52 protein-coding genes and 2 riboswitches (2 of these 54 running past the window's edge) are annotated in these 56,685 nt (G+C 72.0%); of the genes, 23 read left to right on the top strand and 29 right to left on the bottom strand.

Features of this window, described 5'->3' with window-relative positions; all coding sequences use genetic code 11:
* Positions 1-1,044 carry the 3' portion of an aminopeptidase P family protein gene (locus ACFVHK_RS13630; RefSeq protein ID WP_376929265.1) on the top strand. It extends 534 nt beyond the left edge of the window, so 1,044 of the gene's 1,578 nt are visible here — the last part of the coding sequence; its start codon lies off the left edge, out of view; the stop codon is at positions 1,042-1,044.
* 22 nt (positions 1,045-1,066) lie between these two features.
* Here ACFVHK_RS13630 and ACFVHK_RS13625 read toward each other — a convergent pair whose 3' ends face one another.
* Together ACFVHK_RS13625 and ACFVHK_RS13620 are read right to left on the bottom strand one after the other, a co-directional pair.
* The gene (locus tag ACFVHK_RS13625; protein WP_376929264.1) at positions 1,067-1,438 is read right to left on the bottom strand and encodes a TIGR02611 family protein; all 372 of its coding nucleotides are present in this window, start codon (positions 1,436-1,438) and stop codon (positions 1,067-1,069) included.
* Positions 1,439-1,507: 69 nt separating this feature from the next.
* A complete protein-coding gene (locus tag ACFVHK_RS13620; RefSeq protein WP_376929263.1) occupies positions 1,508-2,203 on the bottom strand; it encodes a general stress protein in 696 nt (231 codons plus the stop codon).
* A gap of 67 nt (positions 2,204-2,270) precedes the next feature.
* Between ACFVHK_RS13620 and ACFVHK_RS13615 the strand changes: the two genes are divergently transcribed.
* The 5 genes from ACFVHK_RS13615 to ACFVHK_RS13595 all read left to right on the top strand — a co-directional run bounded on the left by ACFVHK_RS13615 (position 2,271) and on the right by ACFVHK_RS13595 (position 7,216).
* Positions 2,271-3,605, top strand: a complete 1,335-nt coding sequence (locus ACFVHK_RS13615; RefSeq protein WP_376929262.1) for a magnesium transporter MgtE N-terminal domain-containing protein — start codon at positions 2,271-2,273, stop codon at positions 3,603-3,605.
* The gene (locus ACFVHK_RS13610) at positions 3,592-4,119 is read left to right on the top strand and encodes a DUF1003 domain-containing protein (RefSeq protein WP_376929261.1); all 528 of its coding nucleotides are present in this window, start codon (positions 3,592-3,594) and stop codon (positions 4,117-4,119) included. The genes ACFVHK_RS13615 and ACFVHK_RS13610 overlap by 14 nt, the downstream gene beginning before the upstream one ends.
* Complete coding sequence (locus ACFVHK_RS13605) at positions 4,106-5,281, top strand: Mrp/NBP35 family ATP-binding protein (protein WP_376929260.1); 1,176 nt, start codon at positions 4,106-4,108, stop codon at positions 5,279-5,281. Before ACFVHK_RS13610 ends, ACFVHK_RS13605 begins: the two co-directional genes overlap by 14 nt.
* Positions 5,282-5,286: 5 nt before the next feature.
* Positions 5,287-6,177, top strand: a complete 891-nt coding sequence (locus ACFVHK_RS13600) for a hypothetical protein (RefSeq protein WP_376929259.1) — start codon at positions 5,287-5,289, stop codon at positions 6,175-6,177.
* Between the two features lie 91 nt (positions 6,178-6,268).
* On the top strand, positions 6,269-7,216 hold the full coding sequence (locus ACFVHK_RS13595) for a tocopherol cyclase family protein (RefSeq protein WP_376929258.1): 948 nt from the start codon (positions 6,269-6,271) through the stop codon (positions 7,214-7,216).
* Between the two features lie 24 nt (positions 7,217-7,240).
* On the opposite strand, the gene ACFVHK_RS13590 is transcribed toward ACFVHK_RS13595, so the two are convergent.
* The 3 genes from ACFVHK_RS13590 to ACFVHK_RS13580 all read right to left on the bottom strand — a co-directional run bounded on the left by ACFVHK_RS13590 (position 7,241) and on the right by ACFVHK_RS13580 (position 11,037).
* Positions 7,241-8,008, bottom strand: a complete 768-nt coding sequence (locus tag ACFVHK_RS13590) for a peroxiredoxin family protein (protein ID WP_376929257.1) — start codon at positions 8,006-8,008, stop codon at positions 7,241-7,243.
* 138 nt (positions 8,009-8,146) lie between these two features.
* Entirely contained in the window at positions 8,147-9,673 is a 1,527-nt protein-coding gene (locus ACFVHK_RS13585; protein WP_376929256.1) for a pyridoxal phosphate-dependent decarboxylase family protein, read from the bottom strand.
* The gene (locus ACFVHK_RS13580; protein ID WP_376929255.1) at positions 9,670-11,037 is read right to left on the bottom strand and encodes an MFS transporter; all 1,368 of its coding nucleotides are present in this window, start codon (positions 11,035-11,037) and stop codon (positions 9,670-9,672) included. The genes ACFVHK_RS13585 and ACFVHK_RS13580 overlap by 4 nt, the downstream gene beginning before the upstream one ends.
* Positions 11,038-11,112: 75 nt before the next feature.
* Here ACFVHK_RS13580 and ACFVHK_RS13575 point away from each other — a divergent pair, with 75 nt between their 5' ends.
* Entirely contained in the window at positions 11,113-12,684 is a 1,572-nt protein-coding gene (locus ACFVHK_RS13575; RefSeq protein ID WP_376929254.1) for a succinic semialdehyde dehydrogenase, read from the top strand.
* A gap of 61 nt (positions 12,685-12,745) precedes the next feature.
* Here ACFVHK_RS13575 and ACFVHK_RS13570 read toward each other — a convergent pair whose 3' ends face one another.
* Positions 12,746-13,135, bottom strand: coding sequence for a twin-arginine translocase TatA/TatE family subunit (locus ACFVHK_RS13570; RefSeq protein WP_129234531.1), 390 nt, complete (start codon positions 13,133-13,135; stop codon positions 12,746-12,748).
* 90 nt (positions 13,136-13,225) lie between these two features.
* Between ACFVHK_RS13570 and ACFVHK_RS13565 the strand changes: the two genes are divergently transcribed.
* Positions 13,226-13,858: an O-methyltransferase gene (locus ACFVHK_RS13565; protein ID WP_129234532.1), complete on the top strand. Its 633-nt coding sequence runs from the start codon at positions 13,226-13,228 to the stop codon at positions 13,856-13,858.
* On the opposite strand, the gene ACFVHK_RS13560 is transcribed toward ACFVHK_RS13565, so the two are convergent.
* The 3 genes from ACFVHK_RS13560 to dapE form a co-directional block, all read right to left on the bottom strand.
* Positions 13,859-14,032: a DUF3117 domain-containing protein gene (locus ACFVHK_RS13560; protein ID WP_019179788.1), complete on the bottom strand. Its 174-nt coding sequence runs from the start codon at positions 14,030-14,032 to the stop codon at positions 13,859-13,861.
* A 157-nt stretch (positions 14,033-14,189) separates the two neighbouring features.
* Complete coding sequence (locus ACFVHK_RS13555; RefSeq protein WP_376929253.1) at positions 14,190-15,434, bottom strand: hypothetical protein; 1,245 nt, start codon at positions 15,432-15,434, stop codon at positions 14,190-14,192.
* Between the two features lie 8 nt (positions 15,435-15,442).
* Positions 15,443-16,546: a succinyl-diaminopimelate desuccinylase gene (dapE, locus tag ACFVHK_RS13550; RefSeq protein ID WP_376929252.1), complete on the bottom strand. Its 1,104-nt coding sequence runs from the start codon at positions 16,544-16,546 to the stop codon at positions 15,443-15,445.
* 87 nt (positions 16,547-16,633) lie between these two features.
* On the opposite strand from dapE, the gene dapD reads away from it, so the two are divergent.
* Positions 16,634-17,593, top strand: a complete 960-nt coding sequence (gene dapD, locus ACFVHK_RS13545) for a 2,3,4,5-tetrahydropyridine-2,6-dicarboxylate N-succinyltransferase (RefSeq protein ID WP_376929251.1) — start codon at positions 16,634-16,636, stop codon at positions 17,591-17,593.
* Positions 17,594-17,702: 109 nt separating this feature from the next.
* Entirely contained in the window at positions 17,703-20,306 is a 2,604-nt protein-coding gene (locus ACFVHK_RS13540; protein ID WP_376929250.1) for a penicillin acylase family protein, read from the top strand.
* 33 nt (positions 20,307-20,339) lie between these two features.
* Here the strand turns inward: ACFVHK_RS13540 and ACFVHK_RS13535 are convergent, their stop codons facing one another.
* A complete protein-coding gene (locus ACFVHK_RS13535; protein WP_129235281.1) occupies positions 20,340-20,771 on the bottom strand; it encodes an Lrp/AsnC family transcriptional regulator in 432 nt (143 codons plus the stop codon).
* Between the two features lie 123 nt (positions 20,772-20,894).
* Between ACFVHK_RS13535 and ACFVHK_RS13530 the strand changes: the two genes are divergently transcribed.
* Together ACFVHK_RS13530 and ctlX are read left to right on the top strand one after the other, a co-directional pair.
* The gene (locus ACFVHK_RS13530; RefSeq protein ID WP_376929249.1) at positions 20,895-21,923 is read left to right on the top strand and encodes an ornithine cyclodeaminase; all 1,029 of its coding nucleotides are present in this window, start codon (positions 20,895-20,897) and stop codon (positions 21,921-21,923) included.
* A 4-nt stretch (positions 21,924-21,927) separates the two neighbouring features.
* The gene (gene ctlX, locus ACFVHK_RS13525) at positions 21,928-22,914 is read left to right on the top strand and encodes a citrulline utilization hydrolase CtlX (protein WP_376929248.1); all 987 of its coding nucleotides are present in this window, start codon (positions 21,928-21,930) and stop codon (positions 22,912-22,914) included.
* Positions 22,915-22,994: 80 nt separating this feature from the next.
* On the opposite strand, the gene ACFVHK_RS13520 is transcribed toward ctlX, so the two are convergent.
* From ACFVHK_RS13520 to ACFVHK_RS13500, 5 genes are all read right to left on the bottom strand, one after another.
* Positions 22,995-24,293, bottom strand: a complete 1,299-nt coding sequence (locus tag ACFVHK_RS13520; protein WP_376929337.1) for a citrate synthase — start codon at positions 24,291-24,293, stop codon at positions 22,995-22,997.
* A gap of 195 nt (positions 24,294-24,488) precedes the next feature.
* On the bottom strand, positions 24,489-25,604 hold the full coding sequence (gene dapC / locus ACFVHK_RS13515) for a succinyldiaminopimelate transaminase (protein ID WP_376929247.1): 1,116 nt from the start codon (positions 25,602-25,604) through the stop codon (positions 24,489-24,491).
* 2 nt (positions 25,605-25,606) lie between these two features.
* Positions 25,607-25,927, bottom strand: coding sequence for a ferredoxin (fdxA, locus tag ACFVHK_RS13510; RefSeq protein WP_129235541.1), 321 nt, complete (start codon positions 25,925-25,927; stop codon positions 25,607-25,609).
* Positions 25,928-25,966: 39 nt separating this feature from the next.
* Positions 25,967-26,368, bottom strand: a complete 402-nt coding sequence (locus tag ACFVHK_RS13505) for a hypothetical protein (RefSeq protein ID WP_376929246.1) — start codon at positions 26,366-26,368, stop codon at positions 25,967-25,969.
* Entirely contained in the window at positions 26,365-26,808 is a 444-nt protein-coding gene (locus tag ACFVHK_RS13500; RefSeq protein ID WP_376929245.1) for a hypothetical protein, read from the bottom strand. The genes ACFVHK_RS13505 and ACFVHK_RS13500 overlap by 4 nt, the downstream gene beginning before the upstream one ends.
* Before the next feature lie 118 nt (positions 26,809-26,926).
* Between ACFVHK_RS13500 and ACFVHK_RS13495 the strand changes: the two genes are divergently transcribed.
* The gene (locus ACFVHK_RS13495; RefSeq protein WP_376929244.1) at positions 26,927-27,739 is read left to right on the top strand and encodes an enoyl-CoA hydratase/isomerase family protein; all 813 of its coding nucleotides are present in this window, start codon (positions 26,927-26,929) and stop codon (positions 27,737-27,739) included.
* Between the two features lie 85 nt (positions 27,740-27,824).
* Here ACFVHK_RS13495 and ACFVHK_RS13490 read toward each other — a convergent pair whose 3' ends face one another.
* The 6 genes from ACFVHK_RS13490 to ACFVHK_RS13465 all read right to left on the bottom strand — a co-directional run bounded on the left by ACFVHK_RS13490 (position 27,825) and on the right by ACFVHK_RS13465 (position 36,420).
* The gene (locus ACFVHK_RS13490; protein WP_376929243.1) at positions 27,825-28,499 is read right to left on the bottom strand and encodes a M23 family metallopeptidase; all 675 of its coding nucleotides are present in this window, start codon (positions 28,497-28,499) and stop codon (positions 27,825-27,827) included.
* Positions 28,500-28,871: 372 nt separating this feature from the next.
* On the bottom strand, positions 28,872-30,776 hold the full coding sequence (gene typA / locus ACFVHK_RS13485) for a translational GTPase TypA (RefSeq protein WP_129234165.1): 1,905 nt from the start codon (positions 30,774-30,776) through the stop codon (positions 28,872-28,874).
* Between the two features lie 203 nt (positions 30,777-30,979).
* Positions 30,980-32,749, bottom strand: a complete 1,770-nt coding sequence (locus tag ACFVHK_RS13480) for a dipeptide ABC transporter ATP-binding protein (RefSeq protein ID WP_376929242.1) — start codon at positions 32,747-32,749, stop codon at positions 30,980-30,982.
* On the bottom strand, positions 32,746-33,696 hold the full coding sequence (locus tag ACFVHK_RS13475; RefSeq protein ID WP_376929241.1) for an ABC transporter permease: 951 nt from the start codon (positions 33,694-33,696) through the stop codon (positions 32,746-32,748). The genes ACFVHK_RS13480 and ACFVHK_RS13475 overlap by 4 nt, the downstream gene beginning before the upstream one ends.
* A complete protein-coding gene (locus ACFVHK_RS13470) occupies positions 33,686-34,615 on the bottom strand; it encodes an ABC transporter permease (RefSeq protein ID WP_129234162.1) in 930 nt (309 codons plus the stop codon). The genes ACFVHK_RS13475 and ACFVHK_RS13470 overlap by 11 nt, the downstream gene beginning before the upstream one ends.
* A gap of 185 nt (positions 34,616-34,800) precedes the next feature.
* Positions 34,801-36,420 carry a peptide ABC transporter substrate-binding protein gene (locus ACFVHK_RS13465; protein WP_129234161.1) on the bottom strand — a complete coding sequence of 540 codons (1,620 nt, stop codon included), beginning with the start codon at positions 36,418-36,420 and terminating at the stop codon, positions 34,801-34,803.
* Positions 36,421-36,631: 211 nt separating this feature from the next.
* Here ACFVHK_RS13465 and ACFVHK_RS13460 point away from each other — a divergent pair, with 211 nt between their 5' ends.
* On the top strand, positions 36,632-37,396 hold the full coding sequence (locus tag ACFVHK_RS13460) for a CPBP family intramembrane glutamic endopeptidase (protein WP_376929240.1): 765 nt from the start codon (positions 36,632-36,634) through the stop codon (positions 37,394-37,396).
* Here ACFVHK_RS13460 and ACFVHK_RS13455 read toward each other — a convergent pair.
* Positions 37,342-37,818: a hypothetical protein gene (locus ACFVHK_RS13455; RefSeq protein WP_376929239.1), complete on the bottom strand. Its 477-nt coding sequence runs from the start codon at positions 37,816-37,818 to the stop codon at positions 37,342-37,344. The genes ACFVHK_RS13460 and ACFVHK_RS13455 overlap by 55 nt on opposite strands.
* A gap of 141 nt (positions 37,819-37,959) precedes the next feature.
* Between ACFVHK_RS13455 and ACFVHK_RS13450 the strand changes: the two genes are divergently transcribed.
* Entirely contained in the window at positions 37,960-38,148 is a 189-nt protein-coding gene (locus tag ACFVHK_RS13450; RefSeq protein WP_376929238.1) for a hypothetical protein, read from the top strand.
* 78 nt (positions 38,149-38,226) lie between these two features.
* Here the strand turns inward: ACFVHK_RS13450 and gcvP are convergent, their stop codons facing one another.
* The 3 genes from gcvP to gcvT all read right to left on the bottom strand — a co-directional run bounded on the left by gcvP (position 38,227) and on the right by gcvT (position 42,759).
* Positions 38,227-41,124 (bottom strand): aminomethyl-transferring glycine dehydrogenase, encoded by a 2,898-nt coding sequence (gene gcvP / locus ACFVHK_RS13445; protein WP_376929237.1) that lies wholly within the window; start codon positions 41,122-41,124, stop codon positions 38,227-38,229.
* Positions 41,125-41,143: 19 nt separating this feature from the next.
* Positions 41,144-41,515: a glycine cleavage system protein GcvH gene (gcvH, locus tag ACFVHK_RS13440; RefSeq protein ID WP_129235648.1), complete on the bottom strand. Its 372-nt coding sequence runs from the start codon at positions 41,513-41,515 to the stop codon at positions 41,144-41,146.
* Between the two features lie 65 nt (positions 41,516-41,580).
* Complete coding sequence (gene gcvT / locus ACFVHK_RS13435; RefSeq protein ID WP_376929236.1) at positions 41,581-42,759, bottom strand: glycine cleavage system aminomethyltransferase GcvT; 1,179 nt, start codon at positions 42,757-42,759, stop codon at positions 41,581-41,583.
* A gap of 45 nt (positions 42,760-42,804) precedes the next feature.
* Positions 42,805-42,910, bottom strand: a riboswitch (glycine riboswitch).
* Between the two features lies 1 nt (position 42,911).
* Positions 42,912-43,014, bottom strand: a riboswitch (glycine riboswitch).
* 186 nt (positions 43,015-43,200) lie between these two features.
* On the opposite strand from gcvT, the gene ACFVHK_RS13430 reads away from it, so the two are divergent.
* The 6 genes from ACFVHK_RS13430 (at position 43,201) to ACFVHK_RS13405 (ending at position 50,840) form a co-directional block, all read left to right on the top strand.
* Entirely contained in the window at positions 43,201-43,980 is a 780-nt protein-coding gene (locus ACFVHK_RS13430; protein WP_376929235.1) for an NUDIX hydrolase, read from the top strand.
* Entirely contained in the window at positions 43,977-45,404 is a 1,428-nt protein-coding gene (gene nadA, locus ACFVHK_RS13425; RefSeq protein WP_376929234.1) for a quinolinate synthase NadA, read from the top strand. Before ACFVHK_RS13430 ends, nadA begins: the two co-directional genes overlap by 4 nt.
* 1 nt (position 45,405) lies before the next feature.
* Positions 45,406-47,091 (top strand): L-aspartate oxidase, encoded by a 1,686-nt coding sequence (locus ACFVHK_RS13420; protein ID WP_376929233.1) that lies wholly within the window; start codon positions 45,406-45,408, stop codon positions 47,089-47,091.
* Positions 47,091-47,954 (top strand): carboxylating nicotinate-nucleotide diphosphorylase, encoded by an 864-nt coding sequence (nadC, locus tag ACFVHK_RS13415; RefSeq protein ID WP_376929232.1) that lies wholly within the window; start codon positions 47,091-47,093, stop codon positions 47,952-47,954. Before ACFVHK_RS13420 ends, nadC begins: the two co-directional genes overlap by 1 nt.
* On the top strand, positions 47,951-49,093 hold the full coding sequence (locus tag ACFVHK_RS13410) for a cysteine desulfurase family protein (protein ID WP_376929231.1): 1,143 nt from the start codon (positions 47,951-47,953) through the stop codon (positions 49,091-49,093). The genes nadC and ACFVHK_RS13410 overlap by 4 nt, the downstream gene beginning before the upstream one ends.
* A gap of 187 nt (positions 49,094-49,280) precedes the next feature.
* Complete coding sequence (locus tag ACFVHK_RS13405) at positions 49,281-50,840, top strand: MDR family MFS transporter (protein ID WP_376929230.1); 1,560 nt, start codon at positions 49,281-49,283, stop codon at positions 50,838-50,840.
* Positions 50,841-50,919: 79 nt separating this feature from the next.
* On the opposite strand, the gene ACFVHK_RS13400 is transcribed toward ACFVHK_RS13405, so the two are convergent.
* Positions 50,920-52,578 (bottom strand): VWA domain-containing protein, encoded by a 1,659-nt coding sequence (locus ACFVHK_RS13400; protein WP_376929229.1) that lies wholly within the window; start codon positions 52,576-52,578, stop codon positions 50,920-50,922.
* A gap of 223 nt (positions 52,579-52,801) precedes the next feature.
* On the opposite strand from ACFVHK_RS13400, the gene ACFVHK_RS13395 reads away from it, so the two are divergent.
* Both ACFVHK_RS13395 and ACFVHK_RS13390 read left to right on the top strand, forming a co-directional pair.
* Entirely contained in the window at positions 52,802-53,368 is a 567-nt protein-coding gene (locus tag ACFVHK_RS13395) for a hypothetical protein (protein ID WP_376929228.1), read from the top strand.
* Between the two features lie 56 nt (positions 53,369-53,424).
* On the top strand, positions 53,425-54,915 hold the full coding sequence (locus ACFVHK_RS13390; protein WP_376929227.1) for a cryptochrome/photolyase family protein: 1,491 nt from the start codon (positions 53,425-53,427) through the stop codon (positions 54,913-54,915).
* Between the two features lie 11 nt (positions 54,916-54,926).
* On the opposite strand, the gene ACFVHK_RS13385 is transcribed toward ACFVHK_RS13390, so the two are convergent.
* The 3 genes from ACFVHK_RS13385 to ACFVHK_RS13375 form a co-directional block, all read right to left on the bottom strand.
* Positions 54,927-55,118: a hypothetical protein gene (locus ACFVHK_RS13385; RefSeq protein ID WP_376929226.1), complete on the bottom strand. Its 192-nt coding sequence runs from the start codon at positions 55,116-55,118 to the stop codon at positions 54,927-54,929.
* Complete coding sequence (locus ACFVHK_RS13380) at positions 55,115-55,867, bottom strand: LON peptidase substrate-binding domain-containing protein (RefSeq protein WP_376929225.1); 753 nt, start codon at positions 55,865-55,867, stop codon at positions 55,115-55,117. The genes ACFVHK_RS13385 and ACFVHK_RS13380 overlap by 4 nt, the downstream gene beginning before the upstream one ends.
* A gap of 81 nt (positions 55,868-55,948) precedes the next feature.
* On the bottom strand, positions 55,949-56,685 hold the 3' portion of the coding sequence (locus ACFVHK_RS13375; RefSeq protein ID WP_376929224.1) for an Fpg/Nei family DNA glycosylase. The gene runs 160 nt beyond the window's last position; 737 of the gene's 897 nt are visible here — the last part of the coding sequence; the start codon falls outside the window, past its right edge; it ends in the stop codon at positions 55,949-55,951.

The following is a 56,685-nucleotide window of genomic DNA, read 5'->3' as shown; positions in this document are numbered from 1 at the left end:
GCCGACTTCGACTCGGTCGTGAACTCGGTCGACACCGCGACGCTCGTCGTCCGCGAGGCCGATGCCGCGATCACCGAGCGCATCGACCACGCCCGCCTGCGCTTCGCCGCCGAGGAGGCGTTGTCGACGAACGCGTCCGACGCGCCGTTCAGCCTCGAGGTGAACTCCGAGCACGAGCCCGACGCCGAGCTCGCGCGCGTGCTCTCCGAACTGCGCCTCGTGAAGGACGACTTCGAGGTCGCGGAGCTCCGCGCCGCGGTCGACGCGACCGAGCGCGGCTTCGCCGAGGTGCTCGCCGAGCTGCCGCGCATCACGAGCGAGGTGCGCGGCGAGCGCGTCATCGAGGGCGTCTTCGCCACGCGCGCCCGCCTCGACGGCAACGACGTCGGCTACGCCTCGATCGCCGCGGCCGGCCCGCACGCGACCATCCTGCACTGGACCCGCAACGACGGCGCCGTCGTCCCCGGCGACCTGGTGCTGCTCGACGCGGGCGTCGAGATGGACAGCTACTACACGGCCGACATCACGCGCACGTTCCCGGTGAACGGCACCTTCTCGCCGGTGCAGCGACGGGTCTACGAGGCCGTCCTCGAGGCGGCGGATGCCGCGTTCCGCATCGTGCGACCCGGCGTCGTCTTCCGCGAGATCCACGCCGCCGCGATGGCGGTCATCGCGAAGCGGACCGCCGAGTGGGGCTTCCTCCCGGTGTCGGCGGAGGAGTCGTTGCAGCTCGAGAACCAGTTCCACCGCCGGTACATGGTGCACGGCACGAGCCACCACCTCGGCCTCGACGTGCACGACTGCGCCGAGGCTCGCCGGTCGATGTACATGGACGGCGTGCTCGAGCCGGGCATGGTCTTCACCATCGAGCCCGGCCTCTACTTCCAGGCCGACGACCTCACCGTCCCCGAGGAGTTCCGCGGCATCGGCGTGCGCATCGAGGACGACATCCTCGTGACGGCCGACGGCGCCGAGAACCTCTCGGCGGGCATCCCCCGCACGGCCGACGAGGTCGAGGCCTGGGTGCGCGGCGCGCGTCGCTGACGCCGATCGGCGCAGGGCTCGCTCAGGCGGCTCGTGCGGCGCGGCGCGCCTTCCACCAGGCCCAGAAGCGGTCGAGCATGCGCTTGACCCACGCCGCAAGCCGGCGTGCCCAGGCGAACTCGGTGCCGAGGATGGCGAGGCCGAGGAACACGACGAGCCATCCGGGGCCCGGGAGCGGCACGAGTGCCAGGCCCGCGACGGCGATCACGCCGCCGAGCACGCCCACGCCGATCCGGTAGGCGAAGCGCAGGCGGGGGTGGCGGTCGATCCAGCGACGGATGCCGCGCAGCCACCGTCGCACGGGACGGTCGGGCCGTTCGGCGGCGGCGATCTCCGCGCGAACCGTCCGTTCGAGCGGCGTCGGGCCGCTCTCGGAGCCGGTCGTGCTGCGCATGATCGTCACGGTAGGCGCCCACGCTGGGAGTCGCCGGTGCATCCGTCGCACGCGGACCCGGCGCCCCGGCTAGTCCTCGCCGCGCTCGCGCTCGGCGCGGCGGCGGGCATCCTGCGCCTCGCCGTAGGTGAGCGGACGGGAGGGGTCGATCTCCCGCGCCTCGGGCTCGGACCCGCTCGCGGGCGGCTCGGCCGGCGCGTCCGCCTCGGGCGCCGGGGCGGCGGCGGCCGGCGGGCGGGCGACCGTCGTGGTCACACGGGCGGGCGGCGCGGCGGCATCCGTCACGCCGAGCACCTGTCGTGCCCGCACGACGTGCTCGGGCTCGGCGATGATCGCGTAACGCGTTGCGAGCACCTGCATGACCGAGGTGAAGTCGCGCCGCCGGCGGTTGACGGAGTACGAGACGAGGCTGAAGATCATGCCGAACCCCGCGCCGATGAGCACCGCCGCGCCGAGGATGCCGAGCGAGGTACCGGACGGGGAGAAGATGAAGAACAGCAGGCCGAGGAACGTGCCGAACCAGGCCCCGGAGAGCGCGCCGGCGGCGGCCGTGCGACCCCAGCTCAGCGTGCCGGTGATGCGCTCGACGCTCGTGAGGTCGTGCCCCACGATCGAGAGCTCCTTGACCGGGAACTCGGCCTTCGCCAGCTGGTCGACCGCGGCCTGCGCCTCCTGGTAGGTCTCGTAGCTCGCGACCGTCTCGCCCTTCGGCAGGGTCGGGAAGGTACGGCCGATGCGACCGCCGAACGGCGACTGGGTGCTCACGCTGCCATTCTTCCACGCGGCTCCGTCGCCCGGTCCGATCGCGGGTGCGCGGGGTAAGTTGGGAGGCGTGAGCGCCACGAGAGTCTTCGTCGCCCGACTCGCCGGGTGCGCCGTGTTCGACCCCGCGGGCGACCGGGTCGGGAAGGTGCGCGACGTGCTCGTCGTGTACCGCAAGGACGACCCGCCGCGCGTCGTCGGGCTCATCGTCGAGATCCCCGGCAAGCGCCGGGTCTTCGTGTCGATCGGACGGGTGACGTCGATCGGCGGCGGCCAGATCATCACCACCGGCCTCATCAACCTGCGCCGATTCGAGCAGCGCGGCGGCGAGGTGCGCGTGATCGCCGAGATGCTCGGGCGCAAGGTCGCCTTCAACGACGGCTCCGGCACCGCGAGCATCGAGGACGTCGCGATCGAGGAGCGCGAGCCCGGCGAGTGGGAGGTCGACCAGCTCTTCGTGCGACGTCCGAAGACGAGCGCATCGCCGTTCGCGAAGGGCCCCTCGGCCTACGTCACCTGGCGCGAGGTGCGCGAGACCACCGAGGCCGGCGAGGCGCAGTCCGCCGAGCAGCTCATCGCGACGTACTCCGAGCTGAAGCCCGCCGACCTCGCCAACACCCTGCTCGACCTCCCGCCCCAGCGCCGGCAGGAGGTCGCGGCCGAGCTCCCCGACGACCGCCTCGCCGACGTGCTCGAGGAGATGCCGGAGATCGACCAGGTCGAGATCCTCGCGAAGCTCGGCGACGACCGCGCGGCCGACGTGCTCGACCACATGTCGCCCGACGACGCCGCCGACCTCATCGCGCAGCTGCCCGAGGAACGCGGCGAGCACCTGCTCGAGCTCATGGAACCCGAGGAGGCCGAGGACGTCCGGTTCCTCCTCTCGTACGGCCCCGACACCGCGGGCGGCCTCATGACGACCGAGCCGATCATCGTGTCGGCGGATGCCACGGTGGCCGAGGGCCTCGCCCTGATCCGCCGCCACGACCTCCCGCCCGCGCTCGGGGCGGCCGTGTGCGTCACCCTCCCGCCCTACGAACCGCCGACGGGCCGGTTCCTCGGCATCGTGCACTTCCAGCGGATGCTGCGCTACCCGCCGCACGAGCGTCTCGGCTCGCTCATCGACCAGGGCCTCGAACCCGTGAAGGCCGAGACGTCGGCCGCCGAGGTCAGCCGCATCCTCGCGAGCTACGACCTCGTGTCGGTGCCCGTGGTCGATGAGAAGCATCGGCTGGTGGGCGTCGTCACGATCGACGACGTGCTCGACTACCTGCTCCCCGACGACTGGAGGAGTCACCCCGAGGACGAGGCGGAGGTGAGCAGACGCGCGACGGCCCGCGCACAGCTGGCCACCGGCAGCATCCCGATCGCACCCGGAAGGAGGGCAGGAGATGGCACGCGCTGACGCCGCCGACGACCGTCGGTTCGACACCCCGAAGGGCATCCGCCGATCCGCGCCGCCGCTGCGCCGTTCCGGCGATCGGGACCGCTTCGGCCGGTTCACCGAATGGGTCGCACGCAACATGGGCACCCCGTGGTTCCTGCTCGGCCTCACGCTCTTCGTCGCGTTCTGGATCCTGTGGAACACGCTCGCCCCGCCGGCCTGGCGGTTCGACTCGGTCGAACTCGGCTTCATCGCGCTGACGCTCGTGCTGTCGCTCCAGGCGTCGTACGCCGCGCCACTGATCCTGCTGGCCCAGAACCGGCAGGACGACCGCGACCGCGTGCAGATCGAACAGGACCGCCAGCGCGCCGAGCGCAACCTCGCCGACACCGAGTACCTCGCCCGCGAGGTCGTGGCGCTCCGTCTCGCGGTCCGTGACCTCGCGTCGAAGGAGTTCATCCGGCAGGAACTGCGACAGGCGCTCGAGGAGCTCGACCGGCGCGACGAGGAGGACGCAGCGAATGCCCCGTCCTGACCCGGGTGACGTCGAGCGCGCCGTCCACGCCGCGCTCGAGGGCGTCATCGATCCGGAGATCCGTCGGCCCATCACCGAACTCGACATGGTCGAGCGCGTGACCGCGACCGACGCCGGCGTCGAGGTCGGCGTGCGCCTGACGATCGTCGGGTGCCCGGCCTCCGATCGCATCGAACAGGACGTGCGCGCCGCTGCCGAGCAGGTCGTCGGAGCCGGCAACGCCGTCGTCGAGCTCGGCGTCATGACGCCCGCGCAGCGGGCCGCGCTCACCGAGCGCCTCCGCGGCGGCCGTGCCGCGCGCGGCAACCCGTTCGGTCCGGGCACGCTGACACGCGTCATCGCCGTCACGAGCGGCAAGGGCGGCGTCGGCAAGTCGACGCTGACGGCGAACCTCGCCGTCGCGCTCGCGACCCGCGGGCTCTCGGTGGGCCTCGTCGACGCCGACGTGCACGGCTTCTCGATCCCGGGCCTGCTCGGCCTCGTCGACGAGCACGGCACGGCGGCGCGCCCGACACGCGTCGACGACATGATCCTGCCGCCCGTCGCATACGGCGTGAAGGTGATCTCGATCGGCATGTTCGTCGAGCCGACCGAGCCGGGCGGACGCGGATCGTCGGTCGCCGTCGCGTGGCGCGGGCCCATGCTGCACCGGACGCTCCAGCAGTTCCTCACCGACGTGTACTTCGGCGACCTCGACGTGCTGCTCGTCGACCTGCCGCCGGGCACGGGCGATGTCGCGATCTCGCTGGGGCAGCTCCTGCCGAACGCCGAGGTCGTCGTCGTGACGACCCCGCAGCCGGCCGCCGCCGACGTCGCCGAGCGCTCGGGCCTCGTCGCCCGCCAGACGGGCCAGCGCGTGGTCGGCGTGATCGAGAACATGGCGGGCCTCGCCCAGCCCGACGGGTCGCTCCTGGACCTGTTCGGGTCGGGCGGAGGCGACGAGGTCGCTCGCCGCCTCTCCGAAGGGGTCGACGAGCCCGTGCCGCTCGTGGCCGCGGTGCCCCTCAGCGTCGCCCTCCGGCGCGGCGGCGACGAGGGTCGACCCGTGGTGCTCGCCGAGCCCGACGATCCCGCAGCGCGCGCGATCGAGCAGGTGGCCGCCTTCCTCGCCGGGCGACCGCGCTCGCTCTCCGGCCGTCGACTCGACGTCTCGGTGCGGTGAGACGGATGCCGCGTCCCGCTCGCTCCCGCGTCCGGCTCGCGCGCCTCGTGTACGTCCGGCCGGCCGCCCTGCTCGTCGCGGGGCTGGCCGTCGCATCACTCGGCGCGTGCGCCGCGGCCCAAGCGCCGGACGCCGGCCTGCCCGACGGGCTCTCGGTCCAGGTCCAGCAGGGACGACTCGACGTGCCGCAGGGCCGGCTCGTCCTGCACTTCGAGAACACGGGCGACCCGGTCACGGTGACCGCGGTGGCGGTCCACTCCCCGGCACTCGAAGCGGGCATGGACCGCGAAGAGCGGTTCGAGCTCGATCGGGACGACGCCATCGACATCCGCCTCGACCTCACCGGCAGCGTGTGCGACGGCGACCCTGCCGCCATCCGCATCGAGGTGCGACTGACGAGCGTCGACGGCGCCGAGCACGAGGGGACGCTCCAGCCCGACGACCCGTTCGGAACGATGGCGCGCATCGCCGACACCGACTGCCTCGCCGAATCGGTGGCGGGCGTCGCGGCGATCGAACTGCCCGAACGTCTGCGTACGACGGGTGCGGGAGCCGAGCAGCGCGCGTGGATCGACGTGCGGGTCGCGCCCGAGGCATCCGGCGACGGCACGCTCGCGATCGGCGGCGTGTCGACGACGACGCTCATCGGCAACGAGGACGGCCAGGACTGGCCGCTCGACATCGAGGTCGCTCCGGGCGACGATCCGGTCGACCTGTCGCTCGCCGTGCGACCGGCGCGGTGCGACGCGCACGCCCTCGCGGACGACAAGCGCGGCACGATCCTGCCGTTCAGGGTCGCGACCGGCGACGGCCGGGAGGGTCGCCTCGAGATCGCCTCGGGTGCCGCGCTCAAGGCCGACCTGTACGCCTACTACGCAGAGCGCTGCGGCCTGTAGGGGCGCCACGGCGCCGGTACGCTGGGCCCATGCGGACACCGGCCCAATGGCTGCGCGGGGTGCGTCACCCTGAGGCGTTCACGGCCACGGGGTGCGGCGCGGCTTCTTCGAGGGCTGGTACGTCAAGCTCGTCTCGCCCGACCGGGCGGCCCGCTGGGCGGTCATCCCCGGCGTGTTCCGCGGGATCGGCGGCGACGGCGGCGACGGCCGTGACGAGGCCTTCGTCCAGGTCCTCGACGGGCTCACCGGTCGCTCCTGGTACCACCGGTTCCCGGTCGAGGCGTTCACGGCGTCCCCGCACGGGTTCGACGTCGAGGTCGGCCCCAACCGCTTCGACGCGCAGGGCGTCACGCTCGACCTCCCGCAGCTTCGCGGCCGCATCGAGCACACGGATCCGCTCCGGCCGTGGCCGGTCACGCTCCGCGAGCCCGGGATCATGGGGTGGTACGGGCTGGTGCCGTTCATGGAGTGCTTCCACGGCATCGTCTCGTTCGGACACGGCCTCAGCGGCACGCTCGAGGTCGAGGGCGCCGCGGTGGCCTTCGACGGCGGGCGCGGCTACATCGAGAAGGACTGGGGTCGGGCGTTCCCGTCGGGCTACGTGTGGATGGCGAGCAATCACGTCGACCAGGCCGACGGCGAGCATCCGGATGCCTCGCTCATCGCGTCCGTCGCGATCATCCCGTGGCTCGGCGGAACCTTCCGGGGCTCCATCGTGGGCCTCCGGCACAGCGGCCGCCTGCACCGCTGGACGACCTGGAACCGCTCGGAGGAGCGCCGCCTCGAGATCGACGACAGCCACGTCCGGTGGACGCTCGCTGGCCCGGACGGCCTGCTCGAGCTCGAGGCGGAGCGCGTGCGCGGCGGCCTGCTGCACGCCCCCATGCGCACGGCCATGCACCAGCGGGTCGAGGAGACGCTCGACGCCCGCATCGTGCTCCGGCACGTCGCGCCCGACGGGACGACCCTCCTCGACGGCGTCGCCGAGTGCGCAGGACTCGAGGTCTTCGGCGACACCGACCGGATGCTCGCGCTCTGAGCGCGGGCATCCGCGCCGCCGACGTCACGCAGGTGCGAGGCGGGGCGACCGGAGCCACCGCAACGGCACCGGCCGATCGTCCACGCGCTTCGCCCGGTGCGCCATCACGATGCGTCCGTCGCGGTCGACGACCAGGGAGGTGGGCATCGCGGTCGTCTCGCTCGTTCCGCCGAGGAAGGGTCGGGTGAACCACGGCCGACCGCGCGTGTCGTGGGCACCGACGGCATCGAGCGTCGCGGCGTCGAGTCCGCACAGGATGGTGATCCGCTCGCCGACGACCTCCTGCAGCGGGGCGGCCTCCTCGGCACCGTCGACGGAGGCGGCGTAGATGCTCAGGCCCGCCGCCGACAGCTCGTCGTACGCGTCGAGCAGGTCGTGCATCTGCATCCTGCTCGTGGGACACCACCAACCGCGGTAGAACACCAGAAGGGCCGGCGCCCTGCCGATGATCTCACGATCGTCGACGGTACGGCCGTCCACGGTGGTCAGGCGGAGCGGGGGAAGCAGGTCGCCGGGGCCGACCGCGAGGCGGCGCGAGCCCGGGATGCGGTTCTCGACCGTGGTGAGCACGAACCAGCCGATGGCGAACACGATCGCGATGATCGCGATGACGGCCGGCCCGCCGAGCACCCACCCCGCGATCGCCGCGACGGCACCGGCGGCGACCAGCACGTGGACCACCCAGAAGCGGTAGGTGAACCAGTCGAAGAACATGTAGGGCACGAAGAACGCCACGATGGTCCCGACCACGACGACGAGGCCGAGGATGACGAGGATGAGGCCGAGGGTCACGATCCGATTCCAACTGCTCCGGGGTCGCGGCGCGACCTGCGATCGCACGCCACCCCTGACCCGAGGCTTCCACCACGGCGGGGGCGCGTCAAGGCCCCGCAGGTCGGTCGGCCGAGGGGCGGCGGCGTCTTCGGCGCGTCAGTCGCGCGGCTCGACGACGCGCGCGAGCAGCTCGACGAGGAGGCGTTCGGTGAGCGGGCCGGGCAGGGCCTCGACGAGGGCGAGCACCGGCGCCATGCGGTCGGGCAGCGCTCCGGCGGCCCCTTCGCCACCGAGCAGGCCGAACGCGGCGAGCAGCGCGGCCGCGGATTCCGATTCGAGCCCCGCGGATGCCTCGGCGAGCGCATCCGCCCCGCCCGGAAGTCGATCGACGAGCCCGCCGACGAGCGCACCGCCGTCGATCGCCGGCACGCCGCGCACGGCGTCGGCCGCGACGTGGAGCGCCGGGGCGAGCTCGCCGATCACGTGGTCGGTGACCGGGGTGACCGTCAGGTGCGTCGTGTGCGGCAGTGCCGTGCCGTCGGACTGGAGCATGCCGGGCTGCAGCTGGAGGTGCCACCCGGCGCCGCGCGCGGCATCGGCCCAGTGGTGCGGGTCGACGCGACGCTCGGGCGGGACGGAGGCATCGGTCCGGACGGCGAGGAGCGGGCCGACGGGATCCCCGACGACCTCGAGTCCCTCGATCCCGTCGATCGCGTCCCGCAGCACGGCGGTCGCCGACATCGCCCGGGCGGTGAGCTCGGCGAATCCGACCTCGCCGAGCACCTGCACGATCGCCCACGCCGCGGCGAGCGGGCCGGCCGGCTTCGAGCCCGCCATCGTCGGGTTCACGATCGGATAGCCGGGCCACGCGGTCGTCGCGAAGTACTGGTGGCGCTGCCGGTCGCGCCCGCGCTGCAGGAGCACGGAGACGCCCTTCGGCGCGTACCCGTACTTGTGCAGGTCCGCCGAGAGGCTGGTCACCCCGGGCACGCGGAGATCCCACTCGGGCAGCCCGTCACGGAAGGCCAGGGCGAAGCCGCCGATGCAGGCGTCCACGTGCAGGGCGATCCCGTGCTCGGCCGTCGCCGCCGCGACCTCGCCGACGGGGTCGAGCGTCGCGAACGGGTACGAGGGCGCGCTCATCACGACGAGCGCGACGTCGTCGTCGAGGCGCGCGACGACGTCCGAGACCTCCGGCGCGCCGGTCCCCGCGGAGACGGGCACGAGGTCGAGTTCGAGCCCGAAGTAGTGCGCCGCCTTGTGGAAGGCGGCGTGCACCGTCGTCGGGGCGACGAGCCGAGGCATCCGCCCGTCGCCCGGGTGCGCAGAGCGCCAGACGTCGCGGGCCGTCTTCACCGCGAGCAGGCAGCTCTCGGTTCCGCCCGAGGTGACCGAGCCGACGACCACGGGCGACCCCTGCTCGACCTCGTCTCCGTGGAACACGCGCCGCGCGAATCCGACGACCGCGGCCTCCATGGCCGCAACCGAGGTGAACGTCGTCGGGTCGAGCCCGTTCACGGGCTGCACGAGTCGCGCCGCGCGCGCGGCGAGCTCGTCGAGCTCGGCGAGGCCCGAGTCGTAGACGTACGACAGCACGCGACCGCCGTGCGTGGGCGCGTCGCCCTCGCGGAGCGCGGCGAGCTCCGCGAGCACCTCGTCGGGCTCGCGTTCGAAGGCGTTCATCGGGCGATCTCCTCGGTCGGGGCGGGGGTGTCGATGTCCGCACGCCGCAGCGGGTAGCGCAGGAGCGGGGCGAGGCTGAGCAGCACGAGCGCCGCCGGCAGCAGGCTGAAGCTCAGCGCGATCCCGCCGACCGCGGCCTCGGGCTGGGCCACGACGGTCGAACCGACCGATTCGAGGTAGCCGGTGGCCGCGAGGACGATCGTGAGCAGCGTCGCCCCGAGCGCCATGCCCGTGGTCTCGCCGGCGGTCCAGACGCCGCCGAACGTGCCGGCCCGACCCGGGCCGTTCGTGCGCGCATCGTGCGCGACGACGTCCGGCAGCATCGCCATCGGGAGCGACTGCATGCCGGCGTAGGCGGCGCCGGCGATCGCGACCGGGGCGTACACCCACGCGCCCGGCGCCCAGACCATGCCGACGAGGGCCGCGGCGGCTGCCGCGAACGCGAGGCTCGCGATGACGTACGCCCGCTCCTTGCCGATCCGACGGGCCAGCCGACCCCAGAGGGGTGCGCACAGGATGGCGGGGCCGATCAGCGCGACGAAGAGGAACGTCAGCGCGTCCTCGGAGCGGAGCACCCAGACGGCGACGTAGTTCGCGCCCGCCAGCATGACGCCCGTGGCCAGACCCTGGAGGAGGAAGCCGGAGAGCAGCAGGCGGAACGGCCGGCTGCGGCGCAGCGCGGCGAGCCCCTCGGCGTAGCCTGCGCCGAGGCTGCGGCGCTCGCGCTGCTCCACGAGCATTCCCGTGGGCGCGGTCGTCGTGGCCACCAGCATGCCGAGGCCGATGACGAGCCCGGCCACGACGGCCATCACGAGGTAGCCGATCGCCTCGTCGTCGCCGCCGGCGCGACGGAGCATCGGCCCGCCCGCACCGAAGAGGAGGATCGCGAAGCTCAGCACGACGACCCGCCACGTGAGGAGCCTCGTGCGCCCGTCGTAGTCGTCGGTGAGCTCCGCGGGCAGGGCGATGTACGGCACCTGGAACAGGCTGAACGCCGTTGCGGTGGCGAGGAAGGCCAGCATCACCCAGGCGCCCGCGACGACGGGGCCGAGCCCGGCGGGCGCGGCGAAGGTCAGGACGAACGCGACCGGGATCGCGAGCGCGCCGACCCGCATCCACGTCCGGCGGGTGCCCGACACGGCCAGCGAGTGATCGCTGCGATCACCGATCCACGGGTCGATGAGCACGTCCCACACCTTCGCCGCGGTCACCACGAGACCGGCGAGCAGCGCGGTCACGCCGAGCGTGTCGGTGAGGTAGAAGACGAGCACGAGGCCGGGCAGGGTGGCGAAGCCGCCCGTGCCGATCGAGCCGACGGCGTAGCGGGCGACGATGCCGCGCGAGAGCCGTTCCGGGGAGGTCATGCGGGGAAGCATACCCATTCGGCGATGCCGATCCGGACACGGTCCCCCGGTCCGCTTCGCGGCTAGGCTGGCCGGGTGTCCAACGCCGCCACCCGAACCCCGGCCGTCATCCCCCCCAGCCCCTCGCGCGACGCGCTCGTCGCAGACCTCGTCGCCACGACCGGCCGCACGAGGGCGATCCCCACGCCGGCGACCGGCGAGACCTTTGTCGACCTTCCGCTCTCGAGCGCGGACGACGTCCGCGGCGCCGTCTCACGCGCGCGCCTCGCGCAGGTGGCATGGGCCCGGGCCGGGTTCGCCGCACGACGCCGGATCCTGCTCCGCGCGCACGACCTGATCGTCGCCCGCCGCGAGGAACTCCTCGACCTGACGCAGCTGGAGAGCGGCAAGACCCGCGGCCAGGCCTTCGAGGAGGTCTTCCAGGCCCTCTCGGTGGCGAGGTGGAACGCGGTCAGGGCCCGCGCCGTGCTCCGCGGCGGGCGCCGCCGTGCCGGCATCCCGGTGGCGCTCACGACGCGCATCCGCTACCGCTCGAAGGGCGTGGTCGGCGTGATCACTCCGTGGAACTACGCGATCAGCCTCGCGGCGATGGACGTGGTCCCGGCCCTCGCCGCGGGCTGCGCCGTCGTGCAGAAGGCCGACGACCAGGGCGCGCTGTCCGTGCTCGCCCTCCGTCGTGCGTTCATCGACGCCGGGGTGCCGGAGGCGCTCTGGGCCGTGGTCGCGGGCGATCCCGCCGATGTCGGCGAGGCGCTCACCGACGAGGCCGACTACATCTGCTTCACCGGGTCGACCGCGACCGGACGGCGGATCGGCGAGAAGGCCGGGCGGCGACTCGTGGGCGCGTCCCTCGAGCTCGGCGGGAAGAACGCCCTGATCGTCCTCGACGACGTCGACGTCGAGCAGGCGGCCGCGGATGCCGCCCACGCCTGCTTCTCGTCGATGGGCCAGCTGTGCGTGTCGGTCGAGCGGATCTACGTGCAGCGCCGCATCGCGGACGCGTTCGCCTCGGCACTCGCCGCGCGCCTCGCCGAGCCCCGGATCGGCTCCGGCCTCGACCACGACGCCGACTACGGCAGCCTCGCGACGGCGGCGCAGGTCGACCGCATCCGCGGCCACCTCGACGACGCGCTCGCCAAGGGCGCCCGCGTGCTGGTCGGCGGCAACGCGCGACCCGACGTGGGGCCGTGGGCGTTCGAGCCCACGGTCCTGACGGACGTCGCGCCCGGCATGCGCGTGCTCGACGAGGAGACGTTCGGGGCGCTCGCATCGCTGCACGTCGTCGACGACGAGCTGGAGGCGGTGTTCGCCGCGAACGCGTCGGAGTACGGCCTCAACGCGTCGGTGCTCTCCGGGTCGACGCGACGAGCCCTGCGCGTCGCCGACCAGCTCGACGCCGGGAGCGTCAATGTCAACGAGGGCTACCGGGGCAGCTTCGGCTCGGTCGACGCGCCCATGGGCGGCGTCAAGGCGTCCGGCATCGGACGCCGCAACGGTCGCGAAGGCCTCCTGCGCTTCGTCGACCCGGTGACGGTCTCGGTGAATACGCGCGTGATCCCGCTCCCGCACACCGGACGCGAGTACGCCCGGCTCAGCGGCCCCCTGGTGCTGCTCGCGAGGGTGCTGCGCGCCATCCGCCGGGCCTAGGCCGTCGCCGTGGAGCCGCGCGATCGGACCGTCGCGGGGAGTCGCGCGAACCGGTTCGGTCTCAGGTCGCCTCGGAGTCGAACGGCGCCGACTCGCCGGCGGCGATCGCGTCGAGCTTGCGCTTGCGCTGCAGGTAGGCGGAGTTCTCGTTGACCGCAGCTCGCGCGACGACCGGCTTCGCGGGCTCGGCGAACGGGTCCACGTCGCTCAGCGCCTCGCGCACGATGCGCCGCGGGTCGTACTGGCGAGGGTCGAGCTTGCGCCAGTCGACGTCGTCGAAGTCGGGACCCATCTCCTCGCGCATGCGGTCCTTCGCACCGTTCGCCATGTCGCGCATCGATCGCACGAACCGGCCGAGCTGCGCGGCGTAGTGAGGCAGCCGCTCCGGACCGAGCACGAAGACGGCGATCACCCCGATGATGAGGAGTTTGTCGAAGGTGAGGCCGCCCATGGGCTCAAGGATAGTCGGCGGCGAGGCGTGCGATCGACCGTTGCCGTGCACCCTAGGCTTGGGGGTCGACAGAACTCCGGGAGCCGCCACGTGTCCGAACACGACCTGAACTGGAAGTACGTCGACGAATCCGTCGTCGAGTCCGAGTCGATCGCGAAGGCACGCCTGCAGTCCCTCGAGCTCGGTGTCGAGCCGGTCTCGCCCGCCGTGGGCGCGCAGCTCGCGGTGCTGGCGGCGGCGAGCGACGCGCGGGCGATCATCGAAGTGGGCACCGGCGTCGGCGTGTCGGGGCTGTGGATGCTCCAGGCCGCCCGCTCGGCGCATCTGACCTCGATCGACTCCGAGGCCGAGTACCAGCAGCATGCGCGCGAGCACTTCGCCGAAGCGGGCATCGCCCCGGCGCGCGTGCGCCTCATCGCGGGCCGCGCCGGCGAGGTGCTGCCGCGGATGAACGAGGGCTCCTACGACCTCGTCGTCGTCGACGCGGACGCTGCCTCGGTCATCGAGTACGTCGAGCACGGGCTCCGGCTGGCGAAGCCCGGCGGGAGCGTGCTGGTGGCCCGTGCCCTCTGGAAGGGGAGGGTGGCCGACCCGGCGCGACGAGACGACGTGGCGACGGCGTTCCGCGGGCTCGTCTCGGAGCTCGCTTCCTCCACCGCCGTGGTCACCGCCATCTCGCCGGCCGGGGACGGCCTGCTGCAGATCGTGAAGCTGGGCGCCTGACTAGGCTGCGTTGACGACGCCGCCCAGGACGTCGTAGAGCTCCTTGGCCTCAGCGTCGTTCACCGAGACGACGAGGCGACCGCCACCCTCGAGGGGCACGCGCACGATGATGAGGCGCCCCTCCTTCACAGCCTCCATCGGTCCGTCTCCAGTGCGTGGCTTCATGGCCGCCATTGAGCTACCCCTTTCGTGGCTGAATCTCCATTATCCCGCATCGAGGCGACGCCCCGGGACACCGGGCTCCGTTTTGTGGACGACGGCGGCCGCCGTTCACGCGCCGGACGCTCACCGTGCACCGACCGATCACCCGACCGGGACCGCGGTCCCGCGATCACGGCGGGGTCCAGTCGTAGCCGTCGATGAACCAGCCGATCCGCAGCCACACCACCTGGAGCGCGATCGAGACCGCGACGAGGGAGCCCCGCCACCACGGCGAGCGCGGCACCGCGAACGCGCCCACGATCGGGAAGAGCGGCGCCAGCAGCCGGAACGTGCTCGACTGCGGGAAGAAGACCGCGAAGAGGTACAGCGCGTAGCTCGCGAGCCAGAGCCTGATGTCGACGCCGAGGCGCCGCACCCACGGCGTGACGAGCAGCGCACCGAATCCGACGACGAGCGCGATCGGCAGGATCGTCCCCATCGGCTGGCCGAGCCACCAGTCGCCCGACTGGAACCACGGCGTGAGCGGGACGAGCTCCACGTAGCCGATGTACGGTGCGCGCCACGCGAGCTCGGTGTCGGTGTACGCGGCCGGCTCGCCGGTGAACGCCCACGCGATCGCCGGCCAGGCGAGTCCGACCATTGCTGCGAACAGGGCGACGGATGCCACGAGCACGCGCTCGCGGACGGGGAACGGATCGCGCGTCCGGGTGTACCAGCGCACGATCCAGTGCAGGCCGAGCGCGAGCGCGAACGCGAGCGCGCCCGGCCGCGTGAACGCCCAGATGGTGATCACGGGGACGAGCCATCCGTAGCGGCGATCGACGAGCAGCAGCAGGGCGAGCGCGAGCCAGAGGAAGCCCAGCGACTCGGCGTAGCCGAAGCCCATGATCGGCGACACGGGTGCGACGCAGAACAGCACGACCGCGAAGAGCGCCTGGTCGGGGTCGAGGAAGCGCGACATGAGCCGGTGGAAGACGAGCGCCGCGGCGAGGCCCGCCGCGAGCGAGACGACGACGGATGCCGCGTCCCACGGGACGCCGACCGCGGTGAAGATCCGGACGACGCCCGGGAAGACGGGCAGGAAGGCCCACGCGTTCTCCGCGACGTGGCCGTCCTCCGTGAGCGGGAGCTCGGTGGGGTACCCGGCGGCCGCGATGTACGCGTACCACCGCCCGTCCCAGATGTTCGCGTACTCGAAGTACCCCGGTCGTGCGCCGGTCCAGGCGTTCGCGGCCTGTTCGTGCGCGAACTGCAGCACGATGGCGATCGACACGACCCTGGCGGCGAGGTACACGGCGATCACGCGCGCCCACCACGGCAGCAGTCGCCAGCGCACGCGCGGCGACCCGCGCCCGACGCGGTGCGCGTCCGGCGGCCGCCGCTCCGGCGTGCCCGACGCGGTCTCCCGGCCCACGGACCGGCTCAGCGCGCCGACCCCGTGAGCCAGTCGCGCAGCGCGGACTCGCAGGCGAGGATCTCGTCGCAGTCGACGCGCTCGTCGTCGGCGTGCGCGAGGAGCGGGTCGCCGGGTCCGAAGTTCACGGCCGGCACGCCGAGCGCGCTGAAGCGCGCGACATCCGTCCACCCGTACTTCGGCTGCGCGTCGGTGCCGACCGCGCCGACGAACTCCTGCGCGAGCGGGTCGTCGAGGCCCGGCCTGGCGCCCTCCGACGCATCGGTGACGGTGAGCTCGTACTCGGGGAAGAGCGCGCGGACGCGCTCGGTCGCCTCCGCGACGGAACGGCTCGGCGCGAACCGGTAGTTGAGCGTGAGCACGGCCTCGTCGGGGATGACGTTGCCCGCGATGCCGCCGTGCATGAAGACGGCGTTCAGGCCCTCGCGGTAGTCGAGCCCGTCGACGCGGACGGTCTCGGCCTCGTAGGTCACGAGCCGCTCGAGCGCGGGTGCGAGCTTGTGGATCGCGTTCTCGCCGACCCAGCTGCGCGCCGAGTGCGCCCGCCGCCCCGTCGCACGGAGCTCGACCCGGAGCGTGCCGTTGCACCCGCCCTCGACCGTGCCGTGCGTCGGTTCGCCGAGGATGGCGAAGTCGGCCGCGAAGAGGTCGGGACGCGAGCGCAGGACCCGGCCCAGCCCGTTCAGGTCGGCGGCCACCTCCTCGTGGTCGTACCACATCCACGTCACGTCGACGACCGGCGCGACCAGTTCGCGTGCGAGCTTCAGCTGCACGGCCACGCCCGCCTTCATGTCGACCGTGCCCCGCCCCCACAGCACCTGACGGTCGCCGTCGACCTCGAACCGGGTCGGGACGTTGCCGTTGATCGGCACTGTGTCCAGGTGCCCCGCGATGACCACGCGCCGGTCGCGGCCGAGGTTGGTGCGCGCCACGATCGTGTCGCCGTCGCGGAGCACCTCCAGGTGCGCGGCATCCCGGAACGCGTCCTGGACGAGGTCCGCCAGCCGCCCCTCCTCGCCCGAGACGCTCGGCACGTCGCAGATCGCCTGCGTGATGGCGACGACGTCGGCGGACAGGTCGAGCGCGGCCGTGGGACGGACGGGTGCAGCCATGTCCCCGAGTCTACGAGGGCGGATGCCGCGCCTCCTCCCGGCGTCATCCGCCGTCGCGGCCCCCACGGCGCTCGGTACCCTTGGAGCATGCCCGCAGACTCGTCGAATCCGACCGCGCCCGCCACCGCCTGGGGCGACGGCCTCGCCACGATCGCCGGCGACGGCACGGTGCTCGACACCTGGTTCCCGGCGCCGCAGCTCGGCGAACCCGCCGCCGATGCACCGGCCTGGGAGCCGCCGGTGGGGTCCGTGGGCCCCGACGAGCGTCGAGGCGTCCGGGTGGAGGCCGTGCGCGTCGCCATCCACCTCGCCGATGCGCCGGCGAGCACGTCGGACGCCTACCTGCGCCTGCACCTGCTCTCCCACCTGCTCGTCCGTCCCAACGGCCTGAACCTCGACGGCGTGTTCGGGCACCTCCCGAACGTCGCGTGGACCAACGCCGGACCGGTGCACCCCGACGACCTCGACCGGCTCCGTCCGACGCTCCAGCGCGCCGGCATCCACGTGACCGGGCTCGACAAGTTCCCCCGCCTGCTCGACTACGTGATCCCCGAGCGCGTGCGCGTCGCCGACGCATCGCGCGTGCGCCTCGGCGCACACCTCGCGCCCGGCACGACGGTGATGCACGAGGGATTCGTGAACTTCAACGCCGGCACGCTCGGATCCTCGATGGTGGAGGGCCGCGTCTCGCAGGGCGTCGTGGTCGGCGACGGCAGCGACATCGGCGGCGGCGCCTCGATCATGGGCACGCTCTCGGGCGGCGGCACGCAGCGCGTCTCGATCGGCGAGCGCGCGCTCCTCGGCGCGAACTCGGGCATCGGCATCTCGATCGGCGACGACTCCGTCGTCGAGGCCGGCCTCTACGTCACCGCCGGCACGAAGGTGGTGCTCCGCGGCGGCGCGGGCGAACGCGATCGGATCGTCAAGGCCGTCGAGCTGTCGGGCCTGCCGAACCTGCTCTTCCGCCGCAACTCGCTCGACGGGCGCGTCGAGGTGCTCTCGCGATCGGGCGAGGGGATCGCGCTGAACGCCGCCCTGCACGCCTGAGTCGGCGGTCGGCGCCGCGGCCCGCCCTGCCGCGGTCGCCGGGGTACAGTGATGACCCGGGGTCGCTCGGACGGGCGGCCCGAGCCATGCGCCGACACGAAGGAGTGACGTGGGAACCGACGCGCCGAGGACCCGACGGACCGGCTGGGCGAAGTTCCTCGTCGGAGCGCTCGTCACGGTGCTCGTGCTCGGCGTCGCGGCGGTCGGGTTCGGCTGGTGGACGGTGCATCGGTCGTTCCCCATCGAATCGGGTCGCATCTCCGTCGCCGGCCTCGACGGATCGGTGACGGTGTACCGCGACGACGCCGGGATCCCCCAGCTCGTCGCCGAGACGGACCACGACCTGCTCTTCGCGCAGGGATACGTGCACGCGCAGGACCGATTCTGGGAGATGGACTTCCGTCGGCACGTCACCGCGGGCCGCGTCGCGGAGCTGTTCGGCGAGTCGCAGGTCGCGACCGACGCCTTCATCCGCACGCTCGACTGGCGCGGCGTCGCCGAGCAGGAGTTCGAGATGCTCGACGACCAGTCGCGCGCCCTCTACGAGGCCTATGCCGACGGCGTGAACGCGTACCTCTCGGAACGGTCGGGCGTGGAGCTGTCGCTGGAGTACGGCGTGCTCGCCCTGCAGAACCCCGGCTACGAGCCGGAGCGGTGGACGCCGGTGGACTCGATCGCCTGGCTCAAGGCCATGGCCTGGGACCTCAGGTCGAACCTCGGCGACGAGATCGACCGCGCGCTCCTCCTCGCCTCCGGGCTCACGCCCGATCAGGTCGCGCAGCTGCACCCCGCGTTCCCCTGGTCGGCGAAGCCGACCATCGTCGGCGGGCCCGCGCCGGCGGCACCGGCCGGCCTCGACGTGCGCGCCGTCGACGGCGGGTCGACGCCCTCCGAGGCGGGTTCCGTCGCTCCCGCCGCGAACGAGGAGACGGCGGGCGTGCTCGGCGACCTCGCCGCGCGCCTCGACGCGCTGCCGCAACTGCTCGGTCCCGAGGGCGGCGACCTCGGCTCGAACTCGTGGGTCGTCTCGGGCGCCCTGACCGACACGGGCATGCCACTGCTCGCCAACGACCCGCATCTCGGGCCCGCGATGCCCTCGATCTGGGTCCAGATGGGGCTCCACTGCGCCGAGCTCTCGCCGCTGTGCACGTTCGACGTCGCCGGGTTCGGGTTCTCCGGCCTCCCCGGCATCATCATCGGCCACAACGAGCGCATCGCGTGGGGCTTCACCAATCTCGCTCCCGACGTGGCCGACCTCTACCTCGAGCGCGTGAGCGAGGACTCCTACGAACTCGACGGCGAGCTCGTCCCGCTCACCACGCGCGAGGAGGTCATCGAGGTCGCCGGCGGCGATCCCGTGACGGTGACCGTGCGGTCGACAGCGAGGGGGCCGATCGTCACGGACATCGGCTCGGACTTCGCGGCGGTCGCCGAGGGGAACGCGTCGACCGCGGACGGCACCGAGGAGCCCGTCGAGGGCGCCGCCGAGCCGAAGCTCGAGGTGTCGCTCCAGTGGACCGCGCTGCAGCCGGGCCGCACGCCCCAGGCGGTCTTCGCGATGAACCGCGCCGAGGGCTGGGACGAGTTCCGGGCCGCGGCCGAACGCTTCGAGGTGCCGTCCCAGAACGTCGTCTACGCCGACGTCGACGGCAACATCGGCTACCAGGCTCCCGGCCGGATCCCCGTGCGCTCCGCGGGCGACGGCACCGTCCCGCTGCCGGGCTGGACCAGCGAGAACGGCTGGACCGGGACGGTCCCCTACGACGAGCTCCCGTCGGTGCTGAACCCGGAGCGGGGATACATCGTGACCGCGAACAACGCCGTCGAGGAGGACGGCCCCATGCTGACGCGGGACTGGGACCTCGGCTACCGCGCCGAGGGAATCGAGCGCCGCCTCGGCGACCTCATCGCCGCGGGTGAGCCGATCACCGCGGAGGACATGAGCGAGATCCAGTTCGACACGCGGGACGCCAACGCCGAGGCGTTCCTGCCGGTGATCGCCGAGCTCGAACTCGACGGCGACGCCGAACGCGGCGCGCGGCTCCTCGCGGACTGGGATGCATCGGCCGACGTGGACAGCGCCCAGGCGGCGTACTTCGCGGTCTTCTGGCGGAACCTGCTCGACGGCATGTTCGGGGGGCTCCCCGAGTCGACGCGGCCGGTCGGCGGCGACCGGTGGTTCTCGGTCCTCGGCACGCTCCTGGGGCAGCCGGAGGACGCGTGGTGGTCCGACCGGGCGTCGGGCGCCACCGGACGCGACGCGGTGCTCGCCGCCGCCCTGGACGCCGCGTGGGTCGAGGCATCCGACCTCATGGGCGACGACCCCGGTGCATGGAGGTGGGGCAGCCTGCACACCCTGAGCCTGACGAACCAGACCTTCGGCGAGTCGGGCATCGGACCGATCGAGTGGCTGTTCAACCGCGGCCCGTACGAGGCGGGCGGCGGATCGGCGATCGTGAACGCCAACGGCTGGGACGCGACGCTCGGGTACGAGGTGAACTGGGTGCCGTCGATGCGCATGGTCGTCGACCTCGACGACTTCGACGACTCGACCTGGGTGAACCTGACCGGTGCGTCGGGGCACGCCTTCCACCCGCACTACGACGACCAGGCGGAGCTCTGGCAGGCGGGCGAGACGCGCGAGTGGCCGTTCTCGACCCGCGCGGTGCGGAGGGCTGCGACCGACGCGCTCGTCCTGCAGCCCGGACGCTGACCCGACGGCGCGCACCGCACCGCGCGCAGCGGCTCAGCGCAGCACCGAGCTCAGCAGCAGGCTCGTCTCGCTGTTGACCACGCCGTCGATCGACCGGATGCGTCCGAGCACGCGGTCGAATTCGCCGAGGGTCTCCGTTCGGAGCTCGGCGACGAGGTCCCACCCTCCGTTGGTCGTGTGCAGCGCGATGATCTCGGGGAACCCGCGGAGGCGCCGGATGACGTCGTCGGTCGTGCGCCCCTCGACCTCGATGAACGAGATCGCGTGGATCGACAGCGGGTCGGACTCGTCGCGCACGCGCACCGAGAACCCCACGATGATGCCGGATGCCACGAGCCGGTCGATGCGCCCCGTGACGGTCGCCCGGGCGACGCCGAGCCGGCGCGAGAGCTCGGCCACGGGCGTCCGTCCGTCCTCTCGGAGGAGCGCCAGGAGGCGGCGGTCGAGATCGTCGAGCGGTTCCATGTACACATCGTATAACGGGATGTCGCAGACTGATCTCTCAGCAGACAATCCGTGTGCAGGCCGGTCGTTGCCGTTGCATATCGTCGGATCGTACCCTCGAATCACCGGACTGAAGGGAACGAGATGACGAGCTTCGTCGACGTACGCAACATGATCGGCTGGGTCGGGGGAACCGGCCCCGAGCGCATCATCGCGGGGATCATGGAGTACCTCGAGCAGGACTTCGCGCGCTGGGAGAGCTTCGACAAGACGCCCCGCGTGGCCAGCCACACGCCGTTCGGCGTCATCGAGCTCATGCCGACGAGCGATCACGAGTCCTACGCCTTCAAGTACGTCAACGGGCACCCCTCCAATCCCGCACGCGGCTACCAGACCGTCACCGCCTTCGGCGTGCTCGCCGACGTGCACAACGGCTACCCCACCTTCCTCGCGGAGATGACCGTCCTCACCGCGCTCCGCACGGCCGCCACGTCCGCCTTCGCGGCCAAGCTGCTGGCACGCCCCGACTCCCGGGTCATGGCGATGATCGGCACCGGGAGCCAGGCCGAGTTCCAGGCCCTCGCGTTCCGCCACGCCTTCGGCATCACGACCCTGCGCGTGTTCGACGTCGACCCCGACGCGATCGCGAAGTTCGTCCGCAACATGCTCCCGCTGGGCTTCGAGATCGAGGTCGCCGGCAGCGCGGCGGAGGCGCTCGAGGGCGCCGACATCGTGACCACGTGCACGGCCGACAAGGCGCGAGCGACGGTCGTCGCCGACGAGTGGGTCCGTCCGGGCATGCACCTGAACGCGATCGGCGGGGACTGCCCCGGCAAGACCGAGCTCGACCCCGCGATCCTCGACCGCGCCGACGTCTTCGTCGAGTACACGCCGCAGACGCGCATCGAGGGCGAGATCCAGGCCAAGCCCGCCGACTTCCCCGTCACCGAGCTGTGGGAGGTCCTCGCGGGCCGGAAGCCCGGCCGCGCGAACGCGGAGGCGATCACGGTCTTCGACTCGGTGGGCTTCGCGATCGAGGACTTCTCGGCCCTGCGCTACGCGCGCGACCAGGTGGCCGGGACGAGGTTCGAGCAGCGGATCGACCTCGTCGCGGATCCCGACGACCCGAAGGACCTCTTCGGCCTGGTCGGCGCATTCTCGCCGGTGGGCTGAGCGGATGTCGGTCCAGTCCCCGTCCGCGGTCGTCATGGTCCGGCCGCACCACTTCTCCCCCAACCCGCACACCGTCGCCGACAACGGCTTCCAGCCGAACGCCGACGGACTCGACCCCGACCGGCTCGCGGCATCGGCCTACGACGAGGTCACCCGCGCGGCCGCCGCGCTCGAGGCCGCGGGCGTGACCGTGCACCTCTTCGAGGACGAGACGACCCACCGGCCCGACAGCGTCTTCCCCAACAACTGGATCTCCACGCACTCGGGCGGGCACATCGCGCTGTTCCCGATGTTCACGCCGAACCGCCGGACCGAGCGGCGCGGCGACATCGTCGAGTTGCTGAAGACCACGTACCGGGTGCAGGACGTCATCGACTACTCGGGACTCGAGTACGACGACGTCTTCCTCGAGGGGACGGGGGCGATGGTGCTCGACCACGAGTCGCGCATCGCGTACGCCGCGCGTTCGAACCGGGCCGACCCGATCGCTCTCGAGCGGTTCTGCACGAACTTCGGCTACGAGCCGATGGTCTTCGATGCGGTCGACGGTCGAGGCGTCGCGGTCTACCACACCAACGTGATCCTGAGCATCGCGACCGACTTCGCGCTCGTCGCCGCCGACATGTTCGTCTCCCCTGCGCGCCGCGACGAGGTGCTCGGCAGGCTGGGCGCCCGCGGGCGACGCGACGTCATCGCCCTCGACAACGCGCAGGTCGACGCCTTCGCGGGCAACGCGCTCGAGCTGTGGACCGCGCAGGGCCGCGTCCTCGCGCTCTCGCGCACGGCCTTCGACGCGCTCACCGCCGACCAGCGCACGCGCATCGAGCGCTCCGCGCGCCTGCTGCCGCTCGACGTCCCGACGATCGAGCTCGCCGGCGGGTCGGTGCGCTGCATGCTCGCGGGCGTGCACCTCGACCCGCGGCCGGGGCTGGTCGAGCACCGATCGGCGCCCGTCGACGATGCCGCCGCGGACGAGATCGCCGCACTCTGACAGGCACGGGACTCCCGAGACGACGAACGGCCCGTCCGCGGACGGGCCGTTCTCGTCGGCTGCGGAACGGTGCTCCGCGCTCAGCCCAGCGGGTAGTGCCGCTCGCCGGAACCCGTGTACAGCTGCTGCGGTCGACCGATCTTCGTTCCGCCGTCGAGGTTCATCTCGCGCCAGTGGGCGATCCAGCCGGGAAGGCGGCCGATGGCGAAGAGCACGGTGAACATGCGCGTCGGGAAGCCCATGGCCTTGTAGATCACGCCGGTGTAGAAGTCGACGTTCGGGTAGAGACGACGCTGCTTGAAGTAGTCGTCCTCGAGCGCGAACTGCTCGAGCTCCTTCGCGATGTCGAGCAGCGGGTCGTTGACGCCGAGGCCCTCGAGCACGGCGTCGGCGCTCGTCTTCACGATCTTCGCGCGCGGGTCGTAGTTCTTGTAGACCCGGTGACCGAAGCCCATGAGCTTGACGCCGTCCTCCTTGCGCTTGACGCGCTCGACGAACTTGCCGACGCCCTCACCCGAGTCGCGGATCTGCGCGAGCATCTGGAGCACCGCCTCGTTCGCTCCGCCGTGGAGCGGGCCCGAGAGCGCCTGGATGCCGGCGGAGATCGACGCGTAGAGGTTGGCCCCCGTCGAGCCGACGAGCCGGACCGTCGAGGTCGACGCGTTCTGCTCGTGGTCCTCGTGGAGGATCAGGAGCCGGTCGAGCGCCTTCGCGAGGGTCGGCTCGATCTGGTACGGCTCGGCCATGTTGCCGAAGTTCAGCCGGAGGAAGTTCTCGACGAAGTTCAGCGAGTTGTCGGGGTAGAGGAACGCCTGCCCGATGCTCTTCTTGTGCGCGTACGCGGCGATCACCGGCAGCTTGGCGAGCAGGCGGATGGTCGTGAGCTCGACGTGCTCGGGATCGTGCGGGTCGGACGAGTCCTCGTAGTAGGTCGAGAGCGCCGCAACGGCGCTGGAGAGCACGGCCATCGGGTGCGCGGTGTGCGGGAGCGCGGAGAAGAACCGCTTGAGGTCCTCGTGGAGGAGCGTGTGACGCCGGATCTTCTCGTCGAACTCGCCGAGCTGGTCGGCCGTGGGGAGCTCGCCGTACATGAGCAGCCAGGCGACCTCGAGGTAGGTCGAGTGCTCGGCGAGCTCCTCGATCGGGTAGCCGCGGTAGCGGAGGATGCCCTGCTCGCCGTCGATGTAGGTGATCGCCGACCGCGTCGACGAGGTGTTGACGAATCCGTAGTCGAGCGCGGTGAGTCCGGTCTGCCGGGTGAGCGTGGACACGTCGATGCTGGCGTTGCCCTGCGAGGCGCGGTGGATCGGGAATTCGGCCGTTCCGCCGGGGAAGTTCAGCGTCGCGGTATCGGAGTCGACTCCGACGGATTCGTTCACGACGTTGCTCACGGCGTCTCCTGTGATCGTCACTGTCTCGCGGTTCCCTGCTCTCCGGTCCGGCACCGGTCGGCGCGCGCGGCCCGACTACAGCCTAGACGGGTCGGGCGCACACTGTCGCATCCACCAATGGATCGCCCGATCGATTGGAGCGGTTGCACAGTCTCGGCTGCGATTCGGTGACGATCCGCGCGATCAGCGCACCGCGGTGGCCCTCAGCCGCCCGGCGGCCTGACGGATCCGCTCGTCCGTGGCCGTGAGCGAGAGCCTCACGTGCTGCGGGAAGTGGGGCCCGTAGAAGTGCCCGGGTCCGGCCAGGATGCCGAGGTCGGCGAGGCGTCCGATCGATTCCCACGCGTCGCGGCCCTCGGTCGCCCAGAGGTACAGCCCCGCCTCGCTGTGGTCGATCCGGAAGCCGGCGTCCTCGAGGGCGGGCCGCAGCAGGTCGCGCCTGGCCCGATAGCGCGCCTTCTGCTCCTGCACGTGCGCGTCGTCCGCGAGCGCGACGGCCATCGCCGCCTGGAGGGGCGCCGGCACCATGAGCCCGGCGTGCTTGCGGGCGGTCGTGAGCCGCGCGATCAGCGCGGGGTCGCCGCCGACGAACGCCGCGCGGTACCCCGCCATGTTGGACTGCTTCGACAGTGAGTAGATCGCGAGCACGCCGCTCGGATCACCGCCCGTCACCGCCGGGTCGAGCACGCTCGGGACGGCGCCGTCCTGCCACGGGTCCTCCCATCCGAGCTCGGCGTAGCACTCATCGCCGACGATCATCGCGCCCAGCTCGCGGGCACGGGCGACGGCGCCGCGCAGTTCGGCCGCACCGAGCACCCGCCCGTCGGGGTTGCCGGGCGAGTTCAGCCAGACCAGCCGCGTGTTCGGGGGCCATTCGGCCGGGTCGTCGGATGCCACGGCCTCCGCACCCGCGAAGATCGCGCCCATCTCGTACGTCGGGTACGCCGCGCGCGGATGGACCACCGCATCACCCGCACCCACGCCAAGGAAGAAGGGGAGGAGCGCGACGAGCTCCTTCGAGCCGATCGTCGGCAGCACGGCATCCGCCTCGAGGCCCTCGACCCCCCGGCGACGGGCGAACCAGTCGACGATCGCACGTCGCAGCGCGGACGTGCCGGTGGTCGTCGGGTAGGAGTGCGCGTCGGTCGCCGCCGCGAGGGCATCGCGCACGAGTTGCGGCGTCGGGTCGATCGGCGAGCCGATCGACAGGTCGACGATGCCGTCGCGGTGCGACGACGCTCGATCGCGATACGGGACCATCAGGTCCCAGGGGTACTCGGGCAGGGCCCCGAGCGCCATGGTCAGTGACCCTGCGGGGGCAGCGCCGCGATCAGCGGGTGGTCTTTGGGGATGACGCCGACCTTCGCCGCGCCTCCGGGCGAGCCGACCTCGTCGAAGAACTCGACGTTCGCCTTGTAGTAGTCGGCCCATTCATCGGGCAGGTCGTCCTCGTAGTAGATGGCCTCGACCGGGCAGACCGGCTCGCAGGCACCGCAGTCGACGCACTCGTCGGGGTGGATGTAGAGCGAGCGCTCGCCTTCGTAGATGCAGTCGACGGGACACTCGTCGATGCAGGCACGGTCCTTCACATCGACGCACGGCAGGGCGATGACATAGGTCACGGTGGGTCGCTGTCCCTTCGGTGATGCTGGACTGCCAGTCTATGCGCGCCGCGCCTCGCGCGGCGGCAGCGAGGGCCACGCGACGACCAATACGGAAATGATCGCGGGGCCGATCGCCCAGATCATGCCGACGACGCCGTCGGCGACGAGCACCGATCCGCCGGGGCCCGGGAGCGACAGCACGGCGACGACCCCGACCACGCCCGCTGCCGCGGCGGCCGAGGCCGCCCGCCCGCCCGCGACGAGCCGGATGCCGAGGAGCAGGGCGGCGACGCCGACCAGCCCTGCGACGAGACCCCACGGGATCGAGACGCCCCCGATCTCCCATGCGTGCCGGTGCCCGATCGTCGCCACCGTGCCGTAGACCACGCCGACCGCGAACGCGATCGCGAGGGTGCCGATCCGGGAGCCGAGCGATCGGCGCCCGGCCGCCGCGCTCACGGCGCCGGCGTCACGGTATAGGTCACCGTGCCGCCCTCGCCTGCGAGGATCACCAGGAGCTCGCCGTCGGTGTACACCGAGCCGGCCGCGGTCGCCTGCTCCATCGACGGATCCTCGCGGAACCCGGCCCCCTCGACCTGTGCACGAGCATCGCCCAGGGGATCGCCCGCCTCGGACGAGAGGACCACGACCCAGCCGCCCGCGCCCGCGGCCCCGCCCGCGAGTTCGATGCTGCCGTCGATGATCGGCACGGAGGCCGGGAAGTCCGCGGGGAGCTCACCGCTCAGCTCGACCCGACCGCCCGTCGCGTCCTCGACGGCGTCCCCGACGCCCCGCTCGACGCTCTCCTGCACGACGCCCGTGCAGCCGGTGAGCAGGGTCGCCGCCGCGAGGCTCGCCACGATGGCGGTGGCGCGCACGCGCCTGGAGAAGATGGGCATGGGCGGGAGTCTAACCGCCGCGCCCGGGCCGCTGCTCCGAGGGCGACGCCCCGGACCGGCGGCATGCCGTAGCGTGGTCGGCGGTGCGGCCGAACCGCCGCGGGAAGGACGATCGAGGATGCCCGAACAGCCCGGAACCGACGAGCACCGCCCGCCCGTGCGCCTCGAGCGCGACGGCGTCGTCGCCACCGTCGTGATCGATCGGCCCGAGGCGCTCAACGCCCTCTCCCCCGACGTGCTCCGCGCGATCGCCGACGCGTTCGACGCGCTCCGGAACGAGGCGGACGCCGTTCGCGGCGTCATCGTCGTCGGCGAGGGCGGCCGCGCGTTCGTCGCCGGCGCGGACATCCGCTCGCTCTCGACGCTGACGCCCGATGAGGGCGCGGAGGCCGCGCGCCTGGGCCATCGTGTCGCCGCGGCGATCGAGGCGTTCCCGGCTCCCGTCATCGCCTGCGTCGACGGGTTCGCGCTCGGCGGCGGGCTTGAACTCGCGCTCGCGTGCGATCTCATCTACGCGACCGAGTCGTCGTGGTTCGGTCAGCCCGAGGTCCGACTCGGACTCATCCCCGGGTTCGGCGGCACGGTTCGGCTGCCGCGCGCCGTCGGCCTCTCGCTCGCGAAGGAGCTCATCTTCACCGGGCGCCGCATCGACGCCGCGGCCGCGGAGTCGGCCGGCCTCGTCGCGCGGCGATTCGCGGACCGCGACGCACTCCTCGCCGGGGCCCGGGCGACCATCGACGAGGTCTCCGCGAACGCCTGGACGGCGGTCGCCCTCGCCAAACGCGTGCTCGTCGACGCGGCCGGAACGCCGACCGCCACGGCCACCGAGTTCGAGGTCGCGGGCTTCGCGGACGCGTTCCGGACGCACGACATGCGCGAGGGCGTGGCCGCCTTCATCGAGAAGCGGGAGCCGGAGTTCTCGGGTCGCTGACGCGGCGGCGGATGGCGCGGCGCGCGCCACAGCTCGGGAACCGTCGTCGGGCCTCCGGGGTCCGGACCAGGAGTCCGGAGCCGGGTCAGCCGGTCACGTGCGTGCTCAGCCAGGACATGCCGTCGAAGCGGACGCCGTCGGCGCCGTACATCTCGAGGTGGAGGTGCGGACCGGTGGACTGGCCCGTCGTGCCGACCGCGCCGATCGGCTGACCGGCGGTGACGCGCTGCCCGGCGGCGACGGCGAGCGAGCCGTACTGCATGTGCGCGTAGAGCGACGTGACGACGACGCCGTCGATGTTGTGCTGCACCTCGACGTAGACGCCGAGGCCGCCGCCCGCCTCGGTCGCGGTGATCACGACGCCGTCGGCGATGGACCCGATCGTGGCGCCGAGTCCCGGGTTGAAGTCGATGCCGTCGTGGAAGGTCGAGCACCCCCCGCACGGTGCGATACGCGGGCCGAAGCCCGACGCGGTGCGCGAGGGGTCGACCGGCCACACCACGCGGTCCGCCTGCACGAGGGAGACCTCGCCCAGGCCGGCGACGCTCGACTCGATGGGCGGCGGGGCCGCCTCGACGTCCCAATCGCCGACCTCGATCGGCTCGAGCGCGACCTCGGACCCGACCTCGAGCGTCTGGGAGCGGAACGAGATCGAGTCCTCGGCGGGCGCGTAGACCGAGGCACGGGCGACCGTGTCGGTCGCGCTGACCGCGAGTGCGGGGACGCTCGTCGCGAGCAGCATGCCTCCGGCGAACGTCATCGCGCCGATCGTCATGACCGGACGCAGTGCGGCGGCGGCTCGACGGCGCGACGGCCGGACGGCCGCCGATGCGGCGGTCGGCTGCGCGGCCTCGGGGTTGGCGGAGGTTGCGGGGCGGGCGGGGGCGGTGCGGCGGTAGCGGGGGCGTCCGGCCGCACGACGGCCATGCTGGGGGAGGTTCATAAGCGGGGGAGGGTGATACTCGGGTAACGGTTGCGTAACGACTGACTCGGTTTCGAAGAACTCGACAACCATACGAGTCGCTTTCTGTGAAGTTCCTCCACTCCCCCGTCCACCGCCGCGAATCCGGCCCGAAAACGGCGAAGGGGATGCCGCGGCGGCCCCGCGGCATCCCCTTCTCTGCGTCTGGCGCTAGCCCTGCTTCTTCAGGCGCGATGCGGCCCGAGCGCGCGCGGTGGCGTCGAGCTCGACCTTGCGGATGCGCACCGCGGTCGGCGTGACCTCGACGCACTCGTCCTCCCGCGCGAACTCGAGGCACTCCTCAAGCGAGAGCTGGCGCGAGGGCGTCATCGACTCGAAGGTGTCGGCCGTCGACGACCGCATGTTCGTCAGCTTCTTCTCCTTCGTGATGTTCACGTCCATGTCGTCGTTGCGCGAGTTCTCGCCGATGACCATGCCCTCGTAGACCTCCTCGGTGGGGTTCACGAAGAACGTCATGCGCTCCTGGAGCGCGATGATCGCGAAGGGCGTCACGACACCCGCACGGTCGGCGACGATCGACCCGTTGTTGCGCGTCACGATCTGGCCCGCCCACTCGTCGTAGCCGTGCGAGATCGCGTTCGCGATGCCGGTGCCGCGCGTCGTGGTCATGAACTCGGTCCGGAAGCCGATGAGGCCGCGGCTCGGCACGATGAACTCCATGCGGACCCAGCCGGTGCCGTGGTTGGACATGTTGTCCATCCGGCCCTTGCGCGCGGCGAGCAGCTGCGTGATGGCGCCGAGGTACTCCTCCGGCGCGTCGATCGTGAGGTGCTCGAACGGCTCATGGAGCTTGCCGTCGACCTGCTTCGTCACCACCTGGGGCTTGCCCACGGTCAGCTCGTAGCCCTCACGTCGCATCTGCTCGACGAGGATCGCGAGCGCGAGCTCGCCTCGGCCCTGGACCTCCCACGCGTCGGGGCGGCCGATGTCGACGACCTTCAGCGAGACGTTGCCGACGAGCTCGCGGTCCAGGCGGTCCTTCACCATGCGCGCGGTGAGCTTGTGCCCCTTGACCTTGCCGACGAGCGGCGAGGTGTTCGTGCCGATCGTCATCGAGATGGCGGGCTCGTCGACCGCGATGACCGGCAGCGGCCGCACATCCTCCGCATCGGCCAGCGTGTCGCCGATCATGATGTCCTCGAAGCCCGCGACGACGGCGATGTCGCCCGGGCCGGCGCTCTCGGCCGGGTAGCGGTCGAGGGCCTTGGTCAGGAAGAGCTCGGTCACCCGGACGTTCTGCACGGATCCGTCGTGCTTGACCCACGCCACGGTCTGGCCCTTGCGGATGGTGCCGTGGAAGACGCGCAGCAGCGCGAGGCGGCCGAGGAACGGCGACGCGTCGAGGTTGGTGACGTGCGCCTGCAGGGGGTGCTCGTCGTCGTACGTCGGAGCGGGGATGTGCTGGAGGATCGCCTCGAACAGCGGCTCGAGGTCGCCGTTGTCGGGAAGCTCGCCGTTCGCGGGCTTGGTGTGGCTCGCCGCGCCGTTCCTGCCGGAGGCGTACACGACCGGCACGTCGAGGATCGCGTCGAGGTCGAGGTCGGGAACGTCGTCGGCCAGGTCGGAGGCGAGGCCGAGGAGCAGGTCCTGGCTCTCGGCGACGACCTCGTCGATGCGGGCGTCGGGCCGGTCGGTCTTGTTCACGAGGAGGATGACCGGCATCCGGGCCTCGAGCGCCTTGCGGAGCACGAACCGCGTCTGCGGCAGCGGCCCCTCGCTGGCGTCGACCAGGAGCACGACGCCGTCGACCATGGACAGGCCGCGCTCGACCTCGCCGCCGAAGTCGGCGTGGCCGGGAGTGTCGATGACGTTGATGGTCACGGGCGAGCCGCCCGAGTGGGCGCCGTTGTACGAGATCGCCGTGTTCTTGGCGAGGATCGTGATGCCCTTCTCACGTTCGAGCTCGTTCGAGTCCATCGCGCGCTCTTCGACGTGGGCGTGCTCGGCGAACGAGTGCGTCTGGTTGAGCATCGCGTCGACGAGCGTCGTCTTGCCGTGGTCGACGTGGGCGACGATCGCGACGTTGCGCAGGTCGTTGCGGGTGGCCTTGGCCATGGTGTGGTCCTCGCGTGGCCTCCGGTCGCAGAGCGGCTCCGGGGCGCGGATCGGCAGCGCCGCAGCGCTGGAGTGGAGTCGGTGGGAGCGCGAGCATCCGATTGGTCACGGTTCGCGCCCGACCAGCGTACCGCGTCCGGCGGAAACGGCGGACGCCCGGCCTCCGTGCGGGGAGGCCGGGCGTCCGTTCGACCTGCGGTCGGCTACGCGCCGAGCTGGAGGTTCGCACCGGGGATCGCCGCGAGGAGATCCTTCGTGTACTGCTCCGTCGGGTTCTCGAACACGTCGTCGGTGGCCGCGGCCTCGACGATCCGTCCCTTCTGCATCACGCACACGTTGTCGGCGATGACGCGCACGACCGCGAGGTCGTGCGTGATGAAGAGGTAGGTGAGGTCGAGCTCGGCCTGCAGGTCGGCGAGCAGGCGCAGGATCTGGGCCTGCACGAGCACGTCGAGCGCCGACACGGCCTCGTCGAGGATGACGATCTCGGGCTTCAGCGCGAGCGCGCGCGCGATCGCGATGCGCTGGCGCTGGCCGCCGGAGAGCTCGTTCGGGTAGCGGCCGACGAGGGTCCGCGGCAGCGACACCTGGTCGAGCAGTTCGAACACGCGGGCACGACGCGACGCGCGGTCGCCCACGCTGTGCGTGACCAGCGGCTCCGAGATGGTGTTGCCGATGTTCCGGAGCGGGTTCAGCGAACCGTACGGGTCCTGGAACACGGGCTGCATCCGACTCCGGAGGTCGAACAGGTCCTTGCCGGTCAGGCTCGCGAGGTCCTTGCCGCCCACGATGATCTTGCCGCTCGTGACGTCCTCGAGCTTCAGCAGCATCTTCGCGACCGTGGACTTGCCCGAACCGGACTCGCCCACGAGCGCGGTGGTGGTGCCCTTCGGGATCTCGAAGGAGACCTTGTCGACCGCGGTGAAGTCGCCGGAGCCGCGGATCTTGAAGACCTTCGTGAGGTCCTCAACCACGATGGCGGGAGGCTGCGCGGCCGCGGCCTCGTGCGCCTCGGCGCGTGCCTCCGCAGTGGCGATCAGGTCGATCGTGTCCGTCGTCGTCCCGACCTCGGCGCCCGGCTCGTGCGCCGCGGCGTCCTGGCCGTGGATCGTGGACTTGATGCGGCGCGACGCCAGGCTCGGCGCCGCGGCCACGAGGCGCTGCGTGTAGGGGTGCTGCGGGTTCTGCAGGATCTCGAGGGAGGGTCCCGACTCGACGACCTTGCCCTTGTACATGACCACGAGCTGCTCGGCGCGCTCGGCGGCGAGCCCGAGGTCGTGCGTGATGAACAGCAGGGTGGTGCCCAGCTCACGCGTCAGGGACTCGAGGTGGTCGAGGATGACGCGCTGGACCGTCACGTCGAGCGCCGAGGTGGGCTCGTCGGCGATCAGCAGCTGCGGGTCGGCCGCCAGGCCCATTCCGATGAGCACGCGCTGGCGCATGCCGCCCGAGAACTGGTGCGGGAACTGCTTGAGGCGGCGGTCCGCATCCTGCAGGCCCGCCTGCTTGAGCACCTCGATGGCGCGGGCTCGAACCTCCTTGCGGCCGGTCGCGATGCCGTTGGCCCGGATCGCCTCCTCGACCTGGAACCCGATCGACCAGACCGGATTCAGGTTCGACATCGGGTCCTGCGGGACGAAGCCGATCTTGCGACCCCGGATGTCCTCCATCTCCTTCTTCGACGACTTGGCCAGGTCCTGGCCGTCGAGGAGGATCTGTCCGCCGGAGATCTCGCCCGAGCCGGGCAGGAGCTTGATGATCGCGTGCGCGGTCGTGGACTTGCCCGAACCGGACTCGCCCACGATCGCGAGGCTCTGCCCGCGGTAGAGCGTGATGTTCACGCCGTCGACCGCCGTGACCTTGCCCTCCTGGGTCGTGAAGTCGACCTTGAGGTCCTTGATCTCGAGGAGCGGCTGCTCCTCGCCATCGGGAGTGGTGTGCTGCACGTCGCTTCCGTTCACGGTGGAGGTCATCGCTGCGCCCTCGCCTTCGGGTCGAGCGCGTCGCGGGCGACCTCGCCGAGCATGATGAAGCTCAGGACGGTGACCGACAGCGCGATGGAGGGCAGGATCAGCGTCTGCGGGTTCGTCCGCAGGTCGACCTGGGCCTGGCTGATGTCGTTGCCCCACGACATGGTGCTCGAGGGCAGTCCGACACCGAGGAACGACAGGGTCGCCTCGGCGACGATCGCCGAGGCGAGCGAGATCGTCGTGATCACGATCACCGGGGCGATCGAGTTCGGAAGCACGTGGCGGATCAGGATGCGCAACCGCGTGACGCCGACGGCCGTGGCCGCCATGACGAAGTCGGCGTTCTTCACCCTGAGGATCTCGGCCCTCAGCACACGCGCCGTCGCCGGCCACGCGAAGATGCCGATGGCGAGGGAGATCGTCCACACGCTCGCGTACTGCGAGAGCACCGACATGATGACGACCGCGGCGAGGATGTAGGGGATCGAGAAGAAGATGTCGCCGAGTCGCGACAGGACCGCGTCGACCCAGCCGCCGTAGAAGCCGGCGAGCGCACCGAAGAAGATGCCGAGCGACGCGACGAGGAACGTGACGATCAGGCCGACCGACAGCGAGGTGGACGTGCCGTAGATGATCCGCGAGTAGATGTCGCAGCCTTGGCGGTTGTAGCCGAGCACGCTGCCGTCGCCCGGTCCCTGGTTGCTCAGCGAGAGCTGGCAGTACCGCGGGTCGACGCTCGTGAAGAGCGCCGGGAAGAGCGCCACGACCACGATCAGGAGGATCAGCGCCGAGGAGATCCAGAACATCGGACGCTTGCGCACGTCGCGCCAGGCGTCGGTCCAGAGGTTCGTCGGCTTGCCGTCGGCCTTGACGGAGTCGATCGCGACGAGCGGGGTCTCGTCGATGGGCGCGACGTAGTGCGCCTGGTTGGAGCGGGTGTTACTTGGCATAGCGGATCCTCGGGTCGAGAACGGCGTACAGCAGATCCACCAGCAGGTTGATGACGAGGTAGATCAGCACCATGACGGTCACGAACGAGACGACGGTCGGTCCCTCGCCGCGGATGATGGCCTGGTACAGGGTTCGTCCCACGCCGGGGACGTTGAAGATGCCCTCGGTGACGGTCGCACCGACCATGAGCACGCCGAAGTCGACGGCGAGGTAGGTCACGACGGGGATCAGCGAGTTGCGGAGGATGTGCACGGGGACGATGCGCCGCCGGGACAGTCCCTTGCTCGCGGCGGTGCGAACGAAGTCCTGTCCTCCCGTGTCGATGACCGACGCCCTTGTCAGTCGAACGATCTGGGCGAAGCTGATCGTCGCAAGCACGATGGCCGGCAGGATGAGGTCTTGGATCGGCGCACCCGGGCCGACGGTGGTCCGGAACCAACCGAGTTGGATGCCGAAGACGAACTGCGCGACGAAGGCGACGACGAAGACGGGCAGCGAGATCAGGATCAGGCTGACGACGAGGAAGCTCGCGTCGAAGATGCCGCCCTTGCGGAGGCCGGAGACGAGGCCGATCGTGATGCCGAACACCATCTCGATGAGGACGGCCAGGATGGCGAGCTGCAGGGTGACAGGGAAGGTCACGGCGAGGATCTCGGAGACCGGCTGACCCGAGAACGAGACGCCGAAGTCGCCCTGGAAGATCCCTGCCAGGAACAGCAGGTACTGCACGATGAAGGGCTGGTCGAGGTTGTACCGCTCGCGGACGGCCTCGAGCACCTGGGGCGGAGGGGTCTTGTCGCCGAAGAGGGCGACGACGGGGTCGCCCGGCATGGCGAAGACCATGAAGTAGATCAGGAACGTGGTGCCGAGCAGCACAGGGATCGCCTGAAGCAGTCGGCGCGCGATGTAACCGGCCATGGATCAGGCCCCGCGATCTGCGTGTGTTGACATTGTTTGGAGAAACCTCACCGATATGGGAGTGCGCACACACGATGTTACGCGCCTCGGCACACCCCGGATACGTGGGAGTGGGGCGGCGATCCAATGGACCGCCGCCCCACGGGCGTCAGAGAGTCTAACCCGCTGAAACCCCTGATCGAGAACTACTCGCTCTTGGTGACCTCGTAGTAGAGGGGCACCGAGTTCCAGCCGAACTGGACGTTCTCGACCTGCTCGCTCCACGCGCCGTTGACGGTGGAGTACCAGAGCGGGATCGCGGGGAGGTCCTCGAAGAGGATCTCCTGCGCCTGCTGGAACTTCTCGATGCCCGCCTCGACCTCGGTCTCGCTGAGGCCTTCCTGGATGAGGGCGTCGAACTCGGGGTTCGAGTAGTCACCGTCGTTCGAACCGGCGCCGGTCACGTAGATCGGGCCGAGGAAGTTGGAGAGCGACGGGTAGTCGGCCTGCCAACCGGTGCGGAATCCGGTCTCGATGGTGCGGTCGGTGATGGCGGTGCGGAACTCCGCGAACGTCGGGTACGGAGCACCCGAAGCGTCGATGCCGAGCTCGTTCTTGATCTGGTTGGTCACAGCGTCGACCCAGCCCTGGTGGCCGCCGTCGGCGTTGTAGCCGATCTGGAAGGAACCCTCCCACGGGCTGATGGCGTCGGCCTCGGCCCACAGCTCCTTGGCGAGCTCGGGGTCGTACTCGAGGACCTCGCTACCGGGGATGTCCTCGGAGTAGCCGTCGATGACCGGCGACGTGAAGTCGTGGGCCGGGGTACGGGTGCCCGAGAAGATCACGTCGGTGACCTCTTCGCGGTTGATCGCGTGCGAGATCGCGGCGCGGCGGAGCTTGCCCTCCTCGCCACCGAAGTGCGCGAGACGGTCCGGAACGACGAACGACTGGAAGATCGCCGCACCCTGCGTGACGGAGCGGTCGCCGAACTCGTCCTGGAAGGTCGAGAGCGCGCTGTCCGGGATGGCGTCGAGGATGTCGAGGTTGCCGCCCTGGAGGTCGGCGTACGCCGCGTCCTGCGTCGCGTAGAAGATGATCGAGAGACCACCGTTGGCGGCCTGGCGGTCACCCTGGTAGTCCTCGTTCACGACGAGGTCGATGCGCTCGTTGTGCTTCCACGCACCCTCGCCGTCGAGCATGTACGGGCCGTTGCCGATCGGGTTCTCACCGAAGGCGTCGAGGTCCTCCCACGCCGCCTCGGGCAGCGGGAAGAACGCCGAGTAGCCGAGTCGCAGCGGGAAGTCGGACTCCGGCTGCTTCAGGGTCACGGTGAAGGTCGAGTCGTCGACGACCTCGAGGCCGGAGAGCTCGTCGACGTTCTCGTCGTAGCTGAAGCCCTCGATCGAGTCGAAGAAGTAGCTCGAGAGCTGCGCGTTGTCGAGCGCGGCGCCGTAGTTCCAGGCCTTGACGAACGACTCGGAGGTGACGTCCTCGCCGTTCGTGAACTTCTGGCCGTCCTTGATGGTGATGGTGTAGGTCTGCGCGTCGTCGGTCTCGATCGACTCCGCCATGTCGTTGTGCGGAGCACCCTCGCCGTCGTAGTACACCAGACCCGCGAAGATCGAGTCGAGGATCTTGCCGCCACCGGTCTCGTTGGTGTTGGTCGGGATCAGCGGGTTCTGGGGCTCAGAACCGTTGGTGGTGATGATCGCGGTCGAGTCGCCGGCCGGGGCTTCGGGTTCGCTGCTGGACGAGCAACCGGCGAGCGTGAGCGCGCCAGCCGCCGCAAGAGCAATGGCTGCAACGCCGATTCTCTTGATCTTCAATGTTCCTCCTGTGAGATGAGCGCACGACTGATCGATTCGTGGTCGAGCAGGGGCGCTGGTAGGTGAATCGAGACTATAAGCGGGGGTCTGCCGAACAAACTTCACGGCGGAACCGTTACCGAGGCGCAATCTTGCGACAGGGTCATGCGCAGATGAGCAGCCGCGGGACGCACGATTCTTGCGTGACGAGGGCTCGTGCGAGGATTGCCGCATGCCTGCGGCACGACGTCTCCGCATCGAGGTGGCCATCGTGCTCGCGCTGTCGCTCGGCGCGTCCGCCGTCTACTCGATCGTCGCGATCATCGCCCGGCTGACCGCCGACCGCCCGCTCGGCGAGCAGAGCGCCGCACTGAACCAGTCGCGGTCGACGCGCGAGTGGCTCGACCTCACCTATCAGTTCCTCGACGTCGTCTTCGGCCTCGCGGTCGTGGCCCTCGTGCTCTACCTGCTCTGGCAGCCGGGCCGCAGCCCGTTCCGACGGATCGGCTTCGACCTGACCCGGCCCGGACGGGACGCGGCATCCGGGCTGCTCCTCGCGGCCGTGATCGGCGTGCCGGGCCTGGCGCTGTACGCGGCCGGTCGCGCGTTCGGCTTCACGGTCGCGGTCGTGCCGCAGCCGCTCGACGCCTACTGGTGGACGATCCCCGTCCTGGTGCTGGCCGCCCTGAAGGCGGCGCTCACCGAGGAGCTGATCGCGGTCGGATACCTCTTCACGCGCCTGCGCGAGCTCGGCGTCGGCCCGTGGGCGACGATCCTGTCGAGCGCGCTCCTCCGCGGCAGCTACCACCTCTACCAGGGCTTCGGCGGCTTCATCGGCAACGCCGTCATGGGCGTCGTATTCGGCTGGGCGTACACGCGCTGGGGCCGCACGATGCCGTTGGTCATCGCGCACTGGCTCCTCGACATCGTGAGCTTCGTCGGCTACCCGCTCGCCGTCGGCTGGTGGCCCGCGCTCTTCGCGCCGCCGGCGGACTGACCGACGGGCGCGTCGGGCCGAACGGGCGCAGGCGACGGATGCCGCGGCCGCGGCGCTTCGGCCACGTGCCGCGCCCCGGCGAGCGCGACCACGGTCGCCGGCATCGGCGGCAGGGTCTCCTCCGGCGGTTCCACGCGCAGGTCGGAGTCGTTCGAGCGCACGCGTGCGCCGTCGATCCAGCTCCGGCGGCCCGGCGTGCAGACCGCCGAGAACTGCTCGGCGCCTCCGTAGAACCCGCCCCTCGACAGGTCGCTGAACGACTCGGCGCGCCGGAGCGCGTCCGCCAGCTGCGGGTTGCGGCGGTCGAGAAGGCCAGCGCGCTGCTCGAGTCCGAGCCCCCGCGCTCCGGCGAGCGTGCAGCCGACCATGAGCCCCACGAAGCCGAGCGTGGCGAGCAGGGCGACGACATCCATCGGGATCATGCGCACCCCCCTTGTGCGAGTGATCCTCAGTGTACTCCCGGGCACGGTCGGGGGGACGGCCCGGATGCCGGCGCCTCCCGTGGCGCGGACCATGGTCGATGCCGGGCCGGACCGCCCGGACGCACGTCAGGAGAAGGAAGCATGGACCTCGCACACGCCCTCACCGCGGGAGGCCTCGCCGGCCGTCGCACCGACCACCGCTTCACCGCGGACGAGACGGAGATCCGCGCGGCGGAACAGCGCGTGGCACGCCGCCGGGCCGCCGCGATCGAGCGTCGCCCGATCGCGTTCACCGAGCGCGGGCGGCACGCGGCGCCGCGGACGGCCTGACGACCGCCCGCGGCATCCGCTCACCGCGTCCGCTCCGGGGCGCCGGGACGGCGCCGAGGGCGAGGCCGCGGTCGACCGTTACGCGAACGCCTCGATCGGCGGGCAGGCGCAGACGAGGTTGCGGTCGCCGTACGCCTGGTCGATCCGGCGGACGGGGGCCCAGTACTTGTTCCGGACGAGCGAGTGCACCGGGTAGACCGCCTGCTCGCGCGTGTACGGGTGCGTCCACTCCCCCGCGATGACCGACTCCGCGGTGTGCGGGGCGTTGCGGAGCGGGTTGTCCTCCGCGGGCCACTCGCCGCGGCCGACGGCGTCGGCCTCCGCCTTGATCTGGATCATCGCCTCCACGAAGCGGTCGAGCTCCGCGAGGTCCTCGGACTCGGTCGGCTCGACCATGAGGGTGCCCGCGACCGGGAACGACATGGTCGGGGCGTGGAAGCCGTAGTCGATGAGGCGCTTCGCCACGTCGTCGACCGTGACCCCCGTCTCCGCGGTCAGCGGGCGCAGGTCGAGGATGCACTCGTGGGCCACGAGCCCGTTCTCGCCCGTGTAGAGGACCGGGAAGTGGTCGCGCAGGCGCGCGGCGACGTAGTTGGCCGCGAGCACCGCGGTCGCGGTCGCCTGCTTGAGTCCCTCGGCGCCCATCATCCGCACGTACGCCCAGGAGATCGGGAGGATCGACGGGCTGCCGTACGGCGCCGCCGAGACGGGGCCGCCGCCGTGCTCGACGCCGCCGGCGTGGTCGGCGCGCTGGGCCATCGGGTGGCCGGGCAGGTAGGGCGCGAGGTGCGCCTTCGCCGCGACCGGGCCGACGCCCGGGCCGCCGCCGCCGTGCGGGATGCAGAACGTCTTGTGCAGGTTGAGGTGCGAGACGTCGCCGCCGACGTCGCCGAAGCGGGCGAAGCCGAGGAGCGCGTTGAGGTTCGCGCCGTCGATGTAGACCTGGCCGCCGGCGTCGTGCACCGCCTGCGTGATCTCCTTCACCTCGTGCTCGTAGACGCCGTGCGTCGACGGGTAGGTGATCATGAGGGCGGCGATGTGCTCGGCGTGCGCGGCGATCTTCGCGCGGAGGTCGTCGAGGTCGACGTTGCCGAGCTCGTCGGTCGCGACGACCGCGACCTTCATGCCGGCGAGCACCGCCGACGCGGCGTTGGTGCCGTGCGCGCTCGACGGGATGAGGCAGACGTCGCGCTCGTCGTCTCCGTTCGCGAGGTGGTAGCCCCGGATGGCGAGCAGGCCCGCGAGCTCGCCCTGGCTGCCCGCGTTGGGCTGCAGCGACACGGTGTCGTAGCCGGTGACCTCGGCGAGCCAGCTCTCGAGCTGCTCGATGAGCCCGAGCGAGCCGACGACGTCGGCCTCGGGCGCGAACGGGTGCAGGTTCGCGAACTCGGGCCACGTGACGGCCTGCATCTCGGTCGCCGCGTTGAGCTTCATGGTGCAGGAGCCGAGCGGGATCATGCCGCGGTCGAGCGCGTAGTCGCGATCGGCGAGGGTCTTGAGGTAGCGCATCATCTGCGTCTCGGACTGGTGCGTGTTGAACACCGGGTGCTCGAGGTACGGCGTCGTGCGGCGTTGCGCCTCGGGCAGGCTCGCGGGGAGCTCGCGGAGCGCCACCGGCACCTCGGTCCGCGCGTCGAACCCGAACGCCTCGACGACGAGCGAGAGGTCGGCCTCGGTCGTCGTCTCGTCGACGGCGACGTGCACGGTCGCCTCGTCGGCCTCCCAGAGGTTCACGCCGAGGTCGCGGGCCCTCGCGACGACGTCCGCTGCGAGGCCCGGCACGTGCACGCGGATCGTGTCGAAGTACGCGTCGTGCGCGAGCGTCAGCCCGAACCCGCCGAGCACGTCGGCGAGCGCCTTCGCCTTCGCCGCCGTGGTCACGGCGATGTGACGGATGCCCCGCGGCCCGTGGTACACGGCGTACATCGACGCCATGACGGCGAGGAGGACCTGCGCGGTGCAGATGTTCGACGTCGCCTTCTCGCGGCGGATGTGCTGCTCGCGGGCCTGGAGGCTGAGCCGGTAGGCGGGGTGGCCGGCGGCGTCCTGGGAGACGCCGACCAGTCGGCCCGGGAGCTGGCGCTCGAGGCCCTTCCTCACGGCCATGTACCCGGCGTGCGGGCCGCCGAAGCCCATCGGCACGCCGAAGCGCTGCGAGGTGCCGACCGCGACGTCCGCCCCCAGTTCGCCCGGGCTCGTGATGAGCGCCATCGCGAGCAGGTCGGCGGCGACGACGGCGAGCGCACCCTGGTCCTTCGAGGCGGCGATGACCGCCGTCGGGTCCCAGACGCGGCCCGACGCGCCCGGGTACTGCACGAAGACGCCGAAGTGCTCGCCGAGCGCGGCGGCATCCGTCGTCTGGTCGAGGTCGGCGACGACCAGCTCGATGCCGACGGCCTCGGCGCGCGATGCGAGCAGCGCGTGCGTCTGCGGCAGTGCGTCGGCGTCGACGACGAAGCGGTTCGACTTCGACTTCGAGGCGCGGCGCGCGAGGAGCATGCCCTCGACGACCGCGGTGCCCTCGTCGAGCATCGAGGCGTTCGCCGTGTCGAGCCCGGTGAGGTCGGTGACCATCGTCTGGAAGTTGATGAGCGCCTCGAGCCGGCCCTGCGAGATCTCGGGCTGGTAGGGCGTGTAGGCCGTGTACCAGCTCGGGTTCTCGAGCACGTTGCGCTGGATCACGGCCGGCGTGATCGTGCCCGAGTATCCGAGGCCGATCATCGACGTCCGCACCGTGTTCGCGTCGGCGAGCGCGCGCAGCTCGGCGAGCGCCTCGCGCTCGGTCGCCGCGGCCGGGATGACCGAGTCGAGCACCTCGTGCATGCGGATGGCGCTCGGCACCGCCGCATCCATGAGCGCGTCGAGCGAGTCGTAGCCGAGCGCGGCGAGCATCCACTCGTGGTCGCGCGGGGTGGTGCCGATGTGGCGGCGCCCGAAGGCGTCGACGTCGAAGGCCGTGGAGGTGCTGGTGGTCATCGTCTTCCTCGAGGTGGGACTACTCGCCCGTGAGGGCGCGGTACTCGTCGTGGCTGAGCAGGGCGGGCAGCGACGTGGTGGTGAGCTTCAGGAGCCATCCGTCGCCGTAGGGGTCGCTGTTGACGAGCTCGGGCGAGTCGACGACGGCCTGGTTCGACTCGACGACCTCGCCGTCGACCGGGGCGAACAGCTCGCCGACGGACTTCGTCGACTCGATCTCGCCCACGACGGTGCCGGCGACGACGGTGCTGCCGGCGTCGGGCAGGTCGACGTAGACGACGTCGCCGAGCTTCTCGGCGGCGTAGTCGGTGATGCCGACGGTGACGGTGTCGCCGTCGACCTTCACCCACTCGTGCTCGGCGGTGTACTTCAGGTCGGTGCGGTCGGTCATGGCGTGCTCCTCGTGGTGGTCGTGTGGTGCGGTCCCGGCGGTGCGTCCGTCGGAGGGGTCGTGGGTCAGGCGCCGCGCTTGTAGAACGGCAGGGCGGTGACGGATGCCGCGACGCGCGTGCCGCGGACGTCGACGAACAGGGACGAGCCGACCTCCGCGAGCTCGGGGGCGACGAAGGCCATCGCGACCGGGTGGCCGAGCGTGGGCGAGAGCGCGCCGGAGGTGATCTCGCCGACCTTCCGGGCGTCGTCGCCCTCGCCGTCGTAGACCGCGTAGCCCGCTCGGGGCGCGCGCCGGCCGTCGGCGGTGAGCCCGACCAGCACGGGCGCGCCGTCGGCCGGGCCCTGCTCGATCGCGGCGCGGCCGACGAAGTCGCCGTCCTTCGTCAGCGCGACGACCCGGCCGAGGCCGGCCTGGACGGGCAGGATGTCACGGGAGAGCTCGTGGCCGTAGAGCGGCATGCCCGCCTCGAGGCGGAGCGTGTCGCGGCTCGCGAGCCCGCAGGGCACGACGCGCGGGCCGCCGGTCTCCTGCAGCGCCTCCCACAGCGCCTTCGCGCGCTCGGGGGCCACGTAGAGCTCGAAGCCGTCCTCGCCGGTGTAGCCGGTGCGGGCGATGAGTACGGGCTCGCCCTGGAACTCGGCGGCGACGGCACGGTAGTACTTCAGCCCCTCGATCGCGGCGTCGAAGTCCTCGTCGTCGTTGCCCGGCCCCTGGATGCCGAAGCCCTCGGTCTCCTGGAGCACCTCGAGCGCGTCCGGGCCCTGCAGCGCGATGAGCGCGATGTCGTCGGATTCGTCGAACACCTCGCACTCGAACGGCGCCGTGCGGGCGCGCAGCTCCTCGGCGACGACGTGGCGGTTGGCGGCGTTGGCCACGACCATGTAGCGGTCGGGTCCGGTGCGGTAGATCACGAGGTCGTCGATGACGCCGCCGTCGCGGGCGAGGAGGAGCGAGTACTTGGCCTGGCCCTCGACGATCGCCGAGAGCTTGCCGGCGAGCGCGTAGTCGAGCGCGTCGGAGGCCTCGGGCCCGACGACGAGGATCTCGCCCATGTGGGAGAGGTCGAAGAGGCCGGCGTGCTCGCGGACCGCGTGGTGCTCCGCGAGGTCGCTGGAGTAGCGGACCGGCATCTGCCAGCCGGCGAAGTCGGTGAACGACGCGCCCGCGGCGCGGTGCACCTCGTCGAGGGGGCTGCGGCGCTCGGTGGTGCCGGGGTCGGTGGTTCCGGGTGCGTCGGTCACGAGTTCTCCAGGATCGCGCGGATCACGCGGCGGTCGCCGCGGAAGAACTCCCCCTCTGTCATGGGCCTGAGAGCTTCGCGACGCCCCGGGGGAGCTGTGCTTTCACCTTCGGCGGGAAGCCGCCGATGCGGCATCCGCTTTTCAGAGTCGGCCTCGTCATCGCGGTGATGCGACCTGAGAGATTGGCGGGGAGGCTTGCTCCTTCGGTGCCGGCATGTTCCGTCAAGGAACCGCCGGCTCTCCCGCGATGCGTCGATGGCCCGGTATGCGGTTGTCGGGGGCAGTCTACCAACGCGCGCGCCCGGGTTCGCGCGCAGTCGCGCGTGCGCGTCGCGCGGGCGCCGCGTCACGCGATTGGCGTTCGTGTCATGGTGACTGTAAGCTGTCGTGCAACGACTTAGCGTCATGCTGACTCTAAGCGTCGGCGAGAGAGGCGAACGGATGTCGCAGCACGACGCGCACGCGCGCCTGGCCGTCTCGACGGTCATCTTCGCCCTCGCCCCAGACCAGGCCGACGGCGTCGCCGACGACCGCGAACGCCCCACGAGCCTGCGCATCCCGCTCGTGCGGCGACTCCGAGAACCCGGGCTCGGCCGATGGGCGCTGCCCGGCGGCTGGCTGCCGGTCAGCGAGGCGCTCGACGACGCCGCCGCACGCACGCTGCACGAGACGACCGGGCTCGCCCCGAAGTACCTCGAGCAGCTCTACACGTTCGGCGACCCCGACCGCTCCCCCGGCGAGCGCGTCGTCTCCGTCGTGTACTGGGCGCTCGTGCACTCCGACGAGGTCGAGCGCGCCGTGTCCGACGAGAACGTCCGCTGGTTCGACGAGGACGCACTGCCCGACCTCGCGTTCGACCACGCCGCGATCATCGACTACGCGCTCCGGCGCCTTCGCACGAAGCTCGTCTACTCGCGCATCGCGCATGCCCTCCTCGGCGAGCGGTTCACCATGGCGGAGCTCCGCCGCGTGCACGAGGCCGTCCTCCGGCGACGCCTCGACCCCGCGAACTTCCGCCGCACGATCGAGGCGTCCGGGACCCTCATCGACACCGGCGAACGCCTCGCCGGCACGCGGCACCGCCCGCCCGCGCTCTACCGCTTCGACCCCGCACACTCGCCCGTGGCGTCGCCCTCACCGGCGCCGGCGGCGCCGCCGCTCGCGGCATCCGCCACCGCATCCCCGACCAGGCCCGGAACGCACAGCAAGGAACCGCAATGAGCACCACAGCAACCACGCCCGAGCGCGAGGTCCGCCTCGCGGCATCCGTCGATCGCACCATCCGGCTCATCACCACCGGCAAGGCCTCAGGCGAGACCTGCACGCCCGACCTCGCGAAGGGCCCGTGGGAGTTCGATACCGGCCCCGCCGGTTACGGCCCGGGCTCGTCGATGGGCGACGTGATCCCGACCGGGTCGCCGCGCCAGGGCGCGCTTCCCTCCGAGTACCGCGAGGCCTCCGACGCCGAGCTGCACGACCGCATCCGCGCCGCGAAGGCGACGCTCGGCGAGAAGGTCGTCGTCCTCGGCCACTTCTACCAGCGCGACGAGGTCGTGCAGCACGCCGATTTCACGGGCGACTCGTTCCAGCTCGCGAACGCCGCCATGACGCGCCCGGAGGCCGAGGCGATCGTGTTCTGCGGCGTGCACTTCATGGCCGAGACCGCCGACATGCTCTCGCGCCACGACCAGGCCGTGATCCTGCCGAACCTCGCCGCGGGCTGCTCGATGGCCGACATGGCCGACGAGTCGGGCGTCGAGGAGTGCTGGGAGCAGCTCGAGGAGGTCTACGGCGACCTCACCGCCACCGACGCGTCGGGGCGCGTGCCCGTCGTCCCGGTCACGTACATGAACTCGTCGGCCGCGCTCAAGGGCTTCGTCGGCCGCAACGGCGGCATCGTATGCACGTCCTCGAACGCGACGACCGTGCTCGAGCAGGCCTTCGAGCGCGGGCAGCGCGTGCTCTTCTTCCCGGACCAGCACCTCGGCCGCAACACGGCGAAGGCCATGGGCGTGCCCCTCGAGCAGATGCCGATGTGGAACCCGCGCAAGTCGCTCGGCGGGAACGCGGCCTCCGACCTCGAGGACGCGCGCGTCATCCTCTGGCACGGCTTCTGCTCGGTGCACAAGCGCTTCACGGTCGACCAGATCGAGCGGGCCCGCGTCGAGCACCCGGGCGTGCAGGTCATCGTGCACCCCGAGTGCCCGATGCCGGTCGTCGACGCGGCGGACGCCTCGGGCTCGACCGACTTCATCGTGAAGGCGATCCAGGCGGCGCCCGCCGGGTCGACGTTCGCGATCGGCACCGAGATCAACCTCGTGCAGCGACTCGCGGCCGAGCACCCCGAGCACGAGATCTTCTGCCTCGACCCGGTCGTCTGCCCCTGCTCGACGATGTACCGCATCCACCCGGGCTACCTCGCCTGGGTGCTCGAGGAGCTCGTCGCCGGGCGGGTCGTCAACCGCATCTCGGTCGGCGAGGAGGTCGCGGAGCCGGCACGACTCGCGCTCGAGCGCATGCTCGCGGCGAAGCCCCCGGCCTCGGTGCCCGTGCCGGCCGGGTCGACCATCGCGGCGGCGACGGATGCCGCCGCGGCGCGGTCGACGGCGGCGGCGACTGCGGCGACCGCGACGACCGGGGGCTGACATGACCGCCGTGCTCGTCGTCGGCTCCGGCATCGCGGGGCTGTGGACGGCGATCCGCGCCGCCGAGGCCGGGTGCGACGTGACCGTCGTGACGAAGGCCGCGGTCGGCGATGGCGCGACGCCGTGGGCGCAGGGCGGCATCGCCGCCGCGGTCTTCGCCGGTGACGCGCCCGCGCGTCACGCGGCCGACACGCTCGCCGCGGGTGCCGGTCTCGGCGACCCCGCCGCCGTCGACGTGCTGACGACCGACGGCCCGGCCCGCATCCGCGACCTGATCCGGTTCGGCGTCGCGTTCGACCGCGACGAGTCCGGCATCGCGCGCGGCCTCGAAGCGGCGCATTCGCGCGCACGGATCCTGCACGCGGGCGGCGACGCGACCGGCGCCGCGATCGAGTCGGCGCTCGTGGGCACCGTCCGGCGGCGCGGCATCCGGGTCATCGAACACGCGACGCTCGTCGACCTCTCCGTCGAGGGCGGCCGGGTCGTGGGCGCGACGGTGCTCGTCGAGCCGGTGCCGGTCGCGCCGCTTCCGGTCGAGCGTGGGGTGGACGCCGGCGGCGCACACGGTCGCGACGGCGTGGATCGCACGCGCACCGCGACCGTTCCCTCGACCCTGCGCGAGTTGCGGGCCGACGCGGTCGTCCTCGCGACCGGCGGCGCCGGAGTCCTCTACGCGCATACGACGAACCCAGACGTCGCGACCGGCGACGGGGTGGCGGCCGCCGCGCGCGCCGGCGCCGAGGTCGCCGACCTCGAGTTCGTGCAGTTCCATCCCACCGCGCTGGCAGTGCCTGGCACGCCCCTCATCTCCGAGGCCGTGCGCGGCGAGGGCGCGGTGATCCGCGATGCGACCGGCCGCCGGTTCCTGCTCGACGTCGATCCGCGCGGCGAGCTCGCCCCGCGCGACGTCGTCGCCCGCGCCGTGTGGCGCCGCATGGCCGAGCAGGGCGGAGAGCCGGTGCGCCTGGACGCCACCGCACTCGGCGCCGAGTTCCTCGCGCGTCGGTTCCCCTCGCTCGACCGCGCATGCCGGTCCGCGGGATTCGACTGGTCTCGCGAACCCGTGCCGATCGTCCCCGCCGCGCACTACTCCATGGGCGGGATCGTCACCGACCTCGACGGCCGTTCGAGCCTGGCCGGCCTGTGGGCCGTCGGCGAGACCGCGCGCACCGGCGTGCACGGCGCCAACCGGCTCGCCTCGAACTCGCTGCTCGAGGGCGCGGTCTTCGCCGAGCGCGCCGCCGCGTCGATCGCCGGCGCCGCGGCATCCGCTGCGGTCTCGACCTCGCCCTCGCCTTCGGCCGGGCCAGGGCCGGTGCCGGCGCGTTCGGGAGGACGAATCCCGCGACACGCCGTCGATCGCGACCCTGCGCTCGGCGTGTCGCCCGGAATCTCCTCCCCTGCGACGAGGCCCGTCGACCGCGACGCCCTCCGCCGGATGATGTGGGACCACGTCGGGCTCGAGCGCGACGCGGCCGGGCTCACCGGGGCATCCGCTCGACTCGACGGATGGCACGCGCCGGAACCCGTCGACCGGCGCAGCATCGAGGACCGCAACCTGCTCGACCTCGCCCGGCTCACCGTCGCCGCGGCGCTCGCCCGCACCGAGAGCGTCGGGGCGCACACGCGCACCGACGCGCCCGCCGTCGCCGCGCACCGCCCGAACCTGGAGAGGCAGGCCGCCTGATGACCGAGACCCGCGAGATCGAGCGGATCGTGTGGACAGCCCTCGACGAGGACGCCCCGTGGGGCGACCTCACCGGCGAGACGCTGATCCCCGAGACGGCGACGGCGACGGCCGAACTCGTCGCGCGCGAGCCCGGCGTCTTCAGCGGGGCCCGCGTCGTCGAGGCGACCTTCCGGCTCGTCGACCCCCGCATCGAGGTCGAGCAGCGCATTGCCGACGGCGGGCGCTTCGCCGCGGGCGACGTGATCGCGCGCGTGGCCGGGCCCGCCCGCGGCATCCTGCGCGCCGAGCGGGTCGCGCTGAACCTCGTGCAGCGGATGTCGGGCGTCGCGACGCTGACCGCACGCTACGTCGACGCGGTCGCGGGCACCCGCGCGCGCATCGTCGACACCCGCAAGACGACCCCGGGGCTGCGCAGCCTCGAGCGGCAGGCCGTGCGCGACGGCGGCGGCCGCAACCACCGGCGTTCGCTGTCCGACGCGATCATGGCCAAGGACAACCACCTCGCCGTGCTCACGGCAGGCGGCGCCGACCTCGCCGAGGCGCTGCGTGCGGCGCGCGAGCGGATGCCGCACACCGCCCACCTCGAGGTCGAGGTCGACCGCGTCGAGCAGATCCCCGCCGTGCTCGCGGGCGGCGCCGACACGATCATGCTCGACAACTTCGACCTCGACGCACTGCGCGAGGGCGTCGCGCTGATCGACGGCCGCGCGATCGTCGAGGCCTCGGGCGGGGTGAACCTCGACACCGTCGCGGGCATCGCCGCAACGGGCGTCGACGTGATCTCGGTCGGCGCGCTCACGCACTCGGCGCGCGCGCTCGACCTCGGCCTCGACGTCGTCATCGAGACGGGCCCGGCGTGATCTTCGCCGACCACGCCGCCACGACGCCCGTCCGCCGCGAGGCGCTCGAGGCGATGTGGCCGTACCTCACCGGCGCCTTCGGCAACCCGTCGAGCCGGCACGACGTCGGCGAGGAGGCGGCACGCGCACTGGCGTGGGCTCGCGCCGAGGTCGCCTCGGTCGTCGGATGCCGCCCGGGCGACGTCGTGTTCACGTCGGGCGGAACCGAGGCCGACAACCTCGCGGTCACGGGCCTGGCGCTCGCGAACCCGCGCGGGCGGCACGTCGTGGTCTCCCCCGTCGAGCACGAGGCCGTGCTCGGGGCCGCCGACGCGCTGCGCCGGCTGCACGGCTTCGAGATCGACGAGGTCGAGGTCGATGCGACCGGCACGGTGACGCCCGAGGCGCTCGCCCGGGTCATCCGCCCGGACACGACGCTCGTCTCGGTGCAGCTCGCGAACAACGAGGTCGGGACCGTGAACCCGATCGCCGACCTCGCGACGGTGGCGCACGCTTCGGGGGCCCTCATGCACACCGACGCCGTGCAGGCGGCCGGATGGCTGCCGCTGGCGATCGACGACCTCGGCGTCGACGCGCTCTCGCTCGCCGGGCACAAGGTCGGCGCACCGAAGGGCACGGGCGCCCTGGTCGTGCGCGGCCGACTGCCGATCGAACCGGTGCTCCATGGCGGCGGACAGGAGCGCGGACGACGCTCCGGCACCGAGAACGTCGCCGGTGCGGTCGCGTTCGCGACGGCCCTGCGCCTCGCCGAGGGCGAGCGGGCGGATGCCGCGGCGCGCGTCGGCGCGGCGACGGATCGGTTCCGGCAGCTCGTCGCGGACGCCGTGCCCGATGCCGTGCCCACGGGGCATCCGTCGCGTCGGCTGCCCGGCACGGTGTCGTACGTGTTCCCCGGGACGAGCGGGGAGGCCGTGCTGCTCGAGCTCGAACGACGCGGTGTCGTCGTCTCGAGCGGCTCGGCGTGCGCGGCCGGAAGCGACGAGCCGTCGCACGTGCTGACGGCGATCGGGGTGCCGCCCGAGGTCGCGCAGACGGCCGTGCGGTTCTCCTTCGGCGGCGAGCTGACCGAAGCGGATGCCGCGGCCGCGGCGAGCGCCCTCGCCGAGGCGGTGTCGGCGGTCCGCGCTATCGTCCCCTGATCGGGCACGTGCGACGCCGCCGGCCCGTCGGGGGACGATGCGCGATGCATGCATCCGCATGCATCGCGCCGATCGGGAATAGCGACCGCGCGCTCGCGGGTTGCATTCCTCGTTCGCCCGGTCGGGAGCAGCACCGCCGCGCCCGCCGAACCGAGCACGACGAGACGCAGAGACGACAGGACCCACCGTGAGCGAACGTTCCGCACCCGACACCGATTCGATCACGGTGCCCGGGCCCGACTCCCTCGGCGCCGTCGCCGAGGCCGAGGCCGCCGACCGCGCCATCGACCAGCACGTCGTCGCCGCCCGCCCCGACCACGGCGCGCGGAACACGCGGGTGATCTGGCTGCTGCTCGCGGCGACCTTCACGGTGTTCCTCAACGAGACCATCATGAGCGTCGCGATCCCCGAGCTCGTCGACGACCTCGGGGTCACGCTGTCGGCCGCCCAGTGGCTGACGACCGCGTTCATGCTGACGATGGCCGTCGTGATCCCGATCACGGGCTTCCTGCTGCAGCGGTTCCCGACCCGTCCGATCTTCGGCGCGGCGATGACGCTCTTCTCAGCGGGCACCCTGCTCGCCGCGCTCGCGCCCGGCTTCGAGGTCCTGCTCGGCGGCCGGATCATCCAGGCCACGGGCACGGCGATCATGATGCCGCTGCTCATGACGACGCTCATGACGGTCGTCGCCCCGGCCGACCGCGGCCGGTTCATGGGACGCGTGTCGATCGTCATGTCGGTCGCACCGGCCATCGGCCCGGCGATCTCGGGCCTGATCCTCAACACGCTCGGCTGGCGCTACATGTTCTGGCTCGTGCTGCCGATCGCGGTCGCCATGCTCGTCATCGGACTCCGCCGCGTCGAGAACATCAGCGAGACGCGCGTCTTCCCCATCGACGTGTTCTCGGTCGTGCTCTCCGCGTTCGGCTTCGGCGGCCTCGTGTACGGCCTGAGCCTGGTCGGCGAGGTCGCGAGCGGTCGCGCGCCCGGCGACGCCGTGCCCATGTGGATCGCCCTCGCCGTGGGAGCGCTCGGCATCACGGCGTTCATCGTCCGACAGGTCATCCTGCAGCGCGGCGACCGAGCCCTGCTCGACCTGCGCACGTTCCGGTCGCGCAACTTCGCCGTCTCGATCGGGCTGATGGCCGTGATGATGGCCGCGCTCTTCGGCACCATCATCCTGCTGCCGATCTACCTCCAGGACGTGCTCGGACTGGAGCCGCTCGCGACCGGACTGCTCGTGCTGCCCGGCGGCCTGGTCATGGGCCTGCTCGGACCGACCGTGGGCCGGCTCTACGACCGGGTCGGACCGACGCCGCTGCTCGTCCCCGCGAGCATCGGCGTGAGCGCGGTGCTCTGGTCGCTGACGCTCGTCACCCAGAACACGCCGCCGTGGATGATCCTCGCCGCGCACGTCGTGCTCTCGATCTCGCTCGCGTTCATGTTCACGCCCCTGTTCACGACCGCACTGGGTTCGGTCGAGCCGCACCTGTACTCGCACGGTTCGGCGATCGTCGGGACGCTCCAGCAGGTCGCCGGTGCCGCGGGGACCGCGCTCTTCATCACCGTGATGACCGCGACCGCGGCGGGCGCGACCGCGGCCGGCACCGAGGCGATCGCCGCGCAGGCGGCAGGCGTCCGCAACGCCTTCCTCGTGGGCGCGATCGTCTCGCTGTTCGCGATCATCGGCGCGGCGCTCGTGCGTCGACCGGCCGACATGCCGTCGGGGGCCCCAGCCGCGCACTGAGCCGCCGGCAGCAGACCACGAAGGGCGCCCTCCATGCGGAGGGCGCCCTTCGTCGCGGGCGCGAGTCGCAGCCGAAGGCTCAGCCGCAGTCGGGACGGCACGTGCGCTGCGACAGGGCGTCGACGAGCACGGTGCCGAGATCCTCGGGCTTGGTCGCGGAGTACGCGCCGCCCTTGGTCGCCTTGGCGATCTTCTTCATCGCGTCGAGGTCGGTGTCGGGACCGAAGCCGATCATGATGACCGCGACGGGCTTCGTCGGGTCCTCGAGCTTCTCGAGCTCGGCGAGCAGCTGGTCGAGGCCGATGCCGTTCTGGTCCTCGTTCTTGCCGTCGGTGATGACGAGCACCGAGTTGACCTTGTCGGGGTCGTACGACTCCTGGACCCGCTTGAACGCCGCGAGCGTCGTGTCGTAGAGCCCGGTCGCCCCGCCGAGGCGGGCCGGAAGGGAGCCGATGATCTGCTGGATCTGCTGGGTGTGCGAGGCGTCGGCGAGCGGAGCGATCGGCGAGAGGTCCTCGTAGTCGAGATCGCCGTTGCGCGCCGTCGAGAACACCCACACGCCGAGTTCGACCTCGCCGGAGAACTTCGACATGGCGCCGACGGCGGCCTGCTGGAAGATGTCGATGCGGCGCAGGCCGTTCTCGGCCGGCTCCTCCATCGAGCCCGACACGTCGATCACGGCGAGCATGCGGGAGCGGAGCGTCAGGACACCCCACGAACGCAGGATCTCGATCTGCGTCGCGGCGTCCAACTCGGTCTGCGTCGGCGGTGCGGTCGCGGCGACGCCCGGCGACTCGACCTCGCCCGACCCGTCCGGCGCCCGGAATCCGGCCTCCAGGAAGTGCTCGGTCGCCGTGCCGAGCGCGACCTCGAAGCTGTCGAGGTTCGCCGGGTCGGCGTCGCCGATGCGGACGAACGGGTAGTCGAGCGCGATGGTGCCCTCTTCGGGGTATGCCGCGACGAGCGGCTCGGCCGAGGAGTCGGCGTTGTGTGCGGCGACGCTCGCCTCGCTCGTGAGCACGACGGTCGGCGTGCTCGCCGAGGCGACCGTGGTCATTGCGGCATCGGCCGTCGCGGGGATCGACTTGCCGAGCGCGATGAGCGCCCCGGCGAACTGTCGCGGGTCGTCGGGCGAGGACTGCCCCTTGAGGGCGTAGAGGCTCGCGAGGCTGGCAGCGGATGCCTCGGGGTCGGGCAGGAGCGCCGGCAGCGTGCCGTTCAGCACGCGCGCCCAGCTCACGGGCTCGGCCGCGAGCTCCTGCGCCTCGCTCGCGGGCGCCGCGAAGACGACCGGTGAGGTGGCGACCGAGTCGCCGACGGTCGCCTCGGGCTCGCCGAGGCCGAGCGATGCCGCGGTGGACGCGGTCCGCGTGAGCCAGCTGGTCGAGTCGGGGATCCATGCATCGGCGGACAGCGTGCCCGACGCGAGCTCGGCCGCGGTGTCGGCGGAGTCCTGCGCACGGACCGCGGTCTCGACGCACCGCTTGGGGTCGGCGTCGAAATCGGCGGCGAGCTCGTCGATGGCCGAGGCGATCGAGGTGTCGGCGACGATCGAGAGCTGCTCGATCTCCTCGCACACCGGCTCGTCTGCGGAGGCGAAGATCGGGTTGAGGTGGCCCCCGACCCAGAGGTACACGCCGGACGCGACGATGCCGATGACGGCCGCCCCGGCGACGATGGACAGGAGGAATCTGCGGCTCGGCCTCTTCGCCGGAGCCGCGACGCTATGACGTCCCACGGGCACTCCAAGCCGACCGGCACTGTCGGGGTGCGCCGATCCCAGTCTGAACGGGTTCCCCCGTTCAGGGGGAAGGGTCTTGCCAGCATAGGCGAACCTGAGCGATCGGCGAATTCTCCATCCACCGGCCGCGCGAACCACATCAGGGCCCCGTGTGCAACCCCTGTCGACCGTTCCGCGCCCTGCGATTGAGTGACCTGAACTGACGAAGGGACGTGCGAACGTGGACACCAGCACCACCATCTGGATCGTCGTGGGCATCATCGCCTTCCTGGTCGTGGTCGCGGCGATCGTGCTCATCGCGACCGCAGGCCGTCGGCGCGAGGCCCGTGCCGAGGCGCAGCGTGCGCACGCGGCCGAGATCCGCGAGCAGGCCGCGCAGACCGACCGGGAGGCGCGGGAGCGCGAGGCGAAGGCGATGCAGGCGGATGCCGCGGCGCGCGCCGCCGAGGCGGACGCCGCCCGCGCGCAGCTCGAAGCCGAGCGGCTCGCGGAGTCGAGCCGCGGGCACCGCGACGAGGCCGCGGAGCTGCGCGAGACGCAGGCGGAACAGGAGCGCCGCGCGATGGAGGTCGACCCGGACGGAAGCGCTGCGGAGCCCGAGCAGGCACCGCCGGCGGCCGCGGCCGACGGCGGGTCGGGCGATGGTCGGGAGGCCGACGTCGCGCCCGCGCCCGATGGGCCCGAGCGGGTCGAGCGTACCTCGGAGCCGACGGGCCGCACCTCCGCCGAGCGCGAGGACGAGGTCGTCGCCGAGGAGCACGCGCCGCGGCACGCGCGGGAGGCCTGAGCCGCCCTCAGGGGCGGGCTCGGACGACGACGGGTTCGGCCCGATCGGATGCGCGGATGACGGTTCGGTGGCTCTTCGCCGGGCAGCTCGGCTCCTCGTTCGACGACGGCGGGCCGATCCTGCTCGTCGAGGCGCGCGCGGCGTTCGGCCGCGCGCCGATGCACCGGCAGAAGGCGCATCTCGTCCTCTCGGCCATCCGGCACCGAGCCGCCGAGCTGGGCGCCCGCGCCGAGTTCCGGCAGGTCGAGCGATTCGGTGACGCGGTGGATGGTCGCGACGACCTCGAGGTGATCGCGCCGCCGTCCCGCGCCGCACGATCCGCCGTCCACCGACGCGGCATCCCGATGCTCCCGAGCCGAGGATTCGCGACGACGGAGGCGGACTTCGCCGAATGGATGTCCGGCCGTGGGTCGCGGCGGACCCGCATGGAGGACTTCTACGGCTGGGTGCGCGAACGGACCGGGCTCCTGATGCGCGGACCCGACCCCGAGGGCGGCCGGCTGAACCTCGACCGCGAGAACCGCCGGCCGCCGCCCAGGGGAGCCGTCACACTGGGCCTCCCGGAGCCCCGGTGGCCCGACGAGGACGACATCGACCGCGAGGTGCGCTCGGACCTGGACCGCTGGGAGGCGGACGGGTCGGTCCGGCTCATCGGCGCGGACGGGCCACGGCGGTTCGCCGTCACCGAGGCGGAGGCCGAGCGAGCCGTCGACGACTTCATCGAGTCGAGGCTCGGCGACTTCGGCCCGTTCGAGGACGCCGTGCTCGAGCACGACTGGGTGATGGCGCACTCGCTGCTCAGCGTGCCGCTGAACCTCGGACTGCTCGATCCGCTCCGCCTCGCTCGGCGCGTGGCGACGGAGTACGACGCCGGTCGCGCCCCGCTGTCCAGCGTGGAGGGGTTCGTCCGCCAGGTCGTCGGGTGGCGGGACTGGGTCTGGCACCTGTACTGGCATCTCGGCCCGGACTACGTCCGCGAGAGCGATTTCCTCGGGGCGGACCGGCCGGTCCCCCGCCCCTTCGCGACGCTCGACCCGGACGGCGTCGACGCCGCGTGCCTGCGCGCGACGCTCGCCGACGTCCGCGACCGCGGCTGGGCCCACCACATCCAGCGGCTCATGGTGCTCGGCAACTGGGCGCTGCAGCGCGGCGTCGAACCGGCGGCGCTCAGCGACTGGTTCGCGGGGGCGTTCGTCGACGGGACCCCGTGGGTCATGCCGGCGAACGTCGTGGGCATGTCGCAGCACGCCGACGGCGGGCGGGTCGCCACGAAGCCGTACGCCGCGGGCGGTGCGTACCTCGACCGGATGACCGACTACTGCGGCGGGTGCCGTTTCGATCCGCGCGTCCGGACCGGTCCCGACGCGTGTCCGTTCACGGCCGGGTACTGGGCGTTCCTCGACCGCGCCGAGTCGAAGCTGCGCGGCAAGCACCGGATGGCGCAGCCGCTCGCCGGACTCCGCCGCCTCTCGGATCGTGCGGAGGTCGTCGCCCAGGAGCGAGCGCGCGACGAGGACAGCGACGGGTTCGGTCCGGCCCCGACGTGATCCGTCGGCGCTCAGCCGAGCGCGTGCCGGATGCCGAGCGCCTCGTCCAGCTCGTCGTGCAGGTCGTCGTGGCGACATCCGCTCGGGCAGCGGTAGTCGACCACGGCGAGACCCGCGTCGCCCATCGTCGGCACCACGGTCACGAGGGCGGTGGACGTCTCGCCGCAGCGCGGGCAGCGCACGCGGCGCCAGTGCTCGGTCATGCGTTCCTCCCGTCGGTCGCGGACGGGGGCTCGTCATCGTCGGAGTCCCCGTCCGAGTCCTCGCCCGCATCCGGCCGATGCTCGCCCGCTCGCTCGAGCGCCTCGGCGATCTCGGCGTCCAGGTCGTCCGTGCTCGCCCAGGATGTCGTGAGCACCTCGCCTGCGCCGACGGTGAACTCGATGAGTTGGGTCAGCAGCGCCCGCAGGCTCGTCGAGGCGAGCAGCCGGACCTGGTCGAGCGGGGTCAGCGGCGCGATCCCGGCGAGCTGCCAGGCCGCCGCTGTCGGATCCTCGCTGAGCTCCGCGTCCGCGTCCCACGGCAGCTCGACGAACTCGCTCGCGCGGGCGATCGTGCGGCGAACGACGAGTTCGGCCCTCTCGAGCAGCGGTCCGAGGCTCTCGTCCCAGTCGAGCTCCGGCAGCTCGCGGACGACGGCCACGGGATGCGGGTCGTCGGGCAGCCACTCCACGACCTCGATGCGACGGCCTCCCCGTGCGATCACCGCGAGGTCGCCCTCGGTGGCGCCGAGTTCGGTGACCCGAGCGACGGTGCCGACGTCGAACCTCCGCTGCGCCTCGGCGCCGGCAGCCTCGCGCCCGCTCTCGATCAGCACGACGCCGAACTCGCTCGGCTGGTCGTTGAGGATCCTGGACATCATGACGAGGTACCTGGGCTCGAACACGCGCAGGGCGAGGGGCATGTGCGGGAACAGCACACTGCCCAGGGGGAACATCGCGAACGAGCCCATGACAGCATGCAAGCACGTCGGGCGGCGGGCGGGTCGTCGCCACAGGTGCCTCGCGGCATCCCCCCAGCCGGTTCCGAGGAGTTACTTCACGAGCCGCGACAGGACGCGATCGGCGAGCGGGGTGCCGCCGGTCTGGCAGGTCGGGCAGTACTGGAACGTCGAGTCGTGGAACTCGACCTGCCGGATCGTGTCGCCGCACACGGGGCAGGCCCGGCCGGTGCGGCCGTGCACCCGAAGGTTCCGCCGCTTGGCGTCCTTCAGCTCGGCGGCGGGCTTTCCGGACGCCTCGGCGAGCGCCTCGCCGAGGGTGCCGCGCATCGCGGCGTACAGCCGCTCGACGTCGCCCGGGTCGAGGGTCGCGGCGATCTTGTACGGCGACATCTTCGCGGCATGGAGGATCTCGTCGGAGTACGCGTTGCCGATCCCTGCGAGCACGGACTGGTCGCGGAGGAGCCCCTTGATTCGCGTTCGACGGCCGTCGAGGATCTCGGCGAAGCGCTCGAGGGCGAAGTCGTCGGCCATCGGGTCGGGGCCGAGCCTCGCCACGCCGGGCACGTCGGCGGGATCTCGGACGACGTAGACGGCGAGCGACTTCTTCGTCCCGGCCTCGGTGAGGTCGAACCCGGCTCCGTCGTCGAGGCGGATCCGAAGCGCGATGGGCGATCGGCCCGGCCGGAGCACCGTGGTCGGGAGTTCGTCGTACCAGCGCAGCCAGCCCGCGCGGGCGAGGTGGAAGACGAGGTGGAGCGGCTCGCCGGCGGGGGTGCCGCCCGAGGCATCCGCCCCGCCCAGCTCGACGTCGAGGAACTTGCCGTGCC

Source organism: Agromyces binzhouensis (assembly GCF_042672355.1).
GTDB classification, from domain to species: domain Bacteria; phylum Actinomycetota; class Actinomycetes; order Actinomycetales; family Microbacteriaceae; genus Agromyces; species Agromyces binzhouensis.
Note: the sequence above shows the minus strand (reverse complement) of the source record. Positions and strands in the feature narration are given on the sequence as shown.

Coding starts and splice junctions, on each gene's coding strand:
- ACFVHK_RS13470 (WP_129234162.1), bottom strand. CDS start 34,615: ATGGCCGGTTACATCGCGCGCCGACTGCTTCAGGCGATCCCTGTGCTG.
- ACFVHK_RS13605 (WP_376929260.1), top strand. CDS start 4,106: ATGCCCCGTCCTGACCCGGGTGACGTCGAGCGCGCCGTCCACGCCGCG.
- dapD (WP_376929251.1), top strand. CDS start 16,634: ATGCCCGCAGACTCGTCGAATCCGACCGCGCCCGCCACCGCCTGGGGC.
- ACFVHK_RS13610 (WP_376929261.1), top strand. CDS start 3,592: ATGGCACGCGCTGACGCCGCCGACGACCGTCGGTTCGACACCCCGAAG.
- ACFVHK_RS13430 (WP_376929235.1), top strand. CDS start 43,201: ATGTCGCAGCACGACGCGCACGCGCGCCTGGCCGTCTCGACGGTCATC.
- ACFVHK_RS13625 (WP_376929264.1), bottom strand. CDS start 1,438: ATGCGCAGCACGACCGGCTCCGAGAGCGGCCCGACGCCGCTCGAACGG.
- ACFVHK_RS13385 (WP_376929226.1), bottom strand. CDS start 55,118: ATGACCGAGCACTGGCGCCGCGTGCGCTGCCCGCGCTGCGGCGAGACG.
- gcvH (WP_129235648.1), bottom strand. CDS start 41,515: ATGACCGACCGCACCGACCTGAAGTACACCGCCGAGCACGAGTGGGTG.
- ACFVHK_RS13480 (WP_376929242.1), bottom strand. CDS start 32,749: ATGACCTCCACCGTGAACGGAAGCGACGTGCAGCACACCACTCCCGAT.
- nadC (WP_376929232.1), top strand. CDS start 47,091: ATGACCGAGACCCGCGAGATCGAGCGGATCGTGTGGACAGCCCTCGAC.
- ACFVHK_RS13490 (WP_376929243.1), bottom strand. CDS start 28,499: ATGACGTTCGCCGGAGGCATGCTGCTCGCGACGAGCGTCCCCGCACTC.
- ACFVHK_RS13570 (WP_129234531.1), bottom strand. CDS start 13,135: ATGGGCGGCCTCACCTTCGACAAACTCCTCATCATCGGGGTGATCGCC.
- ACFVHK_RS13475 (WP_376929241.1), bottom strand. CDS start 33,696: ATGCCAAGTAACACCCGCTCCAACCAGGCGCACTACGTCGCGCCCATC.
- typA (WP_129234165.1), bottom strand. CDS start 30,776: ATGGCCAAGGCCACCCGCAACGACCTGCGCAACGTCGCGATCGTCGCC.
- dapE (WP_376929252.1), bottom strand. CDS start 16,546: ATGGCTGCACCCGTCCGTCCCACGGCCGCGCTCGACCTGTCCGCCGAC.
- ACFVHK_RS13455 (WP_376929239.1), bottom strand. CDS start 37,818: ATGATCCCGATGGATGTCGTCGCCCTGCTCGCCACGCTCGGCTTCGTG.
- ACFVHK_RS13460 (WP_376929240.1), top strand. CDS start 36,632: ATGCCTGCGGCACGACGTCTCCGCATCGAGGTGGCCATCGTGCTCGCG.
- ACFVHK_RS13495 (WP_376929244.1), top strand. CDS start 26,927: ATGCCCGAACAGCCCGGAACCGACGAGCACCGCCCGCCCGTGCGCCTC.
- gcvP (WP_376929237.1), bottom strand. CDS start 41,124: ATGACCACCAGCACCTCCACGGCCTTCGACGTCGACGCCTTCGGGCGC.
- ACFVHK_RS13420 (WP_376929233.1), top strand. CDS start 45,406: ATGACCGCCGTGCTCGTCGTCGGCTCCGGCATCGCGGGGCTGTGGACG.
- ACFVHK_RS13560 (WP_019179788.1), bottom strand. CDS start 14,032: ATGGCGGCCATGAAGCCACGCACTGGAGACGGACCGATGGAGGCTGTG.
- nadA (WP_376929234.1), top strand. CDS start 43,977: ATGAGCACCACAGCAACCACGCCCGAGCGCGAGGTCCGCCTCGCGGCA.
- ACFVHK_RS13450 (WP_376929238.1), top strand. CDS start 37,960: ATGGACCTCGCACACGCCCTCACCGCGGGAGGCCTCGCCGGCCGTCGC.
- ACFVHK_RS13600 (WP_376929259.1), top strand. CDS start 5,287: ATGCCGCGTCCCGCTCGCTCCCGCGTCCGGCTCGCGCGCCTCGTGTAC.
- ACFVHK_RS13585 (WP_376929256.1), bottom strand. CDS start 9,673: ATGAACGCCTTCGAACGCGAGCCCGACGAGGTGCTCGCGGAGCTCGCC.
- ACFVHK_RS13500 (WP_376929245.1), bottom strand. CDS start 26,808: ATGCCCATCTTCTCCAGGCGCGTGCGCGCCACCGCCATCGTGGCGAGC.
- ctlX (WP_376929248.1), top strand. CDS start 21,928: ATGTCGGTCCAGTCCCCGTCCGCGGTCGTCATGGTCCGGCCGCACCAC.
- ACFVHK_RS13535 (WP_129235281.1), bottom strand. CDS start 20,771: ATGGAACCGCTCGACGATCTCGACCGCCGCCTCCTGGCGCTCCTCCGA.
- ACFVHK_RS13530 (WP_376929249.1), top strand. CDS start 20,895: ATGACGAGCTTCGTCGACGTACGCAACATGATCGGCTGGGTCGGGGGA.
- dapC (WP_376929247.1), bottom strand. CDS start 25,604: ATGGCGCTCGGGGCCCTGCCCGAGTACCCCTGGGACCTGATGGTCCCG.
- ACFVHK_RS13580 (WP_376929255.1), bottom strand. CDS start 11,037: ATGACCTCCCCGGAACGGCTCTCGCGCGGCATCGTCGCCCGCTACGCC.
- ACFVHK_RS13380 (WP_376929225.1), bottom strand. CDS start 55,867: ATGGGCTCGTTCGCGATGTTCCCCCTGGGCAGTGTGCTGTTCCCGCAC.
- ACFVHK_RS13390 (WP_376929227.1), top strand. CDS start 53,425: ATGACGGTTCGGTGGCTCTTCGCCGGGCAGCTCGGCTCCTCGTTCGAC.